47 protein-coding genes, 5 tRNA genes and 1 other RNA gene are annotated in these 44,355 nt (G+C 72.7%); 22 read left to right on the top strand and 31 right to left on the bottom strand.

Annotated elements, in window-relative coordinates; translation table 11 throughout:
* Positions 1-144 precede the first annotated feature (144 nt).
* The 6 genes from ACFW01_RS35015 to ACFW01_RS34990 form a co-directional block, all read right to left on the bottom strand.
* On the bottom strand, positions 145-1,065 hold the full coding sequence (locus tag ACFW01_RS35015) for an RNA polymerase sigma factor SigF (RefSeq protein WP_122616462.1): 921 nt from the start codon (positions 1,063-1,065) through the stop codon (positions 145-147).
* A gap of 292 nt (positions 1,066-1,357) precedes the next feature.
* A complete protein-coding gene (locus ACFW01_RS35010) occupies positions 1,358-2,221 on the bottom strand; it encodes an RNA polymerase sigma factor SigF (protein ID WP_234956309.1) in 864 nt (287 codons plus the stop codon).
* A 203-nt stretch (positions 2,222-2,424) separates the two neighbouring features.
* The gene (locus ACFW01_RS35005) at positions 2,425-2,718 is read right to left on the bottom strand and encodes a Dabb family protein (protein ID WP_234956307.1); all 294 of its coding nucleotides are present in this window, start codon (positions 2,716-2,718) and stop codon (positions 2,425-2,427) included.
* The gene (locus ACFW01_RS35000; RefSeq protein ID WP_125493761.1) at positions 2,718-2,894 is read right to left on the bottom strand and encodes a hypothetical protein; all 177 of its coding nucleotides are present in this window, start codon (positions 2,892-2,894) and stop codon (positions 2,718-2,720) included. Before ACFW01_RS35000 ends, ACFW01_RS35005 begins: the two co-directional genes overlap by 1 nt.
* Positions 2,895-3,123: 229 nt before the next feature.
* Complete coding sequence (locus ACFW01_RS34995) at positions 3,124-4,023, bottom strand: DUF2690 domain-containing protein (protein WP_384510419.1); 900 nt, start codon at positions 4,021-4,023, stop codon at positions 3,124-3,126.
* Complete coding sequence (locus ACFW01_RS34990; protein WP_384510416.1) at positions 4,020-4,817, bottom strand: peptidoglycan-binding protein; 798 nt, start codon at positions 4,815-4,817, stop codon at positions 4,020-4,022. Before ACFW01_RS34990 ends, ACFW01_RS34995 begins: the two co-directional genes overlap by 4 nt.
* Positions 4,818-5,139: 322 nt before the next feature.
* Here ACFW01_RS34990 and ACFW01_RS34985 point away from each other — a divergent pair, with 322 nt between their 5' ends.
* Positions 5,140-5,604, top strand: a complete 465-nt coding sequence (locus ACFW01_RS34985) for a hypothetical protein (RefSeq protein WP_234956303.1) — start codon at positions 5,140-5,142, stop codon at positions 5,602-5,604.
* A 41-nt stretch (positions 5,605-5,645) separates the two neighbouring features.
* On the opposite strand, the gene ACFW01_RS34980 is transcribed toward ACFW01_RS34985, so the two are convergent.
* The 4 genes from ACFW01_RS34980 to ACFW01_RS34965 all read right to left on the bottom strand — a co-directional run bounded on the left by ACFW01_RS34980 (position 5,646) and on the right by ACFW01_RS34965 (position 7,371).
* Positions 5,646-5,730 (bottom strand) — tRNA-Ser (locus tag ACFW01_RS34980).
* Positions 5,731-5,796: 66 nt separating this feature from the next.
* Positions 5,797-6,228 carry a tRNA adenosine(34) deaminase TadA gene (gene tadA / locus ACFW01_RS34975; RefSeq protein ID WP_234956653.1) on the bottom strand — a complete coding sequence of 144 codons (432 nt, stop codon included), beginning with the start codon at positions 6,226-6,228 and terminating at the stop codon, positions 5,797-5,799.
* Between the two features lie 74 nt (positions 6,229-6,302).
* A complete protein-coding gene (locus ACFW01_RS34970) occupies positions 6,303-6,845 on the bottom strand; it encodes a hypothetical protein (RefSeq protein WP_122616986.1) in 543 nt (180 codons plus the stop codon).
* 301 nt (positions 6,846-7,146) lie between these two features.
* Positions 7,147-7,371, bottom strand: coding sequence for a DUF4461 domain-containing protein (locus ACFW01_RS34965; RefSeq protein ID WP_161329154.1), 225 nt, complete (start codon positions 7,369-7,371; stop codon positions 7,147-7,149).
* 139 nt (positions 7,372-7,510) lie between these two features.
* Here ACFW01_RS34965 and upp point away from each other — a divergent pair, with 139 nt between their 5' ends.
* Positions 7,511-8,146, top strand: coding sequence for a uracil phosphoribosyltransferase (gene upp, locus ACFW01_RS34960; RefSeq protein ID WP_122616985.1), 636 nt, complete (start codon positions 7,511-7,513; stop codon positions 8,144-8,146).
* A gap of 90 nt (positions 8,147-8,236) precedes the next feature.
* On the opposite strand, the gene ACFW01_RS34955 is transcribed toward upp, so the two are convergent.
* The 7 genes from ACFW01_RS34955 to ACFW01_RS34925 form a co-directional block, all read right to left on the bottom strand.
* A complete protein-coding gene (locus ACFW01_RS34955; protein WP_384510427.1) occupies positions 8,237-8,854 on the bottom strand; it encodes a LytR C-terminal domain-containing protein in 618 nt (205 codons plus the stop codon).
* Between the two features lie 110 nt (positions 8,855-8,964).
* On the bottom strand, positions 8,965-9,261 hold the full coding sequence (locus ACFW01_RS34950) for a type II toxin-antitoxin system VapB family antitoxin (protein WP_003999914.1): 297 nt from the start codon (positions 9,259-9,261) through the stop codon (positions 8,965-8,967).
* A 155-nt stretch (positions 9,262-9,416) separates the two neighbouring features.
* Positions 9,417-9,551, bottom strand: coding sequence for a hypothetical protein (locus tag ACFW01_RS34945; RefSeq protein ID WP_272924136.1), 135 nt, complete (start codon positions 9,549-9,551; stop codon positions 9,417-9,419).
* Between the two features lie 52 nt (positions 9,552-9,603).
* Positions 9,604-9,927: a hypothetical protein gene (locus tag ACFW01_RS34940; protein ID WP_384510410.1), complete on the bottom strand. Its 324-nt coding sequence runs from the start codon at positions 9,925-9,927 to the stop codon at positions 9,604-9,606.
* 82 nt (positions 9,928-10,009) lie between these two features.
* A complete protein-coding gene (locus ACFW01_RS34935; protein ID WP_234956301.1) occupies positions 10,010-10,687 on the bottom strand; it encodes an HdeD family acid-resistance protein in 678 nt (225 codons plus the stop codon).
* Positions 10,688-11,018: 331 nt separating this feature from the next.
* The gene (locus ACFW01_RS34930; RefSeq protein WP_234956300.1) at positions 11,019-11,609 is read right to left on the bottom strand and encodes an HhH-GPD-type base excision DNA repair protein; all 591 of its coding nucleotides are present in this window, start codon (positions 11,607-11,609) and stop codon (positions 11,019-11,021) included.
* 25 nt (positions 11,610-11,634) lie between these two features.
* A complete protein-coding gene (locus tag ACFW01_RS34925) occupies positions 11,635-12,363 on the bottom strand; it encodes a siderophore-interacting protein (protein WP_234956299.1) in 729 nt (242 codons plus the stop codon).
* Positions 12,364-12,446: 83 nt separating this feature from the next.
* On the opposite strand from ACFW01_RS34925, the gene ACFW01_RS34920 reads away from it, so the two are divergent.
* The 5 genes from ACFW01_RS34920 to ACFW01_RS34900 all read left to right on the top strand — a co-directional run bounded on the left by ACFW01_RS34920 (position 12,447) and on the right by ACFW01_RS34900 (position 18,442).
* A complete protein-coding gene (locus ACFW01_RS34920; protein ID WP_384510405.1) occupies positions 12,447-14,555 on the top strand; it encodes a penicillin acylase family protein in 2,109 nt (702 codons plus the stop codon).
* Positions 14,548-15,168 (top strand): GNAT family N-acetyltransferase, encoded by a 621-nt coding sequence (locus ACFW01_RS34915; protein ID WP_384510402.1) that lies wholly within the window; start codon positions 14,548-14,550, stop codon positions 15,166-15,168. The genes ACFW01_RS34920 and ACFW01_RS34915 overlap by 8 nt, the downstream gene beginning before the upstream one ends.
* Positions 15,165-15,656, top strand: a complete 492-nt coding sequence (locus ACFW01_RS34910; RefSeq protein WP_384510399.1) for a cupin domain-containing protein — start codon at positions 15,165-15,167, stop codon at positions 15,654-15,656. Before ACFW01_RS34915 ends, ACFW01_RS34910 begins: the two co-directional genes overlap by 4 nt.
* A gap of 8 nt (positions 15,657-15,664) precedes the next feature.
* The gene (locus tag ACFW01_RS34905) at positions 15,665-16,441 is read left to right on the top strand and encodes an SDR family NAD(P)-dependent oxidoreductase (protein WP_384510424.1); all 777 of its coding nucleotides are present in this window, start codon (positions 15,665-15,667) and stop codon (positions 16,439-16,441) included.
* 204 nt (positions 16,442-16,645) lie between these two features.
* Complete coding sequence (locus ACFW01_RS34900) at positions 16,646-18,442, top strand: copper resistance CopC/CopD family protein (RefSeq protein ID WP_384510396.1); 1,797 nt, start codon at positions 16,646-16,648, stop codon at positions 18,440-18,442.
* 15 nt (positions 18,443-18,457) lie between these two features.
* On the opposite strand, the gene ACFW01_RS34895 is transcribed toward ACFW01_RS34900, so the two are convergent.
* The 3 genes from ACFW01_RS34895 to ACFW01_RS34885 form a co-directional block, all read right to left on the bottom strand.
* Positions 18,458-18,880 carry a PIN domain nuclease gene (locus ACFW01_RS34895; RefSeq protein WP_384510393.1) on the bottom strand — a complete coding sequence of 141 codons (423 nt, stop codon included), beginning with the start codon at positions 18,878-18,880 and terminating at the stop codon, positions 18,458-18,460.
* Entirely contained in the window at positions 18,877-19,092 is a 216-nt protein-coding gene (locus ACFW01_RS34890) for a type II toxin-antitoxin system VapB family antitoxin (RefSeq protein WP_234956291.1), read from the bottom strand. Before ACFW01_RS34890 ends, ACFW01_RS34895 begins: the two co-directional genes overlap by 4 nt.
* A gap of 358 nt (positions 19,093-19,450) precedes the next feature.
* Positions 19,451-19,538: transfer RNA gene (locus ACFW01_RS34885), tRNA-Ser, on the bottom strand.
* Positions 19,539-19,612: 74 nt separating this feature from the next.
* Here ACFW01_RS34885 and ffs point away from each other — a divergent pair.
* The 6 genes from ffs (at position 19,613) to ACFW01_RS34855 (ending at position 28,358) form a co-directional block, all read left to right on the top strand.
* Positions 19,613-19,707, top strand: an RNA gene (gene ffs / locus ACFW01_RS34880) — signal recognition particle sRNA small type.
* Between the two features lie 47 nt (positions 19,708-19,754).
* Positions 19,755-22,130 (top strand): DNA polymerase III subunit gamma and tau, encoded by a 2,376-nt coding sequence (locus ACFW01_RS34875; RefSeq protein ID WP_384510390.1) that lies wholly within the window; start codon positions 19,755-19,757, stop codon positions 22,128-22,130.
* A gap of 120 nt (positions 22,131-22,250) precedes the next feature.
* The gene (gene purD / locus ACFW01_RS34870) at positions 22,251-23,504 is read left to right on the top strand and encodes a phosphoribosylamine--glycine ligase (protein WP_234956259.1); all 1,254 of its coding nucleotides are present in this window, start codon (positions 22,251-22,253) and stop codon (positions 23,502-23,504) included.
* Positions 23,505-23,809: 305 nt separating this feature from the next.
* Complete coding sequence (locus tag ACFW01_RS34865) at positions 23,810-25,732, top strand: hypothetical protein (RefSeq protein WP_234956258.1); 1,923 nt, start codon at positions 23,810-23,812, stop codon at positions 25,730-25,732.
* 176 nt (positions 25,733-25,908) lie between these two features.
* Positions 25,909-27,369, top strand: coding sequence for a N,N-dimethylformamidase beta subunit family domain-containing protein (locus ACFW01_RS34860; RefSeq protein ID WP_234956257.1), 1,461 nt, complete (start codon positions 25,909-25,911; stop codon positions 27,367-27,369).
* 89 nt (positions 27,370-27,458) lie between these two features.
* Positions 27,459-28,358, top strand: coding sequence for a phosphoribosylaminoimidazolesuccinocarboxamide synthase (locus tag ACFW01_RS34855; RefSeq protein WP_234956256.1), 900 nt, complete (start codon positions 27,459-27,461; stop codon positions 28,356-28,358).
* Positions 28,359-28,415: 57 nt separating this feature from the next.
* On the opposite strand, the gene ACFW01_RS34850 is transcribed toward ACFW01_RS34855, so the two are convergent.
* From ACFW01_RS34850 to ACFW01_RS34815, 8 genes are all read right to left on the bottom strand, one after another.
* Positions 28,416-28,491 (bottom strand) — tRNA-Gly (locus ACFW01_RS34850).
* A gap of 37 nt (positions 28,492-28,528) precedes the next feature.
* Positions 28,529-29,131: a response regulator transcription factor gene (locus ACFW01_RS34845; RefSeq protein WP_234956648.1), complete on the bottom strand. Its 603-nt coding sequence runs from the start codon at positions 29,129-29,131 to the stop codon at positions 28,529-28,531.
* Positions 29,132-29,142: 11 nt separating this feature from the next.
* Positions 29,143-30,405: a histidine kinase gene (locus ACFW01_RS34840; protein WP_234956647.1), complete on the bottom strand. Its 1,263-nt coding sequence runs from the start codon at positions 30,403-30,405 to the stop codon at positions 29,143-29,145.
* Between the two features lie 47 nt (positions 30,406-30,452).
* Positions 30,453-31,265: an ABC transporter permease gene (locus ACFW01_RS34835; protein ID WP_384510383.1), complete on the bottom strand. Its 813-nt coding sequence runs from the start codon at positions 31,263-31,265 to the stop codon at positions 30,453-30,455.
* The gene (locus ACFW01_RS34830; protein WP_234956254.1) at positions 31,262-32,254 is read right to left on the bottom strand and encodes an ABC transporter ATP-binding protein; all 993 of its coding nucleotides are present in this window, start codon (positions 32,252-32,254) and stop codon (positions 31,262-31,264) included. Before ACFW01_RS34830 ends, ACFW01_RS34835 begins: the two co-directional genes overlap by 4 nt.
* A gap of 141 nt (positions 32,255-32,395) precedes the next feature.
* Positions 32,396-32,468, bottom strand: a tRNA-Gly gene (locus tag ACFW01_RS34825).
* 80 nt (positions 32,469-32,548) lie between these two features.
* Positions 32,549-32,620: transfer RNA gene (locus ACFW01_RS34820), tRNA-Gly, on the bottom strand.
* A 127-nt stretch (positions 32,621-32,747) separates the two neighbouring features.
* Entirely contained in the window at positions 32,748-33,065 is a 318-nt protein-coding gene (locus ACFW01_RS34815; RefSeq protein WP_064728688.1) for an Lsr2 family protein, read from the bottom strand.
* Between the two features lie 340 nt (positions 33,066-33,405).
* Between ACFW01_RS34815 and purS the strand changes: the two genes are divergently transcribed.
* From purS to purL, 3 genes are read left to right on the top strand one after another with little or no spacing between them, the layout of a single operon-like run.
* Positions 33,406-33,678, top strand: a complete 273-nt coding sequence (gene purS / locus ACFW01_RS34810; RefSeq protein WP_234956253.1) for a phosphoribosylformylglycinamidine synthase subunit PurS — start codon at positions 33,406-33,408, stop codon at positions 33,676-33,678.
* The gene (gene purQ / locus ACFW01_RS34805) at positions 33,675-34,355 is read left to right on the top strand and encodes a phosphoribosylformylglycinamidine synthase subunit PurQ (protein WP_234956252.1); all 681 of its coding nucleotides are present in this window, start codon (positions 33,675-33,677) and stop codon (positions 34,353-34,355) included. Before purS ends, purQ begins: the two co-directional genes overlap by 4 nt.
* Entirely contained in the window at positions 34,352-36,664 is a 2,313-nt protein-coding gene (gene purL, locus ACFW01_RS34800; protein WP_234956250.1) for a phosphoribosylformylglycinamidine synthase subunit PurL, read from the top strand. Before purQ ends, purL begins: the two co-directional genes overlap by 4 nt.
* A 60-nt stretch (positions 36,665-36,724) precedes the next feature.
* Here the strand turns inward: purL and ACFW01_RS34795 are convergent, their stop codons facing one another.
* Positions 36,725-37,309, bottom strand: coding sequence for a Uma2 family endonuclease (locus tag ACFW01_RS34795; RefSeq protein WP_234956248.1), 585 nt, complete (start codon positions 37,307-37,309; stop codon positions 36,725-36,727).
* A 126-nt stretch (positions 37,310-37,435) separates the two neighbouring features.
* On the opposite strand from ACFW01_RS34795, the gene ACFW01_RS34790 reads away from it, so the two are divergent.
* The 6 genes from ACFW01_RS34790 to purM all read left to right on the top strand — a co-directional run bounded on the left by ACFW01_RS34790 (position 37,436) and on the right by purM (position 43,224).
* Positions 37,436-37,942 carry a winged helix-turn-helix domain-containing protein gene (locus ACFW01_RS34790; protein WP_234956246.1) on the top strand — a complete coding sequence of 169 codons (507 nt, stop codon included), beginning with the start codon at positions 37,436-37,438 and terminating at the stop codon, positions 37,940-37,942.
* A 30-nt stretch (positions 37,943-37,972) separates the two neighbouring features.
* Entirely contained in the window at positions 37,973-38,806 is an 834-nt protein-coding gene (locus tag ACFW01_RS34785; protein ID WP_234956244.1) for a M23 family metallopeptidase, read from the top strand.
* Between the two features lie 10 nt (positions 38,807-38,816).
* Positions 38,817-39,614, top strand: a complete 798-nt coding sequence (locus ACFW01_RS34780; RefSeq protein ID WP_234956242.1) for a maleylpyruvate isomerase family mycothiol-dependent enzyme — start codon at positions 38,817-38,819, stop codon at positions 39,612-39,614.
* A 103-nt stretch (positions 39,615-39,717) separates the two neighbouring features.
* Positions 39,718-40,506: an META domain-containing protein gene (locus ACFW01_RS34775; RefSeq protein ID WP_234956240.1), complete on the top strand. Its 789-nt coding sequence runs from the start codon at positions 39,718-39,720 to the stop codon at positions 40,504-40,506.
* Positions 40,507-40,568: 62 nt separating this feature from the next.
* A complete protein-coding gene (purF, locus tag ACFW01_RS34770) occupies positions 40,569-42,095 on the top strand; it encodes an amidophosphoribosyltransferase (RefSeq protein ID WP_122616963.1) in 1,527 nt (508 codons plus the stop codon).
* Between the two features lie 46 nt (positions 42,096-42,141).
* Entirely contained in the window at positions 42,142-43,224 is a 1,083-nt protein-coding gene (gene purM / locus ACFW01_RS34765; protein WP_234956238.1) for a phosphoribosylformylglycinamidine cyclo-ligase, read from the top strand.
* A gap of 69 nt (positions 43,225-43,293) precedes the next feature.
* Here purM and ACFW01_RS34760 read toward each other — a convergent pair whose 3' ends face one another.
* Together ACFW01_RS34760 and ACFW01_RS34755 are read right to left on the bottom strand one after the other, a co-directional pair.
* Positions 43,294-43,548 carry a DUF3073 domain-containing protein gene (locus ACFW01_RS34760; protein WP_003974884.1) on the bottom strand — a complete coding sequence of 85 codons (255 nt, stop codon included), beginning with the start codon at positions 43,546-43,548 and terminating at the stop codon, positions 43,294-43,296.
* Between the two features lie 320 nt (positions 43,549-43,868).
* The coding region (locus ACFW01_RS34755; protein WP_384510373.1) for a Glu/Leu/Phe/Val dehydrogenase family protein at positions 43,869-44,355 on the bottom strand (487 nt) is incomplete at its 5' end.

The following is a 44,355-nucleotide window of genomic DNA, read 5'->3' as shown; positions in this document are numbered from 1 at the left end:
GGGTAGCCTATTTTGTTATTATTTTTGTGTTGTTGCGTCTTTGGCGGCTGAGCCCCCCCGGTCTACCCGCGGGGCCGGGCGGCGCCCCCCCGAGGTGCCGCGGCGGCCGCCGGGCTGTTGGCCGCGGAGCCGCAGGGCTGCCGCTCAGTCGGAGATGAGGCCCTCGCGCAGCTGCGACAGGGTGCGGGTGAGGAGCCGGGAGACGTGCATCTGCGAGATGCCGACCTCCTCGCCGATCTGCGACTGGGTCATGTTGGCGAAGAAGCGCAGCATGATGATCCGGCGCTCCCGGGGCGGCAGCTTGGCCAGCAGCGGCTTGAGGGACTCGCGGTACTCCACGCCCTCCAGCGCCGTGTCCTCGTAGCCCAGGCGGTCCGCCAGCGAGCCCTCGCCGCCGTCGTCCTCCGGGGCGGGGGAGTCCAGCGAGGAGGCGGTGTAGGCGTTGCCGACCGCGAGGCCGTCGACGACGTCCTCCTCGGACACGCCGAGGACGGCGGCCAGCTCACCCACGGTCGGGGACCGGTCCAGCTTCTGGGACAGCTCGTCGCTGGCCTTCGTCAGCGCCAGCCGCAGCTCCTGGAGGCGGCGCGGGACGCGCACCGACCACGAGGTGTCGCGGAAGAACCGCTTGATCTCGCCGACCACGGTCGGCATCGCGAACGTCGGGAACTCCACGCCCCGTTCGCAGTCGAAGCGGTCGATCGCCTTGATCAGGCCGATGGTGCCGACCTGGACGATGTCCTCCATCGGCTCGTTGCGGGAGCGGAAGCGCGCGGCGGCGTAACGCACCAGCGGGAGATTGAGCTCGATCAGGGTGTCCCGGACGTAGCCACGTTCCGGGCTGTCCTCGTCGAGGGCGGCGAGCCGCAGGAACAGGGAGCGGGACAGGGTGCGGGTGTCGATGGCCTCCGTGGCCGGAAGGGTCTGGGCCGGCACGGCGTCGAGGGTCGGAACGGCTTCGATGGCCTGGACGTCATCGACGGGGCCGAGCGCCTCGATCGTGTCGGGCGCGGTCTCGCTCTCCGCGAGCGCGAGCACCTTCGAGCTGCCCTGGTCTGCGGACATGCCACCCCCTTTGGGTCGCGGGACGGTCGCGGCACACGCTCCCACGCCGGGAACGCAGCCTTCACCTGAATACCGGAGCCGGGGCTCCGGCAAACGCGTCTCCGGAAGAATGTCACATGTCGGCAACGCGCTGTAGTGACATGTCGACATCCGAGACACGAATACCCCCTGGAAACAGGGGGTCTGACGGCCAATCAGGCGGATTGGGCGAGCAACGGCCCTGGTGGGCGATTCGCTCGCCCCGGTGACGTCTCGCTCGCGCTTTCGACCGTGCCCCGAGTCCGTTCCGAGGTTACGCGTCGATCCGGTTCGCGGACCTCAATCGCTGGAAACTGCGCGCCAGTAGCCGCGACACGTGCATCTGGGAGACGCCGAGTTCCGCGCTGATCTGCGACTGGGTGAGGTTGCTGTAGTAGCGCAGCAGCAGGATCCGCTGCTCCCGCTCCGGGAGCTGGACCAGCAGGTGCCGTACGAGGTCGCGGTGTTCGACGCCGTCGAGGGCGGGGTCCTCGTAGCCGAGCCGGTCGAGCAGCCCGGGCAGCCCGTCACCCTCCTGGGCGGCCTCCAGCGAGGTGGCGTGGTACGACCGCCCCGCCTCGATGCAGGACAGCACCTCGTCCTCGGTGATGCGCAGCCGCTCGGCGATCTCGGCGGTCGTCGGGGACCGCCCGAAGGAGGTCGTCAGGTCCTCGGTCGCGCTGTTGACCTGCACCCACAGCTCGTGCAGCCGGCGCGGCACGTGCACCGTGCGGACGTTGTCGCGGAAGTACCGCTTGATCTCGCCGACGACGGTGGGCATCGCGAAGGTCGGGAACTGCACGCCCCGCTCCGGGTCGAAGCGGTCGATGGCGTTGATGAGCCCGATGGTGCCGACCTGGACGACGTCCTCCATCGGCTCGTTGCGGGAGCGGAAGCGGGCGGCGGCGTAGCGCACCAGCGGGAGGTTGGCCTCGATGAGCGCCGCGCGCACCCGGTCGTGCTCCGGCGTGCCCGGGGTGAGGTCCTTGAGTTCACCGAAGAGCACCTGGGTCAGGGCCCGGGTGTCGGCGCCGCGGCTGCGCGGCGGCGCGGGGGCCTCCGGTTCCTGGGGCTGGGCCTCGGCCGAGACCTGGGTGGGCGGTGCGGGCGGTGCTTGAGGCGCAGTACTGGCCGGCACGGTCAACTCCACCTCGTGATCAGTCAGCTCTTCCGTCAACTCATCCGTCAAAAGCGGTCATAGCATCACAAGACATGTCCACTGTGTGCAAGCACCGCATAACGCCGTGTTGAGGGGCAGCAGAACGGCCCCGCACCGGGCAGGTGCGGGGCCGGGGAGCGCGCGGGCCGGGGACGCGGGCCGGAACCGGAGCCCGTCCGGCGCTAGAACTCGTAGTCGGCGATCACCCAGGTGGCGAACTCGCGCCAGAGCGCGACGCCGGCCTGGTGCGCCGGGTGTTCGAGGTAGCGGGTGAGGGCGTCGGCGTCGTCGACGGCCGAGTTGATGGCGAAGTCGTACGCGATGGGCCGGTCGCTGATGTTCCAGGCGCACTCCCAGAAGCGCAGCTCCTCGATCCGGCCGCCGAGCGCCCGGAAGGCCTCGACGCCCTGGACGACGCGCGGGTCGTCGCGCTCGACGCCGTCGTTCAGCTTGAACAGCACGAGGTGGCGGATCATCACTTTCCTCCGTTGGCGGCCCAGGTCATGAAGTCGCCGACGGCGCTCGCCGCGTCGGAGATGCCCTGGAAACCTATCTGGACGTAGTCGGCGGCCTTCGCCGGATCCGTGATGATCACATACAGCGCGAAGACCACGAGCACGTAGACGGCGATCTTCTTCGAGTTCACCGCCACCGCGGCCTCCCCTGTCCCTTTCGACGCACGCCTTTCGGTCGAACATGATCGCACGAAGGGCCCCGTCTTTCGACGGGGCGTTTCGCCGGAGCGGGACCTCCCACCGCGACGAGGGCTGCTTCTCGTCGCCGAGCGGGACGGACGGCAGCACCTTGGCGCCCTCGGCCATGGGACCTCGGCGCCTTTGACGAAACCCCCACTCCGGCATCGACACCCGCGAGGCGGGACGCTACCCGCGAGAGCCCGGCGGCAGGGAGGGCGAGGGGGCCCTGCTCGCGGCAGCGGCCCCGCCCACACGTGCCTCGAAGCACTCCCGTTCGCCGTCGGCCGCCGTCGGCCGGAAGCAGGCCCGTACGGTGCTGCCGGGGTTGACCTCGGTCATCTCGGTGTACATGAAGGCCGCCGCGTCGTCCGCGTTCCCGATGCGCACACCGTGGGTCGGGCCACCTGCCGTGACGTCCAGCCGGTCGCCGATCTCGGTCCCCCAGGTCCGGGCCCAGCTCGTACCGCACTTCTCGCTGTGCCGCAGCTCGACGTGGGCGCCAGTGGCGGTGCGGTACGCGGCGAGGGTGTCGGGACCGATGCCACAGATCAGGCGCATCGGGTCCCGGCCCTCGCAGGCGGCCCCGTGGCACAGGGGGGCAAGGGAGAAGGGGACGGAGGCCGGCAGCGGTTCGCCCTTCGGCGCCTCCGAGTCCGGCAGCAGGAGGAACAGCAGGGCCGCGACCCCACCGACGATCACGGTGTACGCCGATGCCAGCAGCACCAGGAGCCTGCTCCTGCCGAGGGGCCGCCCGGTCCCGGCGGGCGGTGACGGCTCAGGATGCGGAGGCGGCGGTTCGTCCGCCGGAGAGGGAGGGGCGGACGCGGAGGTGGAGGCGGCCACCGCGCGTCCGCTCCAGCGCGACTCGGCGATCTCCCACAGCGCCAGCGGCCGCCCCTCCGGTTCGTCCGCGAGCCGGCACAGTTCCCGTACAGCAAGGCGTGGAGGCAGGCTCTTCCCGTTGAGGTAGCGCTCCCACGAGGACTTGCTGTACGCCGTCCGCTCCGCCAGTGCCGCCAGGCTCAGCCCCGCACCGGCGCGCAGCTCCCGCAGTGCCGCGACCAGCCGGGTGTGTTCCGGGGTCACGTCGGATCCGCCTCCCGCAGGGCCTTCCAGGTGGGCGGGTCGATGACGCCGTTCACGATCAGCCCGTTCCGCTTCTGCATGCGCTCGACCGCGCGCCGCGTCTTCGGGCCGAAGACACCGTCGATGTCCCCCGGCGCGGTGCCCGCCCGGCGCAGCAGGCACTGTGCCTCGGCCACTTCGAGTCCCACCTGGGTGTTGGACAGGAGGATGTCGGTGGTCCGGCTCAGCCCCGCGTACCAGTGGCCGTCGGCTCTCTCCAGCCGGCAGGTGTAGATGACCGGCACCAGGGACTCCGTCACGGTGGCCGGGACGGTCGTGACGGCGTCGCCGCGCTCGCGGGCGAGCTGGGCACGGGCCTCGGTGAGCCGCACGGCGAGCAGGAGCGCCACGGAGACGGACAGCACCGTGACGACGGCCGCCGCGGTGACCGCGGCGTGCACAAGGCGCCCGTGCGGCTGCCGCTCCCCGCGCGTGCGCGCCGGGGCGGCTGCCGGGCTCCCGGGTGGCTCGGTGGCGTCCGGGCGTCCCTCCGCCCAGCGTTGGGCCGCGATCTCGTGCAGGGCCAGCAGCCGGGTCGGGTCGTCACCGCCGACGCGGCACATCGCCTCGACGGCCTCCCGCGGCGGCAGGGCCCTGCCGTTCAGATATCTCTGCCACGACTTCGCGCTGTATCCGGTCCTCGCCGCCAGTTGCCGCGTGCCGAGTTCACTGCGGTCCTTCAGCCCGCGCAGTCGCACGACCAGCCGGTGGACGGGTGCGGGTAACTCCGCGGGCAGTTCCTTCCAGCGCGACACACTTCCCCCCATCGCGTTGTGCACCGCGGGCCCGGCCCTCGTGCATCGTCGGCCTCATTCTGCATCAGCCGCCGACGGGTGACACAGAGCGTGCGCCCGCCCCGAGGCGACCCCGCACCGGCGCGCACCAGCCGTCCCTCTCGTCGCGGTCCCGCCGGAGTGACTCGGCGGGCGCCATGCGTGCAGGTCAGCGCGTGGGATGTCCCGGGACGAGGCCACTTCCGGCTCAGCTGTGGCCGCCCGTCCCGCCGGCCCCGCAGTCTCGTTGCGGACCCGGCCGCCGCGGCCGGCTCCGCTCATGCCACCTCACAGGAGTGTTCCCATGACGCTGAAGAGAAAGCTGGCGGCGACCCTGCTCACCGCCGGACTGGCCGCGACCTCGGGCCTGCTGACGGCCCCGTCCGCCTCCGCCAGCAGCATGTACGACTGCTCGTACCCCCGCGTGTGCCTGTACGACGGCGCCTACTCCGCCCGCAACGTGTTCGGCTATTTCCAGGACACCTACTACCAGAACATCCCGGACGGCGGACGGAACCGGGCGGACGCGGTCGTCAACACCCGCAACGACGACTCGGTCTGGCTGCTCGACACCGGCGCCTCCCCGGACGCGTACATCTGCATCCCGCGCAACACCGCCGTGAACCTCGGCGACTACGCGCACCCGGGCGGCGGCACCTGGGCGAACGACGTCGACACCATCAAGATCTGGGGCGACCCGGACGACGGGAAGTGCAGCGGCACCTTCCAGGTCAGGCAGGGGCGGGTCAAGGACGGCTGGCGTCCCTGATCGCACGAGGGGCCCCGTCTTTCGACGGGGCCCCTCAAGAGCGGTAGCGGAGGGATTTGAACCCTCGGTGACTTGCGCCACACTCGCTTTCGAGGCGAGCTCCTTCGGCCGCTCGGACACGCTACCGAGAGAGACCTTACAACAGAGTGCGGCCTGGTCTGAAATCGGTTGTGGACGCCCGGCACGGGGCCGTCAGCGGTCCCGGAAGAAGTCCGTGAGCAGCAGGGCGCAGTCGTCCGCGAGCACGCCCTCGATCACCTCGGGACGGTGGTTGAGCCGGCGGTCGCGCACGACGTCCCACAGGGAGCCGGCCGCGCCCGCCTTGTCGTCGCGCGCGCCGTAGACGACGCGGTCCACCCGGGACTGCACCAGCGCGCCCGCGCACATCGTGCACGGCTCCAGGGTGACGACGAGCGTGCAGCCGGCCAGCCGCCACTCACCGAGCGCGGCAGCCGCCCGCCGGACCGCGAGCACCTCGGCGTGGGCCGTCGGATCGCCGGTGGCCTCGCGTTCGTTGTGCCCGGCCGCCAGGACGGTCCGGCCGTCCGGCGCCAGCAGGACGGCGCCGACCGGGACGTCCCCGCCCCGCGCGGCCCGCCCGGCCTCGGCCAGGGCGAGCCGCATCGCGGTCCGCCACCGGTCGCGCACCGGGTCGGGCGGTACGGCGCGGTCCGTGTCGTCCTCCTGCTCCGGTCCGGTCAGCGGACGGTCTCCAGTACGTCGGAGGCGCCCAGCGCCTCGGCGATCTCTCCGACCGCGTCCCCGGACATCGAGCGCAGTTCCTTCTCGCTCACGCCGAGGTCGTCGAGGACCTCCGGGTCACCGACCGGGCCGTGCGGCACGGCCTCGCCGGCGCCGGCGGCACCGTCGGCGCCCTCGGCCCCGTCCTCGTCGTCGTCGGACTCGCCGTCCTCGGTGCCGTCGAGGTCGAGGGCGTCGAGGTCGTCGTCGTCACCGGGGTCCCGGCCGAGCAACTCGTCGGTGAGCAGGATCTCGCCGTAGCTGCTGCGGGCGGCCGCGGCGGCGTCCGAGACGTAGATGCGCGGGTCCTCCTCACCGTCCACCCGGACGACTCCGAACCACGCGTCCTCCTGCTCGATCAGCACGAGCACCGTGTCCTCGTCGGGTGAGGCCTCCCGGGCCAGGTCGGCCAGATCCGACAGGGTCTCCACATCGTCGAGCTCCGTGTCGCTCGCTTCCCACCCGTCTTCGGTGCGCGCGAGCAGTGCGGCGAAGTACACCGTGACTCTCCCACTGGTCATAGGCGTGCCGGTTGGGGGTCCCCCCGGCGGAGGCTGTGGGCGGGGGGAGCGGTGCTCCGGGCCCACCCACTCGGAATCGTGGCAGAAACAAGGCGCTCAGGGGACGTCTTCGGAGCCCTGTGTCCGGCAGTTTCGCCCGGCGTCCCGGGAAGTGCGTCCCCGGGCAGCCGCTCTGTCGCCGCCACGTGCGGATCGTACGCGGATTCCTCCGGGTCCCCGCGTACGTCCGTTCCGACCAACGTCGGCGCGGCGCGCGATCTTCCCCGGCCGGGGCGGAAGGTCACCAGCGGAAGGTGCGCATGCGCATCGCGTGCCGCAGCCGGGCGACCTTGACGCGGCGCGGCTGCACGCGGTCCCGCAGCTCACGGGCCTCCGCGAGGTCGCGCAGGAACTGGGCCCGGCGCCGTCGCCGCTCGGCCCCCCGGTCCCGTTCCGTCTCCGTACCGCGTCGTGCCCCAGGCTCCTCGCCGCGGGCCGGCATGTCGTGGAAGTTCCGGTCAGGCACAGTCTCACCACCCAGTCTCCGTCCCTCCCGCCTTCCCCCGCCCGGGCGGTTTGACTCCGGTGAATGAGTGGCGCGGCGGTCCGGTGGCTTGCCCGCCGCGGGGACGAGGGCCCCACGGGGCCCGGTTACTGTGGGGGACATGCGTCTCCACGTCGTCGACCACCCCTTGGTCGCCCACAAGCTCACCACGCTGCGCGACCAGCGCACCGACTCCGCGACCTTCCGCCGCCTCGCCGACGAGCTGGTCACCCTGCTCGCCTACGAGGCCACGCGCGACGTGCGCACCGAACAGGTCGACATCCGCACGCCGGTCTCGCAGACCACGGGCGTCAAGCTCTCCCACCCGCGCCCGCTGGTCGTGCCGATCCTGCGGGCCGGCCTGGGCATGCTCGACGGCATGGTCCGGCTGCTGCCGACCGCGGAGGTGGGCTTCCTCGGCATGATCCGCAACGAGGAGACGCTCGAGGCCTCCACCTACGCGACCCGCATGCCGGAGGACCTGTCCGGTCGCCAGGTGTACGTCCTGGACCCGATGCTGGCCACCGGCGGCACCCTGGTCGCGTCGATCCGGGAGCTGATCAAGCGCGGGGCCGACGACGTGACGGCCGTGGTGCTGCTCGCCGCCCCCGAGGGTGTCGAGCTGATGGAGCGCGAGCTGGCAGGCACCCCGGTGACCGTGGTGACGGCCTCGGTGGACGAGCGTCTCAACGAGCAGGGCTACATCGTCCCGGGCCTCGGCGACGCGGGCGACCGCATGTACGGAGCGGCCGAGTAGTACCGGCAGGTACGGAGCGGCCCGGCCATACCCGCCAGGCCGCTCAGCAGCCGCATCCAAGGGCTGCCCAACAGCCGTCTCCAGGGCCGCTCAGCAGCTCTTCTTCTCCGCGGTGGGCGTCGGCTGCGGCGCGCTCAGCCGGGTCAGCGCCGCGTCGGCGTCCGCCGGCTTCGCCAGCCCCTTGAAGGCGTTGCCGATGATCAGGTCGACCTCGGCGCCCTTGCGGGCCGCGTCGACGCGGGGTTCGGCACCGGCCACCTGGGTGCCGAGCACGGTGAGCGAACTCTTCAGGGAGGCGGCCGGGCCGAGCAGGAGGCCCGTGCCGTCGACCTTCTTGTCGTACTCCTTGGGCGCGTTGCTCACTTCGCCGATGCGGAAGCCGCGCTTCTTCAGCTCGTCGGCGGTCTTCTGCGCGAGCCCGCCGCGGGTCGTCGCGTTGAGGACGTTGACGGTGACCTGACCGGGCTTCGGCAGCTTGGCCGCGGCGGGCGCGGCGCTCGTCCTCGCGGACGCGGTGACACACCCCGCGGCACCGGCCGCCGAGGCCTTGTCGCCGCCGGTGAACACGTCCACGAGCTGGAGCGTGCCCCAGCCGAGCACGCCGAGGACGGTGACGCCCGCGACGCCGAGGAACGCGAGCCTGCCGCGTCGCCGGGCCGGGCGCATCCGGGGGTACTTGTCCCCCGTGATCTTGTACTGGCCACCCATGCCGGGAGGAGTCAGCATGCTCATGGGCGCAGCGTAATGCGCCGGGACGGCGATGCCTATTAGATGATCAGCAGACGTTCCGTGGTTCGCCGCAAGGCAACCCGAAAGGGTCAGTCGAGTTCGAGAACCCGCGCGTGCAGCACCTGCCGCTGCTGGAGCGCGGCGCGCACCGCGCGGTGCAGACCGTCCTCCAGATACAGGTCGCCCTGCCACTTCACGACGTGCGCGAAGAGGTCGCCGTAGAAGGTGGAGTCCTCGGCGAGGAGGGTTTCCAGATCGAGCTGGCCCTTGGTCGTCACGAGCTGATCGAGGCGGACCGGGCGCGGAGCGACGTCCGCCCACTGCCGGGTGCTTTCCCGGCCGTGGTCGGGGTACGGCCGGCCGTTTCCGATGCGCTTGAAGATCACACGGAAAGCCTACCGGCCCGGACGTTGCGGGCGCAGCCATGGCGCCCGAGTGCGGCGCTGGAAATGACGCCGTAAAGGGGATCAATCGGGAAGGCGGACGCGCCGCCGGCGGTGGAGGCGGTCCCGAACCCGCCTCCACCGCCCGGTCCGTCGTCTCAGCCGCGGCTCCCTTCCCGCGTGGGGAGCGGCCGTTCGGTCGGAGCCTGCGGCGCGTGGCCGGACTTGGGGGTGCTGCGGGCGGCCTCGGCGCGCAGGAGGGCGCGCAGGACGGCGTAGGGGTCGTTGGGCATGACTGCTCCTGTCTCCGTGTACGGGATTCCGTGCTGCTGGAGCCCGGTCCCGTCAGCAGCGCAGAACCACGGAGCGCGGGCCGTGCGCGCGGGACGCGGGCACGGCCGGAACAGGGCGTGCGAAACGCGCACGCTGGGCCGCCCGCCGGACCACGGGCCGCTGCGGCCCGGCCCGCCGCTCACCGCGCACGGGAGCGCGCAGCGCGCTGTCGGCCTGGTCGTACTCCCCCACCGCCCCGGCGGCCACCGTCACGGTGGGCACCGTCTCGGCCGTGGCGTGCGCGCAGGGCACGATCAGGGCGAGCAGCAGCACGAGCACCCGCAGCCAGGCGGTGCGCCCGGCGCGTGCGGTGGCGGCGTGCGGTGCGGGGCTCACGTCACTCGTGTCCCCGCCCGGGGTACGCGGTCCATCGCGCCGGGTATGAGAACCGCTCGCTCGGCGTAGGCACGGACGCCGTTCACAGCTCGTGCGGGGCCTGACGCGCGCGTTCGCGCAGCCGCAGCGAGGTGACGGTCTCGACGAGGCCGACGACGACCAGCCACCAGCCGCCGACCAGCATGAGGACGGAGGCCGACTCGACCGGCGAGATGATCAGGACGATGCCGGCCACCACGGTGACGGCACCGAGGAAGACGTGCCAGCCGCGCGCGGGCATCGCCGGGTCGTGCACGGCGGCCACGGTCTGGGTGACGCCGCGGAACAGCCAGCCGATGCCGATCCACAGGGCGAGCAGCAGCACGGACTGGAGGGGTCCGCGGAAGCAGAACAGCCCCAGCAGGATCGACACGGCGCCGCTGATGAACGCCAGCACCCGCAGCGAGGCCGTCCGGTGCGTGCCGAAGGCGGCGGCCAGCTGGAGGATGCCGCTGGCGAGGAGATAGAGCCCGAAGAGCACGCCGGCGGCGAGCAGCGAGGCGCCGGGCCACACGAGGACGAGCACGCCGAGGACGAGTGAGGCGATGCCGGTGAACAGCACGGTCCGCCACGCGGCGCGGGAGAGCAGCTGCAGGGGGCCTTCGAACGCGGGCTCAGGCTCGGACCGACCGCCGCCGGTGCCGCGCACACCGTGCCGCGCGTGCACCCCGCGATCGTCGTACGGCGTCCCTCCGGGAGGCCCACTCGGTGGCTCGGTCATGCTCCATGCTGGGAACGCCCCCGCCGCTCCCGCCACTTGAGACGGTCCACGGGGCTGACAGGGCCACCTGCCCGACGTCCCCCGGCACCCGGCGGCTGCGGGCCGGGAGTGGGTGTCGGGGTCCGGCGCTTGCCGGTGCCGCCGCGCCCACCCGTGCCGCCCTGGGGGCCTCCCAGGCCGTTCACGCACGGGGGAGGCACGACTGCACGACTGCCCGACCGCCCGCAGCCACGCCGGAGAGCCGCGACGCCACGGCCCCGACCCACAAACGCACCGCGCTACGCGCGCCCGCCGCCGAAGCAGCCACAGGCCGCCGCAGGCACCCCGCCCCCTACGTGCCGGAGGCCTTGGCCTTCGCCGCCGCCTTCATCTCCTGCTTGTGCGCCCGCACCTTCGTCAGCGACTCCGGCCCCGTGATGTCCGCGACGGAGCGGAACGCGTCCGCCTCCCCGTACGCACCGGCCGCCTCCCGCCACCCCTCGGGCCGTACGCCCAGCTGCTTGCCCAGCAGTGCCAGGAAGATCTGCGCCTTCTGCTTGCCGAACCCCGGCAGCTCCTGGAGCCGCTTCAGCAGCGCCGCCCCCGTCTCGGCCCCCCGCCACACCCCCTCGGCGTCACCGTCGTACGTCTCCACGAGGTACCGGCACAGCTGCTGGATGCGCCCCGCCATCGACCCCGGGTACCGGTGCACGGCCGGCTTGTCGGAGAGCAGCGCCGCGAACCCCTCGGGGTCGTACGCCGCGATGTCGTGCGCGTCCAGGTCCTCGGCCCCCATGCGCCGCGCGATGGTCGACGGCCCCTTGAACGCCCACTCCATCGGCACTTGCTGGTCGAGCAGCATGCCGACGAGCGCGGCGAGGGGGCTGCGGCCGAGGAGTTCGTCGGCCTCGGGGTCCTGGGCGAGGTGCAGTGTGACGTCCATGCCCCCGATGATCGCGCGTACCGGCTCAGGACGCGCGCCAGTACCCCAGCGCGTTCACCCGCTGCTTGGCGAGCCCCAGCTCCTTGCGGGCGTACGAGGCCAGCGCCCGCGTGGTCGCCGTGTCGCACGCGATCCAGACGTACGGCTCGCCCCCGGCACCCCGCACCAGCTCCGGCAGCTCCTCCTTCACCCGGGCCACCAGATGCGCCCCCGCGTCCCGGCGCGGCACCGCACGCACCTCGTGGCGCCCGGGATCCGTACGGAAGGGCAGCCCGTCGTCCGCGTCCCCCTCGAACCAGACCGTCGCCGGCACCGGCCCCAGCGCGTCGAGCAGCGAGTTCAGCGCGGGCAGCGACGCCGGGTCCGCGACCGCGAACACGCGCGAGGGAGCGGGGTCCGGGAAGTCGAACCCCGTGCCCTGGACGGTCGCCTCGATGGTGTCCCCCGGCTTCGCCGCCCGCGCCCAGTCGCTCGCGCACCCCTCGTGCAGGGCGAACTCCATGCTGAAGGTGCCGGCCGCCGCGTCGGGGTCGACCAGGGTGTAGCCCCGCTGGTGCGGCTTGCCCGCGTTCTCGAACCACAGCCGCACCCACATCGTCGGATGCACCCCGGTCGCCGCCAGCATGCCGCCGTCGGTCAGCCGCAGCCGCCGGAACTCCGGGGTCACGTCCTCCGCGTCCGTCACCGTGAACTCGAAGTCCTTCGCGCGCATCAGCTTGAGGACCGCGCCCTCCCAACCCCGCCCCTGCCCCATCGTTTCTTCACCCTTCACGTACTATTCGGCCACCACGGCAATACTTAGGTGAGCCTAACCTAAAGGAAAGTAGAGGCACAGGGGTGAGCGCCGAGACATACCGCGACGCCTGGGGGATCCCCCACCTGCGCGCGGACAGCGCGGACGAACTCGCCCGCGCCCAGGGCCGGGTGACCGCCCGGGACCGGGCCTGGCAGCTGGAGGTCGAACGGCACCGCGCCCAGGGCACCTCGGCGTCCTTCCTCGGCCCCGAGGCCCTCTCGTGGGACCGCCTCGCCCGGCGGGCACGCCTCGCCGACACCGCCCGCCGGTGCTACGCGGCCCTGGAGCAGAAGGACCCGGAGACGGCCGCGTGGGTGCGGGCGTACGTGGACGGCGTCAACGCGGGCCTGGCCGACCACGGACAGGACGGCGGCACAGCCGCCCCCGAATTCACCCGCGCCGGCCTCACCCCCGGCCGCTGGGAACCCTGGACCCCGCTCGCGGTCTGGCTCGCCACGCACATCCTCTTCGCCGGCTTCCCCGCCAAGCTCTGGCGCGAGCACATCACCACCCACCTCGGCCCGGAGGCCGCCGCCCTCTTCGCCACCGACGGCCCCGGAACCGCCGGCAGCAACGGCTGGCTGGTCGGCGGAGACCGGACCACGACCGGGCACGCGGTCATCGCGGGCGACCCGCACCGCTGGATCGAGGACCCCGGCGTCTACCAGCAGATCCACCTGTCCTGCCCGGAGTTCGACGTCGTCGGCCTCGCCGTCCCCGGCATCCCCGGCATCGCCCACTTCGGCCACACCGGAACGGTCGCCTGGGCCATCACCAACGCGATGTCCGACTACCAGGACCTGTACCGGGAGCGACTGCGCCGCACCGGCGCCGGCGTCGAGGCCCTGGGCCCCGACGGCACCTGGCACCGCGCCGCCCGGCACACCGAACTGATCCGGGTCGCGGGGGAGAAGGGGACGGAGGGGGAGACCGTGGAGGTCGAGGTCATCGAGACCGACCGGGGTCCGGTGATCGCCGGCGGACCCGAGGGCCTCGACGACGGCACCCCGGCCGCCCTCAGCCTCCGCTACCCGCCCCGCGTCACCGCCGACCTCGGCTTCGGCGCCCTGCTGCCCCTGCTCCGCGCGCGCGGCGTCGCCGACGTGGACCGGGCCCTGGACGCGTGGGCGGAGCCGGTCAACGTGGTGCAGGCCGCCGACACCGAGGGCGGACTGCTGCACCGGGTGGCCGGACGCGTACCGGTACGGCCGGACGCCAACCGCCTGCGCCCGGTGCCCGCCTGGGAGCCGGGCCACGAGTGGGACGGCTGGCACACCCCGCCCCGGGCCGGCCTCACCGACGGCGTCGCCGTGATGGCCAACCAGCGCGGCCCCGCGACCCCGCTCGGCATCGAGTTCGCGCCGCCGCACCGCGCCGACCGCATCACCGCCCTGCTCGCCGCCAAGGAGCGCTGGTCGGCGGCGGACATGCCGGCCATCCACGTGGACACCCACCTCGGGTCGGCCGCCGCCCTCCTCGACCGCCTCGCCGGCCTGGACGGCCTGACCCCCGAGGCCGCCGCCCTCCGCGACCGCCTCCTGGCCTGGGACCGTCACATGGACGCCGACAGCGCCGACGCGGCCCGCTACGCAGCCGTGCGCACAGAGGTCGTACGGCGGCTGGCGGCACACCCGGTCCTCGCCCCGGCGTCCGTGCCGCCCGCGTACCCCGAGGTGCTCCAGCCCTGGCTCGCCCTCGTGCCGCGCGTCGGACACGCCCTCGAACACCTGCTGCGCGCGGAGGACCTGTACGGCATCGACCGCGCCGCCGCCGTCCGCGCCGCGCTGGAGGAGGTCGCCGCGCGGCCTCCGGCCGGCACCTGGGGCGACACCCACCGCCTCGCCGCCTGGCGGGCGCTGCCGGACACCACGTCCGCCCCCGCACCCGGCCCGCGGCTCTCCGGCGACCACGACTGCGTCCTGTGCACGTCCCCGGTGCCCGGCGTCACCGACCGGGCCGCCCGTGGCCCCGCCGCCCGCTACGTCTGGGACCTGGCCGACCGGGGCAACAGCCGCTGGGCGGTACCCCACGGCGCCTGGGGCACCCCCGGTTCGCCGCACCACCGGGACCAGCAACGCCTGTGGCTCAGCGGGGACCTCGCCCCCGTGATCACGGACTTCGACCAGCTCACGAAGGAATCACATGCCTGACCCGCGCACCCCCTCGTACGCCATCCGCACCCCCCTCCACGAGCAGCACCTCGACGGCTTCGGCACCGTCCGCGTCCTCCCCCTCGACGCCGCCGAGGACGCCGAGGTGATCCACCGCTGGGTGAGCGAGGAGCGGGCGGCGTTCTGGGGGATGACGGAACTGACGCGGGACCAGGTCCAGGCCGTCTACGCGCACATGGACACCCTCGACACCCACCACGCCCACCTGGTCGTCAAGGACGGCGAGCCGGTCGCCCTGCTCCAGACCTACGAGCCCGGGGCCGACCGGGTGAGCGCGTGCTACGACGTCGAGCCCGGCGACATCGGCGTCCACCTGCTGCTGGCCCCGGCCGGAGCGGAGGGCACCCGCCCCGGCTGGACCGCGGCGCTCGCGGCAACCCTGATGGCGTACGTACTGCTGGGCCTGGACCGGACCCGGATCGTGGTCGACCCGGACACCGGCAACGAGAAGGCGATCGCCCGCTTCCTGAGGCAGGGCTTCACCCCCGGACCCGCGGTCGTCCTGCCCGAGATCGACCTGCCGGACGTCCACCTGCCCGAGAAGAAGGCGCAACTCGCTTTCCTCCGCCGGGAGGTAGCGTTCCCGGCGTGACTTCGCCGCCCACCGCAGAGGACCTGATCGCGCACTACGGACTGGAGCCGATCCCCCGCGAGGGCGGCCTGTTCCGGCGCACCTGGGCAGGCCCCGAAGGCCCGGACGGCCGCCCCGCGGGATCGGCCATCGTCGCCCTGCTCACCGCCCGCCCGGGCGACTTCTCCGCGCTGCACCGCCTGCCCACCGACGAGGTCTGGCACTTCTACCTCGGCGATCCGCTGGAACTGCTGCTCCTCTCCCCCGACGGCGGCACGCGTACGGCCGTCCTGGGACCGGACGTCCTGGGCGGCGAGCACGTGCAGTTCACGGTCCCCGCCGGCACCTGGATGGGCGCCGGCGTGGCGGCCGGCGGCGCGTGGACGCTCTTCGGGTGCACGATGGCGCCCGGATTCACCTACGAGGACTACGAGCACGGCGACGCGGCCGACCTCACGGCGCGCTATCCGGACCGGGCCGCGCGGATCGTGGAACTGTGCCGCCCATGAATCCGCCCATGAACCCGCCCACCCGGCTCCTCGACGGTCAGGTGGCGCTCGTCACGGGCGCCGGCGGCACCATCGGCCGCGGCATCGCGCTGCGGTTCGCCGAGGAGGGCGCGGCGGTCGCGCTGCACTGCCGTACGTCGGTCGCGGTGGCGCGGGAGACGGCCGGCCGGGTCCGGGAACGCGGCGGAAGCGCCACCGTCCTGCGGGCCGACCTCACCGACGAGGACGCCGCCCGGCGCCTGGTCGAGGAGGCCGCCGACTGGGGCGGCGGACGGCTGACGGCGCTGGTCAACAACGCGGGTGTGCAGCCGCTGCGGGACCTGCCCGGCATGACGGCCGCCGAGTGGCGTGCGGTCGTGGACACCAACCTCACCGGCGTCTTCGCCTGCACCCAGGCCGCGGCCGGGATCATACGGGCCCAGGACGGCGGCGGCTCGGTCACCCACATCGCCTCCATCGAGGCGTCCGCCCCCGCGCCCGCCCACGCGCACTACAGCGCCTCCAAGGCGGCGGTCGTGATGCACGCCCGTTCGGCGGCCCTGGAGTACGGCCCGTGGGGGGTCAGGGTCAACTCCGTCTCGCCCGGCCTCATTGACCGCGAGGGCCTCGACGAGGCATGGCCGGAGGGCGTACGGCGGTGGCGGCGGGCGGCGCCCACGGGACGGCTGGGGCGCCCGGAGGACGTGGGCGACGCGTGCGTGTTCCTCGCCTCGGGGCTGGCGTCCTGGATCACCGGCCACGACCTCGTGGTGGACGGCGGGGTGACGGCGCGCCCGTCGTGGTGAGGATCCGCCCGGCGGGCGGGTGAGCGGGACGGCCGCCGGGTCCGTACGTATCCCCGAGGCAGTGGGTCCCGACGACGGAGATGCGACGTGAGGTGTGTGGGCGGTGCACGCGCTGGAGCCCGAGGGCGGGGAGGCCGGCCGGACCGGCGGGCGGGAACGGAGCGCCGGGACCGCCGGCCGGACCGGGGCGGAGTCCGGCGGCTGGTGCTGCTGGGCGCCGTGCTGGTCCTGCTCCTCCTCGGCGGCGCGGGCCCCGCGTCCGCCCACGCCACCCTCACCTCCACCGACCCCGGCGACGGAACCGTCGTCCAGCGGGCCCCCGGCCACGTCACCCTGACCTTCAGCGAGTCCGTCGGCCTGCGCGACGACTCCTTCCGCGTCCTCGACCCCGGCGGCCACCGGCTGCGCACGGGGGAGGCCGGCCGCGCCGACGGCCGCTCCGACACGGCCCGCGTCGGCCTGCCCGCCGGGCTGGGGGAGGGCACCTACACCGTGGCCTGGCGGGTGGTGTCGGCCGACAGCCACCCCGCGTCCGGTGCCTTCACCTTCTCGGTCGGCCGGCCCTCCACGACGACCGCGCCGGTGGACACGGGCCCCTCCGAGGACCCCCTGACCGCCACCCTCAACCAAGCCGCCCGCTACCTCTCCTACCTCGCCGCCGCCCTGCTCATCGGCATCGCGGCCTTCGTCGTCCTGTGCCGCCCGCCGGACGCCTCCGCACTGCGCCGCCCCCTGGTCGCGGGCTGGTGGACCCTGCTGGGCGCCACGCTCGCCCTGCTCGTCCTGCGCGCCCCGTACGAGGCGGGCACGGGACCGGCAAGCGCCCTGGACGCGGGCGCGTTCGCCGGCACCCTCACGACCCGCCCCGGCGTACTGCTGCTGGCCAGGCTGGTGCTGCTCGCGCCGGTGGCGCTGTTCCTGGTGCGCATGGGCCGCGCGGACCGGCACCGGGAGCGCCGCCCGCTGACCGCCGCCGTGGGCGCCGTACTCGCCCTCGCCCTCGCGTCGACCTGGGGCGCCGCCGAGCACGCCTCAGCCGGCATCCAGGTGCCGCTCGCGGTGACGTCCTTCGTGCTGCACCTGCTGGCCACGGCGGTCTGGCTCGGCGGCCTCGTCGCCCTGCTCGTCACCCTGCGCGCGGCCCCGGACGCCGCCACGGTCGCGCGCTTCTCGCGCATCGCCCTCGTCTCCGTGACCGTCCTGGTCGCCACCGGCGTCTACCAGTCCTGGCGCGGCCTCGGCTCCTGGCAGGCGCTCACCGGGACGGCCTACGGCAGGCTGCTGCTCGCCAAGGTGGCCCTGGTGACCGTACTGCTGGCCGCGGCGGCCGTGTCCCGGCGCTGGACGGCCGCACTGGCGACGGCCCGGAGGCCGGTACGGCAGCGGGAGCGCGAGCGGATACCGGAACCGGTCCCGGCCGGCGGCCCACCCGCCCCGGAGCCGGAACCCCTCGAACCCGCGCCGCCCGCCCCCGACGACCCCTCCGCGCCCGACGACCCCTCCACCGCCGCGGCCGCACTCCGCCGCGGACTGCGCCGCTCCGTCCTGGCCGAGGCGGTCGTCGCCGCCGTCGTCCTGGTGGTCACGACCGTGCTCACGAGCACCGTGCCGGGCCGGGCGGCGGACGAGGCGGCGCGGGCCGTGCCGGCCGGCGGGGTGCTGCCCGCGTCCGTCACCACGATCCCCTTCGAGATCGGCGGCTCCGGCCGCGGCACGGTCCAGATCACCCTGGACCCCGGCCGCACCGGCGACAACGCCGTACAGGCCGTGGTCTTCGGCCCCGACGGCGCCCTGGCCGCCGTACCCGAACTCCGCCTCTCCTTCACCCTCCCCGACAAGGACGTCGGCCCCATCGAAGCGCGACTCGTCGACCGGGGCGGCTACTGGAGCGCCAACACCCTCACCCTCCCCCTCCCCGGCACCTGGACCATGCGCACGACGGTCCGCGTCTCGGAGATCGACCAGGTGAGCGAGGAGCGGCGGATCCGGATCGGACGGTGAGGGCCGACGGGTGACCTACCGGCCGTTCTCCGGGCCGTACCACTGGAGAGCCTGCCCGGTCACTGCGGCGATGCACTCGAAGTCGTGGTCGCGATGGAGCAGGGCGAGTCCCTGCAGCTCAGCGGTGGCGGCGACGACCAGATCGACCACTCCGGCACTCCGGTGCTTCCCCTGCCTGGTGAGGGCTTCCTGGACCTGCCATGCGCGATCGTATGCGCGGTCGTCGACGGGCACCCAGCCGAAGATCAGCCGCATGTCTTCGATTCCCCGCGCTCGATCGGCGGCCGACCGAGCGCTGTAGAAGAACTCGAGCTCAGTGATGGGGCAGGCAGCGATGAGTCCAGCGGCTGCGGCCTGGTCCCATCCATACTTCTCCGCGTCCCCGCGCATGAACCGTGCGAGTGCGCTGGTGTCGATCAGGAACTGGGCCGCGTTCACCGGCGGTAGTTCTCCTTGCTCTCGAACAACTCCAGATCGAACGCGCCGTCGCCTGCCGCGGCCCGAAGCCGGGCGAGAGCCAGAGCGCGACGCCGGCTCTCCAGCACCTCACGCAGAGCGGTGTTGACGGTCTCCTTCTTGGTGCTCGTGCCAAGTGCCTTCGCCACGTCCGCGACCAGGTCATCGTCCAAGTCGATGACAGTCCGAGTCATGTGCGCCTCCTGATATCAAAGGTGGAACCAAGTATATCTCCCAGGTGCATCTCTGGATGGTCGCTGAGGGGCCCGACCGGGGGCCGCTGAGGACGGCTCTCAGCTGCTCTGGCCGAAGGCGAAGGAGGCGCGACCACCGTCGCCGGCGCCCGCGATCAGCCGACTGGCGGCTTCACGCTTCCCCACAGGACGGTCCGGCGCTCCCGCGGCCCGATGCGAATCCCTGCCGTGGAACGTGCCGCTGGCGCCGCTGTGCTGGACGCCCACCGTCGGAGCTCACAGCTGACGACCGAAGACACACGCCGAAGGGCCCCACCTCAAGCGGTGGGGCCCTTCGACATCGTGCCCGGTGAGGCACTGGCGGAGGATACGAGATTCGAACTCGTGAGGGGTTGCCCCCAACACGCTTTCCAAGCGTGCGCCCTAGGCCTCTAGGCGAATCCTCCGCCGAGAACATTACATGACGTGGAGGAGTGCTTGCGAACTCGTTCTGAGCGCCCCACATCGGGTAACGTGTGGCCCAGCCCCTCACGCGGCGCTATCTGACTGAACTCCCCCAGGGCCGGAAGGCAGCAAGGGTAGGTTGGCTCTGGCGGGTGCGTGGGGGGCGTTCGCGTTCGCGGGCGATCCGGTTGTCAGTGGACGCCTATAACCTCGTAGGCGTGTCGTCTCTCGCGCTCTACCGCCGTTACCGCCCGGAGTCCTTCGCCGAGGTCATCGGGCAGGGGCATGTCACCGACCCGCTGCAGCAGGCGCTGCGGAACAACCGGGTCAATCACGCGTACCTGTTCAGCGGTCCGCGCGGATGCGGCAAGACGACCAGCGCCCGGATCCTGGCGCGGTGCCTGAACTGCGAGCAGGGGCCCACGCCCACCCCCTGCGGTGCGTGCCAGTCGTGCCAGGACCTCGCGAGGAACGGGCCGGGGTCCATCGACGTCATCGAGATCGACGCCGCCTCGCACGGAGGCGTGGACGACGCCCGTGACCTGCGCGAGAAGGCCTTCTTCGGGCCCGCCCGGAGCCGGTACAAGATCTACATCATCGACGAGGCCCACATGGTCTCCCCGCAGGGCTTCAACGCCCTGCTGAAGGTCGTCGAGGAGCCCCCGGAGCACCTCAAGTTCATCTTCGCGACCACCGAGCCCGAGAAGGTCATCGGGACCATCCGCTCGCGCACCCACCACTACCCCTTCCGCCTCGTGCCGCCCGGCACCCTGCGCGACTACCTCGCCGAGGTCTGCGGCAAGGAGCAGATCGCGGTCGCGGACGGGGTGCTGCCGCTGGTCGTCCGGGCCGGCGCGGGGTCCGTCCGTGACTCGATGTCCGTCATGGACCAGCTCCTCGCGGGCGCCGGCGCGGACGGTGTGACGTACGACATGACGACCGCCCTGCTCGGCCACACGGACGGCTCGCTGCTCGACTCCGTCGTCGAGGCGTTCGTCACAGGGGACGGCTCGGCCGCCTTCGGGGTCGTGGACCGGATCATCGAGGGCGGCAACGACCCGCGGCGCTTCGTCACCGACCTGCTGGAGCGCCTGCGCGACCTGGTGATCCTCGCCGCCGTGCCCGACGCCGCGGAGAAGGGGCTCATCGACGCCCCCGCCGACGTCATCGAGCGGATGCAGGCGCAGGCGCGGTCCTTCGGCGCCGCCGAGCTGAGCCGCGCCGCCGACATCGTCAACGAGGGGCTCACCGAGATGCGCGGCGCCCACTCGCCCCGTCTCCAGCTGGAGCTGATCTGCGCGCGCGTGCTGCTGCCCGCCGCGTACGGCGACGAGCGGTCGGTGATGGCACGCCTGGACCGGATCGAGCGCGGTGTGCAGTTCTCCGGGGGCGCGGGCGCTCCCGCCATGGGATACGTGCCGGGGCCCGAGGCGCACAGCGGTGGCGGGGGCGCCGCCCCTCCGGTCGCGCCGGGCGGCGGGCCCGCGGCGGCCCGGGCGGCCGTACGGGCACCGGGCGGCGCGGCGGCTCCGGCGACCGGCGCGGGTCCCGGTCCCTGGGAAGGCGAGGGCGGCGGCTCCCACGGTGGGGGGCAGCAGCCTCATGCGGCACCGGCACCGGCACCGGCATCGGCACCCGCTCCCGCCGCCGAACCCCCGGCTCCGGCTCAGGCTCCCACCTCCACTCCCACTCCTGCCCCCACTCCCGCCCCTGCCGCCGAGCCCGGTCCCGCCTCCGCGCCGGGTGCCTGGCCGACCGCGGCACCCGCCGGTGGCGGGCGACGGCCGGGAGGGTGGCCCACGGCGGCACCGGCGGGCGGCGGACCGGCCCGGACGCCGGCCGCTCCCGGCCCCGCCGCGGCTCCGCCCGCCGCCTCGGCGCCCGCACCGGCCGCCTCCACGCCTCCGCCCGCCTCCCCGCCGCCGGGCGGCGGGGTCGACCCCCGCTCGCTCTGGCCCAACATCCTGGAGGCGGTCAAGAACCGCCGCCGGTTCACCTGGATCCTGCTCAGCCAGAACGCCCAGGTGACCGGCTTCGACGGCACCTCCCTCCAGATCGGCTTCGTCAACGCCGGTGCTCGCGACAACTTCGTGAGCAGCGGCAGCGAGGACGTGCTGCGCCAGGCCCTGGCCGAGCAGTTCAACGTGCAGTGGAAGATCGACGCGGTCGTCGACCCCTCCGGCGGTTCGTCGCCTCCGCCTCCCGCCGGGCCCTCCGGTGGCCACGGCGGATCCGGCGGCGGTGGCGGCTTCGGCGGCGGTGGCGGCTTCGGCGGCGGCGGAAGCGGTGGCTTCGGGGGCGGCGGAAGCGGAAACGGTGGCTTCGGGGGCGGCGCGCCCGCCCCGCAGCCGTCGGCGCCCGGGCCCGCCGCCCCGCCGCCCGCCGCGCCGCCGGCTCCGGACTCCGGCCGCTCCTCGGCACCGCCCGCCGCCCCCGCTCCCCGCCCGCCGGCGCCCGAGCCGCGCCAGGTCTCCCCCGAGGACGACATCCCCGAGGAGGACGACCCGGACCTCGACGAGTCCGCGCTCTCCGGCAGGGATCTGCTGGTACGGGAGCTGGGGGCGACGGTCGTCGAGGAGATCGCGCACGAGTAGCAGCGGGGGCCGCGGGTGCGTCCCGCCGCGCGCGGCCTGGAGGAATCCACAAGGCTCCGCCGCCCCGCCCTTCGGAAGCCCGCACAAGGGGCCCCGGTCCTTTCCCATTAGGCTGGCCCCGTGAAGGTCCTTGTCATCGGCGGCGGCGCCCGCGAACACGCCCTGTGCCGTTCCCTGTCCCTCGACCCCGACGTGACCGCGCTGCACTGCGCACCCGGCAACGCCGGTATCGCCGAGGTCGCCGAACTGCACCAGGTCGACGCCCTCGACGGCGCGGCCGTCACCGCGCTGGCCGAACGCCTCGGTGCCGAGCTGGTCGTGGTCGGCCCGGAGGCGCCCCTGGTCGCCGGGGTCGCCGACGCCGTGCGCGAGGCCGGCATCCCGGTCTTCGGCCCCTCCGGGGAGGCCGCGCGGCTGGAGGGCTCCAAGGCTTTCGCCAAGGACGTCATGGCAGGAGCCGGCGTCCCCACCGCCCGCTCGTACGTCTGCACCACCCCGGCCGAGGTCGACGCGGCCCTCGACGCCTTCGGCGCCCCGTACGTCGTCAAGGACGACGGGCTCGCGGCCGGCAAGGGCGTCGTCGTCACCGGTGACATCGAGGCGGCCCGGGCGCACGCCGCGGCCTGCGACCGCGTCGTCATCGAGGAGTTCCTGGACGGCCCCGAGGTCTCCCTCTTCGCCATCACCGACGGCGACAACGTCCGCCCGCTCCAGCCCGCCCAGGACTTCAAGCGCGCCCTGGACGGCGACGAGGGCCCCAACACCGGCGGCATGGGCGCCTACTCGCCGCTGCCGTGGGCCGACCCCAAGCTGGTCGACGAGGTCGTGGAGAGCGTGCTCCAGCCGACCGTCGACGAGATGCGCCGGCGCGGCACCCCGTTCTCCGGGCTCCTGTACGCCGGTCTGGCGATCACCTCGCGCGGCGTCCGCGTGATCGAGTTCAACGCCCGCTTCGGCGACCCCGAGACCCAGGTCGTGCTGGCCCGCCTGCGGACCCCGCTGGCCGGGCTGCTGATGGCCGCCGCTACCGGCAACCTCGCCGACCTGGAGCCGCTGCGCTGGAGCGACGACGCGGCCGTCACCGTGGTCGTGGCCTCCCACAACTACCCCGGCACCCCGCGCACCGGCGACCCGATCACCGGCCTCGCCGAGGTGGCCGGCCAGGACGCCCCGCACGCCTACGTCCTGCACGCCGGCACCCGTGCCGAGGGCGACGCCGTCGTCAGCGCCGGCGGCCGCGTCCTGTCCGTCACGGCCACCGGCACGGACCTCACCGAGGCCCGCGACCGCGCCTACCGGGCCGTCGCCCGCATCGGCCTCGACGGCTCGCAGCACCGTACGGACATCGCCGCGAAGGCCGCCGCGGGCGCCTGACCGGCTCCGCGAGACTGCCCGCGCACCGCAACCCCACAGGCCCCGGCTCCGTCCAAGGAACCGGGGCCTGATCCTTGCGTTCCGTCATCCACCTTTCCCCAAAGCCATTCCATCGAGTGACCGATAGCCCATACGGCTGACGGGCACGAAGGCCCCAACTATGGTGCCGCGCAAGCGTTCCGGCACATGGCCCACCGACATTGCGATGTCAGTGGCGGGTGCCACAGTGGGGGAGTGAGCACCAGCAGACGAGCAGTGGACGAGCCAGGACAGACAGGACGTCGATGAGGGGGTGAGGTCCGGCCGTGACCGGTACCGGTGGTGAGGAGATGGGCGCGCGGGCCGCGCGTGCCCGGGCGTTGGCCGTGCTGCGCGTCCGCAGCCGTGCGCTGGCCGTCGCCCTGCTGCCCGCTGCCCTCGCCGTGATCCTGCTCGTGGGCGGCTCCACCGGGCGCCTGGTGGGCGCGGGCTGGGACGCCGCCCGCTGGGCCGTGTCCGTCCTCGCGGTGCTCGTGCTGGTGGCCGCGGCCGGAGTGGCCCTCGTCGTGGCCCGCTCCCGGCCCGCCGTCACCCCCACCGTCACCATCGCCGAGGAGTCGGCGCCGGACCTCTACCGGATGGTGCGCGACCTGGCCGACCGGCTCGACGTGCCCGCCCCCTCCGCGATAGCGCTCACGCCGGACTGCGACAGCTGGCTGGAGGACCGTACCCACCCGGCCCACGGACCGCCCGCCCGGTCGGCGGAGCGCGACGCCCCGGCCGTCCCGGGCGGCCCCGCCCGCCCTCACGGCGCCACCGCGCCCGTCCTTGTCATCGGCTCGCCCTTCCTGTGGTGGATGCGCGTGGGTGAGCTGCGCGCGGTCCTCGCCCCGGTCGTCGCCGGCACGGGGCCTTCGGCGCATCCCGACATAGCCGCCGCCCGCCGTTTCATACGCGGCCTGGACGCCGCGGTGGCCGTGGCCTCGGCGGACCGGCGCGACCCGCTGTCCCGGGTGGTGTGCGCGGGCCTGGGCCGGGTGTCCCGGCTGCTGCTGCGCGGTTGCCGGGTGCACGCGGCCGAGATGGAGCGCGGCGTCGCGTCGGCGGCGGCCGAGCGTGCACAGGCTGTGGACTACGGTCTGCGGATCGTCGCCCAGGAGCAGGTCGGGCTCGCCTACGCGGGCTGGGACCGGCTGCTGACCCGGGTGGCGCTGCCCGCCTGGCGGATGGGCCGCTGGCCCTCCCGGCTGGACGTGGGCGTCGTCGCCGCCCTCACCGAGCTGTCCCGCCGCGACCGGCTGGCCGAGGGCTTCGCCTCGCGCCTGGGGGAGCGCCCCGCCTGCGACCTGCTGGAGGAGCCCGGCGCGATGGACGAGGCGGTCTCGCTGCTCACCGCGCGCCTCTTCCACGGCGGGCCCGAGACCGGCCCGGACTGGTCGCCGGTGGACTGGGACGAGTATCCCGAGGAGGTCGTGGACCGCACCTGGCGCACCGACGCGGCCCGCCTCCACCGCGTCCTGGACACCCTGGGCGTCCGCCGCGCCGCCGAGGGCGCGGCACCGGGCACCGAGGGCCCGACCCTGGCCCGCGTCCTGGACCACCTCACGACGGACACCGCGACGCCCGCCGACGACCCCTGGCCCACCGGCGACGGCGACGCACCCTTCACGGCGACCGCCCCGACCGCCCCGACCGCCCCGACCACCCCGACGACCCCGGCCGCCCCGGCCGCCGGGGTCGGCCCGGAAACCGACCCGCACCCGGTGGCCACCGGCCCCGCACACCCCGAGGACGACGACGATCTGGCGGGCACCACCACGCGCGGAGCCGCCCTCGCCGCCGGACTCAGTGCCCAGCTGGCCCGCGAGGAGGCCGCCGCCCAGCCCCCCGGAGCCGGAGCCGCATCCGGCACCGGAGCCGCCAGCACCCCCTCGGCCGCCGTCGGACCCGACGCCGCCCTCTGGGACGACCGCGCGCTCCCCCTCTTCCCCCTGCAGCCCCCGCGCACCGGCCGCGAGATCCTCACCGCGCACATCACCGCGATGGTGTGCTGTGCGGCGATGGACACCGCCGGCGCGGCCCCGGGCCTCGACTGGCTGGACGGGCCGTCGCTCCTGTTCGACGGAGCCCGCGCCGCCGACCTGGCCCCCAGCGTGCTCAGCCTGGTCGAGTCCGGCGACCCGGGCCCCCTGCGCGCCTGGATGACCGACCTGGGCATACGCCCGGAGAAGCCGGTGCGCCTGGTCTGACGCGCCCGGACGGGACCGTCCCGCCGAATCGGACCCCCCGATTCCACTTTCGGCCGCTTCGCAACGAACCGTGACCGCACGCGTGCGACATGTGATGTGCTGGGACCGGATCGAGCACATGGCAAGGGCGTTCGTCATACGCATGACCACGGGGGCACGAGGGAGGGGGCGGTCCCATGGGGTCCGAGCAGATCCGCCGCTGGGAGTCGGGAGCACTCGCGCACGCCGTGACGGACCCCTTCGGGCAGGGGCCCCTTCCGTGGCTGCGCGGCGGCGAGACGTACTTCGGCGACACCGGCCAGGTCGTCGCCTGGTACGCGGACCAGGACACCGTCCCCGCCCAGCGCGGCGGCCCGCGCGCCGCCGACGACGTCCGCCGCCAGATCAAGGGCTTCACCGCCACCGGCGCCGCCGCCCCCGGCGAGGCCATCGACTTCCACGTCACCGTCGACCCGCCGCAGGAGTTCAGTGTCGACGTCTACCGGATCGGCCACTACGGCGGTGACGGCGCCGCCAAGATCACCACCAGCCCCCGCCTGTCCGGCATGGTCCAGCCCCCGCCGCTCACCGCCGACCGCACGGTCTCGTGCCACCACTGGTGGCTGTCCTGGCGGCTCCAGATCCCGTCGTACTGGAGCATCGGCGCGTACGTCGCCGTCCTCACCACCGCCGACGGCCACCGCTCCCACGTCCCCTTCACGGTCCGCGACAGCCACCCGGCCGACCTGCTGCTCCTGCTACCGGACATCACCTGGCAGGCGTACAACCTGTACCCGGAGGACGGCCGCACCGGCGCCAGCCTCTACCACGCCTGGGACGAGGAGGGCCGGCTGCTCGGCGAGGCGGACGCCGCCACGACCGTCTCCTTCGACCGGCCGTACGCGGGCGCGGGGCTGCCGCTGCACGTCGGCCACGCCTACGACTTCATCCGCTTCGCCGAGCGCTACGGCTACGACCTCGCCTACGCCGACGCCCGCGACCTGCACTCCGGCCGGATCGACCCGGCCCGCTACCGGGGCCTGGTCTTCCCCGGCCACGACGAGTACTGGTCCGCCGCCATGCGCCGCACCACGGAACGCGCCCGCGAGCGCGGCACGTCGCTGGTCTTCCTCTCCGCCAACACCCTGTACTGGCAGGTGGAGCTGGCCCCGTCGCCGTCCGGCGCCCCCGACCGCCTGCTGACCTGCCGCAAGCGCCGGGGCCCGGGCCGGCCGGCGCTGTGGCGGGAGATCGACCGCCCCGAGCAGCAGCTGCTCGGCATCCAGTACGCCGGCCGCGTCCCCGAACCGCACCCGATGATCGTCCGCAACGCGGGGCACTGGCTCTGGGAGGCCACCGGCGCCCACGAGGGCGACCCGATCGAGGACCTGGTGGCGGGCGAGGCCGACCGCTACTTCCCGCGCACCGCGCTCCCCGCGCACGACGAGCGGGTCCTGCTCGCCCACTCCCCGTACACCGACGCGCACGGCGCCCGGCGCCACCAGGAGACCTCGCTGTACCGGGCCCCGTCGGGCGCCTGGGTCTTCGCGTCCGGGACGTTCGCGTGGTCCCCGGCCCTGGACCGCCCCGGCCACGTCGACCCGAGGGTCCAGCGCGCCACCGCCAACCTCCTGGACCGCATCTGCAAACGTGACTGATCCGCACCCACGGGCACCGCCCCGCCGGTCGCCCTCCCCGCGACGTACGGGACAATCGACGTACTTGGACAGAACCACGGGGAGGAACCGTGTCCGGATTCGTTGAAAAGCCCGAGCCGCTCCAGGTTCCGGGTCTGGTGCACCTGCACACCGGCAAGGTGCGCGAGCTGTACCGGAACGAGGCGGGCGACCTCGTGATGGTCGCCAGCGACCGCATCTCCGCCTACGACTGGGTGCTGCCGACCGAGATCCCCGACAAGGGCCGGGTCCTCACCCAGCTCTCCCTGTGGTGGTTCGACCAGCTCGCCGACCTGGCCCCCAACCACGTCCTGAGCACCGAGCTGCCCCCCGGCGCCCCCGCCGACTGGGAGGGCCGCGCCCTGGTCTGCAAGTCGCTGCGGATGGTCCCCGTGGAGTGCGTGGCCCGCGGCTACCTCACCGGCTCCGGGCTCGCGGAGTACGACCAGACGCGCACCGTCTGCGGCCTCGCCCTCCCCGAGGGCCTCGTCGACGGCTCGGAGCTGCCCGCCCCGATCTTCACCCCGGCCACCAAGGCCGAGGTCGGCGAGCACGACGAGAACGTCTCCTACGAGGAAGTCGCCCGCCAGGTCGGCGCGGACACCGCCGCCGCCCTGCGCCAGGCCACCCTCGCCGTCTACTCCCGCGCCCGTGACATCGCCCGCGAGCGCGGCATCGTCCTTGCGGACACCAAGTTCGAGTTCGGCTTCGACGGCGACGACCTGGTCCTCGCCGACGAGGTCCTCACCCCGGACTCGTCCCGGTTCTGGCCGGCCGACCAGTGGCAGCCGGGCCGCGCGCAGCCGTCGTACGACAAGCAGTTCGTGCGGGACTGGCTGACCTCGGCGGAGTCCGGCTGGGACCGCGGGAGCGAGCAGCCCCCGCCGCCGCTGCCGCAGCAGGTCGTGGACGCCACCCGCGCCAAGTACATCGAGGCGTACGAACTGCTGACCGGTCTGAGCTGGTCGTAGCGGCCGCGGCCCCGCGGACACGAAGAAGCCCCCGGCCGGAGCCGGGGGCTTCTTGTATGGAGCGAACGACGAGGTTCGAACTCGCGACCTCAACCTTGGCAAGGTTGCGCTCTACCAACTGAGCTACGTTCGCACTGTGCGCCGTGGTGTTCGCCGTGGCGCGTCAGCCACTATACCCAACCCCGCTCCCGTGCGAGCCGCACCGCCGCGTGCCGGTTCTCCGCCCCGAGCTTGCCCACGGCCGACGACAGGTAGTTCCGTACGGTCCCCTCGGCCAGCGCGGCGCGCTCCGCGATCTCCGCGACCGACGCCCCGTCGGCGGCGTGCTCCAGGACCTCCGCCTCGCGCGCGGTCAGCGGCGAGTCCCCGGCGGAGATCGCGTCGGCGGCCAACTCCGGGTCGACGTAACGGTTTCCGGCGTGCACCGTGCGGATCAGCTCGGCGAGCCGCTGGGCGCTGGTCGTCTTGGGCACGAACCCGCGCACCCCCGCCGCGAGCGCCCGTTTCAGGTGTCCGGGCCGGCCGTGGCTGGTCACGATCAGGACCTTGCAGGCGGGCAGCTCGGCCCGCAGCGATGTGGCGACCTTCACACCGTCGGCGCCGGGCATCTGCAGATCCAGTACGGCGACGTCCGGCGCATGGGCCCGCGCCATCGCCAGGGCCTCGGGACCGGTGGCCGCCTCGGCGACCACGACGAGGTCGTCCTCCAGGGAGAGCAGGGCGGCCAGGGCGCCGCGGATGAGGTGTTCGTCGTCGGCGAGCAGCACACGCACCGGGGTGGCCGTCACGGAGCCACCTCCCGCGTGGCAGGGGTGTGCGGTGGCAGCGGCACCTCGGCCGTCACCCGGAACACGCCCTTGCGCACGGTCCCCGCCTCCAGCGTCCCGTCCACCACGGACAGCCGCTCCCGCAGCCCGGCCAGCCCCGAACCGCCGGCCCCGGCGGGCGCGTCCGCGTCCGCCGAGGGACCGGTCCCGTCCAGCACCCCGTCGTTCTCCACCGTCAGCACTACCCGCCCCTCCGACTTCCGCACCGCCACGGCCACCCTCTTGGCGTCCCCGTGCCGCAGCACGTTCGTGGTCGCCTCCCGCACCACCCAGCCCAGCGCCGACTGCACCTCGGCGGGCAGCCCGGACGTCTCGCCGGTGACCTCCGCCACGATGCCGGCTGCCGAGAGCACGCCCCGGGCACCGGCCAGCTCGACCTCCAGGTCGACCTCCCGGTAGCCGCGTACGACGTCCCGGACCTCGCGCTGCGACTCCTGCGCGATGCGCTGCGCCTCGATCATCTGCTCCACCGCCTCCGGCCGCCCCCGCCGGGACAACTGGACGGCCAGTTCGCTCTTGAGCGCGATCACCGCCAGGTTCCTCCCCATCACGTCGTGCAGATCCCGGCCGAACCGCAGCCGTTCCTCGGCCACCGCGAGCCGGGCCCGGGTCTCCCTGGCCTCGTCGAGCGCGTAGACCGCCTTGAGCAGCCAGACGGAGAACACCGCGGTGAAGGCGAGGAACGCCCCGCCCACCACCAGGGCGCACGCCGTGATCAGCGCGGCGAGCCAGGACAGCCCCAGCGCGAAGGCGACGAGCCCCGCGCCGGCCGAGAAGCCGACGACCAGCCCCATGACGCGCCGCCGCCGGTCGTGCACACCGAGGGCCAGCACGCCGACGCCGAAGCCCTGCACTCCCACGAAGACACCGAGGGCCGCCGAGTCGGCCTCCGAGCCCCGGGGCCCGTGCTCCACCAGAGCCATCGCGGCGATCGCGAGGAGGGCGGTGACCGCGCCGAGAGTCCACAGCCGCCGTGCCGGCCACGGGCGGCGGCCGAGCGTCCAGTCCAGGGCCCGTGAAGCGGTCGCCATGCACACCGCGGCGTGCACGACGACCATCAGGGAGAGCACGGTCGCGAGCCCCGGCCCCACCTGGCCGTAGGTCGACAGGCCGATGCCGCCGATCTCGCACACCCCGAAGAAGTGGAACGACCACCGTGTGTACGTCTCCACCTTCTCCGGCGTGTTCTTCCGCCGCCACCATCCGCCTGGCCTGCGCATCCGCCCGCCGCTCCCGCTCGTCCCGTACGTCTGGCCCGTCCCGTACGTCAGTGCCGTGGCTCCCAGCGGAACCACCGTCGTACAGCAAACACCGCGACCGCGGTCCAGGCCACCGCCGTCACCACGGCGCCCAGCGCCTCGCCGCCCGACAGGTTGCCGGTCCAGCCGCCGCGCACCAGGGTGATCACCGGCGTCATCGGCAGCAGTTCGCAGACGGCGGCCAGGCGGTCGGGGAGCAGCTCCAGCGGCACGAACATGCCGGAGCCGAGCATCGAGACGAACATGAAGGGCAGCGGCGTGACCTGCGCGCTCTCCCCGGTCCTGGTGAAGCTCGCGGTGACGGCGGCGAGCGCGGCGCACAGCACGAGACCGAGCAGCAGCCCGAGGACGGAGAGATGGACCGCGGACGGCGCGGACAGGTCGAGCAGCACGGCGCAGCCCACGGCGAGCAGCAGGGACTGCACGAGCCCGCTGAGCAGGGCGGGCGTCGCGGATCCGGCGAGGATCTCCACGTCGCGCAGTTCGCCGGTGCGCAGCCGCTTGAGGACGAGTTCCTCGCGGCGGACGACGAAGACGCCGACGAGCGCCGAGTAGACGGCGAACAGCAGGGAGAAGCCGATCGCGGCGGGCAGGACCAGCGTGCCGGTGGTCAGTCCGGCCCCGGCGAGGTCCATCTCCTTGGCCGCCGACTTCACGCTGAGCGGCAGCACCAGCGGCACGAACAGGGCGGCGAAGAGGGTGCCCTTGTTCCGTCCGAGCAGGGTGAGTTCGGCGCGGGCGAGGGCGGTCATGCGCGTCCTCGGCGTGCTGACGGGGGTGTTCACGGCGGGTGCCGCGGCCCGGGTGCTGGTGGCGCTCATGTCGCGTACTCCTTCGTCGTCTCCGGAGCGGTTCCGCCGGACGCCCCGTCGGCGCTCCGCGTGGACACCTCTTTGGCGATGCTCAGGAAGGCCTCTTCCAGGGAGGCCGAGCGGACGTCCAGGCGGCGCAGCTCCACTCCGGCCTGGCCGGCCCACACCAGCAGGCCGGTGGCGGCGCGCTGGAGTTCGCGGGTGCGCAGCCTCACCATCCGGCCCTCGACCTCGTGGCCGCTGATCCCCATGCCGTCGAGCGGCGGCAGGTCGCCGACGAAGTAGCCCGCGGGCAGTTCGAAGGAGATCCGGGACGGCTGTGCGGCGGTCACCTCGGCCGGGGTGCCGGTGGCGGCGATCCGGCCCTCGTGCATGATCGCGAGCCGGTCGGCGAGGTTCTCGGCCTCTTCGAGGTAGTGCGTGGTCAGCAGTACGGTCGTGCCCTGGTCGCGCAGCGCGCTCACCAACTCCCAGGTGTCCCGGCGGCCTTCGGCGTCCAGTCCGGTGCTGGGCTCGTCGAGGAAGAGCACCTCGGGGTCGCCGAGCAGCGCGAGTGCCAGGTCGAGCCGGCGCCGCTGGCCCCCGGAGAGCTGCTTCACACGGGTGTCGGTCTTCGACTCCAGTCCGACCAGCCCCAGGACCTCGGCCGGCGGACGGGCGCCGCTCACGCACCCGGCCCACATGCGGGCCGTCTCGGCGACGGTCAGTTCGGAGGGGAAGCCGCCCTCCTGGAGCATGACCCCGGTGCGGGGGCGTACGGCGGCGCGCTCGGTGTAGGGGTCGTGCCCGAGGACGCGCACCCGGCCGCCGGCCGGGGCGGCGAGCCCTTCCAGCAGTTCGACCGTGGAGGTCTTGCCGGCGCCGTTGGTGCCCAGCAGCGCGAAGACCTCGCCGCGGCGCACGGAGAAGTCGATACCGCGCACGGCCTCGAACCCGCCCCCGTACACCCGCCGCAGGTCGGTGACCTCAATCACGTGTTCGTGTCCGTTGGTTTGCATGCCTCAAGCCTTCCGGGCATCCGGGCCGCGTAACAGTGCGGGCCGTCATCACCGGACATGACAAATGTCAGGGTGGGGTCGAGGGGCGTCGCCGGGCGCACGAAAAGACCCCGGTCCTGGAGGACCGGGGTCTGATTCCCGAGCGGACGACGAGGCTCGAACTCGCGACCTCAACCTTGGCAAGGTTGCGCTCTACCAACTGAGCTACGTCCGCATTGCCGCCGACCGGCCTTCACCGATCGGTGCGAGCACCAGCCTACCTGATCCCATCGGGTCATCGGTACGGCTGTGCAGAGCGGGTGACAGGAATTGCACACTGCGCCTTCCCCCTGGAAGGGGGATGTTCTACTACTGAACTACACCCGCATGTTCCGTGGGCCCGGCCCTTCGGCCTCGCCCCTCGGCGTGCTCCAGACTTTAGCTGATCACCCGGGGTGCCGCGCAAGTCGGTTGCCGCGAGGGGCGGCTGAGCGGCCGTCGGCCGTCGCCGGGCTCACCGGGCCGCGGCGAACGCCTCGTAGACCTTCTTCGGGATCCGGCCCCGCGCGGGCACGTCCATCTTGTTGGCCTGGGCCCAGGCGCGCACCGCCGCCGGGTCCGGGGCGACCTCCGTCTGCCGGTACGCCTTGCCGGATCTCGACCGCTTGCGGCCGGCCGACACGTACGGCTCCAGGGCCTTGCGCAGTTTCCGGGCATTGGTTTCGTTCAGGTCGATCTCGTACATCCGGCCGTCCACACCGAAGGCGATCGTCTCCGCCGCTTCCGAGCCGTCGATGTCGTCAAAGAGAGTGACCACGACACGCTGCGCCACGAATATCGGTCCCTTCGTGCGGCATCTCCGCGATGACGTGCCAGGACGCCGCGATGATGCCGACTGTTCGCCTGTAATTGGGCAAAGTATCGGCTAATGACATTTCATTTGTACAGTGCCCGGCATTGCAATGGGAAGACCGACTAAATCTCTTGGCGTGTCCGTCGCGCAATAGGAGTCCGCAGGCGATCCGGGATCTTTCCCGAAGCTTTTCGCGGAGGACTCGCGCCGATGCCGAATCGTGATCGGGCTCACGTAGTTTCCTCCAAGGCTACGCGCGTAGAAATTTTGTACGGGTAGTCTGAAGGGACCTGCTCAGCACCACACACCGGGAGTGCCAGTGGCACGCGTCGTAGTCGACGTCATGCTCAAGCCGGAGATCCTCGACCCCCAGGGCCAGGCGGTGCAGCGCGCACTGCCGCGGCTGGGTTTCGAAGGGATCTCGGACGTCCGCCAGGGAAAGCGATTCGAACTGGAAGTGGACGGGCCCGTCGACGACGCCGCCCTCGCCCGCATCCATGATCTTGCGGAATCCTTCCTCGCCAACACCGTGATCGAGGACTTCACCGTCCGCGTCGAGTCGGAAGACGCAGTCGCGGGGGCCGTGAAGTGACCGCTCGTATTGGCGTCGTCACTTTCCCCGGCAGTCTGGACGACAGGGACACGCAGCGCGCGATCCGTGTGGCCGGCGCCGAACCCGTCGCCCTCTGGCACAAGGACAAGGACCTCAAGCAGGTCGACGCCGTGGTGCTCTGCGGTGGTTTCTCGTACGGCGATTATCTGCGCGCCGGCGCCATCTCGCGCTTCTCGCCGGTGATGGACACGGTCATCGACCAGGCGAAGGCCGGTCTCCCGGTGCTGGGCATCTGCAACGGCTTCCAGATCCTCACGGAGGCCCACCTGCTGCCGGGCGCCATGCTGGGCAACGACCACCTGCACTTCATCTGCCGCGACCAGAAGCTGCGGGTGGAGAACGCGGGCACGGCCTGGACCAGCGACTACACCGCCGGCCAGGAGATCCACATCCCGCTGAAGAACATGGACGGGCGGTACGTCGCCGACCGGCGGACGCTGGACGAGCTGGAGTCGGAGGGCCGGGTGGCCTTCCGCTACCTGGGCATGAACCCCAACGGCTCGCTCAACGACATCGCCGGCATCACCAACGCCGCGGGCAACGTCGTCGGCCTCATGCCGCACCCCGAGCACGCCGTCGAGCCGCTGATCGGCACCGGCCGCACCGACGGCCTCCCGTTCTTCACCTCGATCCTCAAGAAGCTGGTCAACGCATGAGCCGGACGCCCTCCCGTCTCCCACCGCCGCCCTCAACGGAAGCCCTTCGGGCTGCCCCCAGAACTCTGGACACGGTCGAGCACGCGACCGCGACCCCCGACGTCGAGCTGCCCTGGGCCGAGCTGGGCCTGAAGAAGGACGAGTACGAGCGGGTGGTGGAGATCCTCGGCCGCCGCCCGACCGGCGCGGAACTCGCCATGTACTCCGTCATGTGGTCCGAGCACTGCTCGTACAAGAGCAGCAAGGTCCACCTGCGCCAGTTCGGCGAGAAGGCCCCCCAGTCCGACGCGATGCTCGTCGGCATCGGCGAGAACGCCGGTGTCGTCGACGTCGGCCAGGGCTACGCGGTCACCTTCAAGGTCGAGTCGCACAACCACCCCTCCTACGTCGAGCCCTACCAGGGCGCCGCGACCGGCGTCGGCGGCATCGTGCGCGACATCATCGCGATGGGCGCGCGTCCCGTCGCCGTCGTGGACCCGCTCCGTTTCGGCGCCGCGGACCACCCCGACACCAAGCGCGTGCTGCCCGGCGTCGTCGCCGGCATCGGCGGCTACGGCAACTGCCTGGGCCTGCCCAACATCGGCGGCGAGGTCGTCTTCGACGCCTGCTACCAGGGCAACCCGCTGGTCAACGCCGGTGCCATCGGCGTCATGCGGCACGAGGACATCCACCTCGCCAAGGCGTCCGGCGCGGGCAACAAGGTCATCCTGTACGGCGCCCGCACCGGCGGCGACGGCATCGGCGGCGCGTCGATCCTCGCCTCCGAGACCTTCGACGACGCCAAGCCGTCCAAGCGCCCGGCGGTCCAGGTCGGAGACCCCTTCCAGGAGAAGCTCCTCATCGAGTGCACCCTGGAGGCGTTCCAGGAGAAACTGGTCGTCGGCATCCAGGACCTCGGCGCGGCCGGCCTGTCCTGCGCGACCAGCGAGCTGGCGTCCAACGGCTCCGGCGGCATGCGCGTGACGCTGGACGACGTACCCCTGCGCGACTCGACCCTCTCTCCCGAGGAAATCCTCATGAGCGAGTCGCAGGAACGCATGTGCGCGGTCGTCGAACCGGAGAAGGTCGACCGCTTCCTGGAGATCTGCGAGAAGTGGGACGTCATCGCCACCGTCATCGGTGAGGTCACGGACGGCGACCGGCTGGAGATCTACTGGCACGGCGGCAAGATCGTCGACGTCGACCCGCGCACCGTCGCCCACGACGGACCGGTCTACGAGCGCCCCTATGCCCGCCCCGAGTGGCAGGACGCCCTCCAGGCCGACGACGCGAACAAGCTGCCCCGGCCGCAGTCGTCCGACGAGCTGAAGGACCAGGTCCTGAAGCTGGTCGGCTCGCCGAACCAGGCCTCCAAGCAGTGGATCACCCAGCAGTACGACCACTTCGTGCAGGGCAACACCGTCCTCGCCCAGCCCGAGGACTCGGGCATGATCCGCGTGGACGAGGAGTCCGGCCTCGGCGTCGCCATCGCCACCGACGGCAACGGCCGCTTCGCCAAGCTCGACCCGTACACGGGCGCGCAGCTGGCCCTCGCGGAGGCGTACCGCAACGTCGCGACGACCGGTGCCAAGCCGCTCGCGGTCTCCGACTGCCTGAACTTCGGCTCGCCGGAGGACCCGGCGGTCATGTGGCAGTTCGCGGAGGCCGTGCGCGGCCTGGCCGACGGCTGCCTCCAGCTCGGCACCCCGGTGACCGGCGGCAACGTCTCGCTCTACAACCAGACGGGCGAGGCGGCCATCCACCCGACCCCGGTCGTGGCGGTCCTCGGCGTCATCGACGACGTGGCGCGGCGCACGCCGGTCGCCTTCCAGGAGGACGGCCAGCTGCTGTACCTCCTCGGCGACACCCGTGAGGAGTTCGGCGGCTCGGCCTGGTCCCAGGTGGTCCACGACCACCTCGGCGGCCTGCCCCCGAAGGTCGACCTGGAGCGCGAGCGGCTGCTCGGCGAGATCCTGATCTCCGCCTCCCGCGACGGCATGATCGACTCCGCGCACGACCTGTCCGACGGCGGTCTGGTGCAGGCGGTCGTCGAGTCGGCGCTGCTGGGCGACAGGGGCGCGCGTCTGGTCGTACCGGACGGGCTCGACGCCTTCACCTTCCTGTTCTCGGAGTCGGCGGGCCGCGCGGTCGTCGCCGTCCCGCGTTCGGAGGAGGTCCGTTTCAACGACATGTGCGGCGCGCGCGGCCTGCCCGTCACCCGCATCGGTGTCGTCGACGGCGACGCGGTGGAGGTCCAGGGCGAGTTCTCCCTCTCCCTGACCGACCTGCGCGAGGCCCACGAGGGGACGATCCCGGGGTTGCTGGCGTAGTCGCCGGTCCCTGAGCGCGCGAGGCCCCGTCCGGTCGGTTCCGGGCGGGGCCTCGTCGTCTCAGCGCACGTAGTTCTTGAGGATCTCCGTGTCGAGTGTGATGCCGACGGGGTCGGGGAGGACCAACGCCTCGCCGAAATCCGTGAGGCGGATGTCGCGATAGCCGCCGACCCGCCGGTCCGGGCGACTGTGCACCGTGACCGTGCAGGTGTCCCGGTCGATCAAGAGGTAGACCGGGATCCCCGCCTGTCCGTAGGCGGCAGGCTTCTCGTGCCGGTCGCGCCGGTCCGTGTCCGAGTCGTACGTCGTGACCTCGACGACCATGAGGGCACCGTCCGGGTCGGCCCACTCGCCGTGGCCCGCGAAGTGGGCCTCGGGCGCGAGCACGGCGTCCGGCCGCGCCCTGCTCTGCCGGTATGCGTCAACCCGCAGCCCCTGCGTCTGATACAGGTCCAGATCGGGCCGCGCTTGCATACAGCGTTTGGCCAGCCAGGACACGATGCTGTTGTGGTCCCCGTCGGTCACAGGCTTGACCCCGATCCGTCCGTCAATGAACTCCAACGTGACGGTCTCGGGAGCGGCGGAAGCGATCGTTTCGAACTCGTCCACCGACATCTGAGACGTGTGCTCGGCCACAACCGTCATGTTGCACCTCCTTCCAGGCGCGGACCAGTGTTTCGGCGGCGGCGGCGCTCCGGGACGGATTTCGCCCTCAGACGCACGTACGAGTGACACTTGCGCGAGATTACGTACTTACGTAATCTCAAAGAGGTGAAGCAACTGGAACAACGCGTCGCCGACCTCGAACGGCGGCTGGCGGTACTGGAGGAAGCCGGGGGCCGACCTGCTCCCCGCCCGGGTGAGGGCGACCTCTGGGCCCTGGAAGGCCTGAAGGAGCAGCTCACCGAGTTGGGGGCGGAAGCCGGCGGCGTCCTGTTCACCGGCTCCGTCCGCCTCCCGACCGGGGAGCAGTACGACTGGCAGTACGGCACCCCGGCCGACGGCCTGATGGAGGGCGACTGGGCCGACTCCGCCGAGGTGTTCGCCGCGCTCGGTCATCCGGTACGGCTGCGGCTGCTGCGCGAGATCCTCGGCGGCCGGCGCACCGCGGCCGAACTGGCCGAGCTGGACGGCGTGGGCACGACCGGCCAGATCTACCACCACCTGCGCCAGCTCACCGGCGCCGGCTGGCTGCACGCCACCGGCCGGGGCCGCCACGAGGTGCCGCCGGGGCGGGTCGTACCGCTGCTGGTGGCGCTGTCGACGGCCCGGCGCTGACCGGGACCATCACGAAGACCAGGGGGAACGATGTCCGTCCGCAAGCTCGCCATGCTCGTCTTCCGGCTGCTGCAAGTGGCCTTCCTGTGCGCGGTGGCCGCCAGCGTGCTGTTCGACCTGGACCACGGCTGGTGGTGGAACTTCCTGCCGCTGGCCCTGGCGTACGCCCTGATCACCGTGGTCAACCGCTGGGGCGGCGCCCCGGACGCCCCCGGCACCGCCCACGAGCCCGTCGAGGTCGGCCCGCCCGTGACCGGCCGCTGGTCCGCGCTGAACAGCCCGGCCGACCGCACCCCGAGCCACGGCATCCACGCCTACGGGCAGACCTTCGCCATCGACCTCGTCGCCGAGCCGAAGCCCGGCGCCCGCCCCGGCTTCCGCGTGCTGTGGCCGATCGCCCGCCGCAACCGCGACTTCCCGGCGTTCGGCGCCCCGCTGCTCGCGGTGGCCGACGGCACCGTCGTCCGGGTCTCCGACACCCAGCGCGACCACCTGAGCCGCAACTCGCTGCCGGGGCTGCTGTACCTGATGATCCTGGAGGGCTCGGTCCGCGAACTCGCCGGCGTCCGCCGCATCGTCGGCAACCACGTCGTCATCGATCTCGGCGACGGCATCCACGCCCTGTACGCCCACGTCCAGCGCGGCTCCCTGGCCGTCCGCGAGGGCGACCGGGTCACCGCCGGGCAGGTCCTCGGCCGCTGCGGCAACTCCGGCAACTCCACCGAGCCCCACGTCCACTTCCAGCTGATGGACGGCCCCGACCCGGACACCGCCCGGGGCATCCCCTTCACCTGGCACGACATCGGCGTCCCGCGCAACGGCGAGGTCTTCGAGACCCCCTCACCGACCGGCGCATCCGCATAAGCTCGCCCCCATGCCGCCCGCCAGACGACGCCCCCGCGCCTACGACCCCGCCCGCACCCGTGGCGCCGTCCTCGCTCAGTTCGGGAACGTGCGGGCGGCCGTCCGTGGCCTCACCGCCGAGCAGCTCGCGTTGCCGACCCGGCTCGGCGACTGGACCGTGCGGGAACTGGTCGCGCATGTCGGGACGGCGCTGACCGCCGTGGACCGGCTGCTCGGCGAGCCCGAGCCCGCGCGGCAGGACGGGCGGCTGCTCGACTGGCCGTTCGCGATCGACGCCGACGCGGACGCCATCGCCGGCACCGCCCGGCGGCTGGCCGCCGACCACCCCGGCCTCGACGCCCATCTCGCCGACGCCGAGCGGCGCTTCACCGAGCGCCTCGACACCCACCCGGGCAGCCGGCTGCTCCCCACCAGCGGGGGCGCGCTGCCGCTCGCCGACTACGTCGTCACCCGCACCGTCGAACTCGTCGTGCACACCGACGACCTCACCGCCGCCGTACCCGGCCTCGACATCCCTCTCGACCGGCAGGCCCTGGCCGCCGCCACCCGGCTGCTCGCCGACGCGCTCGCCGTGAAGGCGCCCGGCGCCTCGACCGAGGTGCGGATCCCGCCGTACGCCGTCGTCCAGTGCGTCGAGGGCCCCCGGCACACCCGGGGCACCCCGCCCAACGTCGTCGAGACCGATCCGCTGACCTGGGTCCGGCTGGCCACCGGGCGGCTGACCTGGGAGGACGCGGTGGCCGAGGCGAAGCTGAGCGCGAGCGGGGAGCGGGCCGACCTGGGTGCGCTGCTGCCCCTGCTCGGCTGACCGGGCGACGGCCGCGAGGAGAGGGAGCGAGAGGGAGCGAGAGGTAGCGAGAGTGAGCGGAGAGGGAGGGGAACCGGATCCTCCAGTCCTCCGTCGAATCGCCATGTACAGGCAGAAGCAGCAGCGAAGGAAGACCCTGACCGTGGCGGCCGTCGCCGCGCTCGTCCCGCTCGCCGCGGCCTGCGGCAGCGAGAAGGCGGACGACGGCAGCGCCTCCGTAGGCGCCGGAAAGTCCATCACCGGCGTGCAGTGGAGCATCGACAGCGTCACCGTCGACGGCACCACCCACAAGGCACCGGACGAGGCACGGGTCCGGATCGACGACGCCGGCCAGGCGGAGGGCAGCACCGGCTGCAACACCTTCAGCGCGCGCGCCGACGTCAAGGGCGAACGCGTCCGGCTCAGTGACGCGATGTTCACCGAGAAGGCCTGCGACCAGACGCCCGTCGAGTTCGAGAAGTCCCTCGGCCGCGCCCTCACCGCCGGCCCCCTCACCACCGAGAGCGAGGGCGACGGCCTGACGTTCACCACCTCCGGGGGTGACACCGTCGAGCTCAGCCGGGCCAAGGACGCGTCCCTGTACGGCACGGAGTGGACCGTGACCAGCCCGGCCCAGCAGGACCGCGCCCGCCTCACCTTCGACCCGGAGGCCAAGACCGTCTCCGGCCGCCTCCCCTGCAACCGCGTCAACGCCGAGGCCACCGTCAGCGACGGGCGTATCACCGTCGGCGCCCCTTCCACGACCCGAATGATGTGCGAAGGCTCACTCATGGACGCCGAGAAGCGGATGCTGAGCTTCCTCAAGGGTCCGGTCGATTACCGGATCGATCAGGAAACCCTCACCCTGACCAGCGAAGACGGGACGACCGTGCGAGCCGTGGCCGATCGGTGATCCGCTGGTGAGCCGAAATCCCGAATTCGGACCAGTGGTCGATCTCGCCTACACTCGGTGGCGTGCCACGTGGTGACGGTCGACTCAATCACGATCTGCTTCCAGGCGAGAAGGGCCCCCAGGACGCATGCGGCGTCTTCGGTGTCTGGGCTCCTGGCGAAGAGGTCGCAAAGCTCTCCTACTTCGGGCTCTACGCCCTCCAGCATCGGGGCCAGGAATCCGCGGGTATCGCGGTAAGCAACGGTTCCCAGATCCTCGTCTTCAAGGACATGGGCCTGGTCTCCCAGGTCTTCGACGAGACCTCACTCGGTTCGCTCCAGGGTCACATCGCGGTCGGTCACGCCCGCTACTCGACCACCGGTGCCTCCGTGTGGGAGAACGCCCAGCCGACCTTCCGTGCCACCGCGCAGGGCTCCATCGCGCTCGGGCACAACGGCAACCTCGTCAACACCGCCCAGCTTGCCGAGATGGTCGCCGACCTGCCCAAGCAGGACGGCCGCTCCACCCGGGTCGCGGCGACCAACGACACCGACCTGGTGACGGCGCTGCTCGCGGGCCAGGTGGACGACGACGGCAAGCCGCTGACCATCGAGGAGGCGGCCGGCAAGGTGCTGCCCCAGGTGCGCGGCGCCTTCTCCCTCGTCTTCATGGACGAGCACACCCTCTACGCCGCCCGTGACCCGCAGGGCATCCGCCCGCTGGTCCTCGGGCGGCTGGAGCGCGGCTGGGTGGTGGCCTCCGAGTCCGCCGCCCTCGACATCTGCGGCGCCAGCTTCGTCCGGGAGATCGAGCCGGGCGAGTTCGTCGCCATCGACGAGAACGGCCTGCGCACTTCACGATTCGCGGAAGCGAAGCCCAAGGGCTGCGTCTTCGAATACGTGTACCTGGCCCGCCCGGACACCGACATCGCCGGCCGCAACGTCTACCTCTCGCGCGTCGAGATGGGCCGCAAGCTGGCGAAGGAGGCCCCCGCCGAGGCCGACCTGGTCATAGCGACCCCGGAGTCCGGCACGCCCGCCGCCATCGGGTACGCCGAGGCCTCCGGCATCCCCTTCGGTAACGGCCTGGTCAAGAACGCCTACGTCGGCCGCACCTTCATCCAGCCCTCGCAGACCATCCGCCAGCTGGGCATCCGCCTGAAGCTGAACCCTCTGAAGGAAGTCATCAAGGGCAAGCGGCTGGTCGTCGTGGACGACTCCATCGTCCGCGGCAACACCCAGCGGGCCCTGGTCCGCATGCTCCGCGAGGCCGGCGCCGCCGAGGTCCACATCCGGATCTCGTCCCCGCCGGTGAAGTGGCCCTGCTTCTTCGGCATCGACTTCGCCACCCGCGCCGAGCTCATCGCCAACGGCATGAGCGTCGAGGAGATCGGCACCTCCATGGGCGCCGACTCCCTCGCCTACATCTCCATCGACGGCATGATCGAGGCGACCACCATCGCCAAGCCGAACCTGTGCCGTGCCTGCTTCGACGGCGAGTACCCGATGGAGCTGCCCGACCCCGAGCTGCTCGGCAAGCAGCTCCTGGAGACCGAGCTGGCCGCCGGGCCCGCCGGTACGGCCGCCGCCGACGCCATCCGTCGCCCGTAGCCGTCCGTCCGCAATACCTGCCGTACGACACGAAGGTTCTATCGTCATGCCTGACACAACTGGTGCCGGCTACGCAGCGGCGTCCTACAAAACAGCAGGTGTCGACATCGAGGCGGGCGACCGCGCAGTCGAGCTCATGAAGGAATGGGTGAAGAAGACCCGCCGCCCCGAGGTCCTCGGCGGCATCGGCGGCTTCGCCGGCCTCTTCGACGCCTCCGCCCTCAAGAACTACGAGCGGCCGCTGCTCGCCTCCGCCACCGACGGCGTCGGCACCAAGGTCGACATCGCCCGGCAGCTGGGCGTCTACGACAGCATCGGCCACGACCTGGTCGCCATGGTCATGGACGACATCGTGGTGTGCGGCGCCGAGCCGCTCTTCATGACCGACTACATCTGCGTCGGCAAGGTCCACCCCGAGCGCGTCGCCGCGATCGTCAAGGGCATCGCCGAGGGCTGCGTCCTGGCCGGCTGCGCCCTCGTCGGCGGTGAGACGGCCGAGCACCCCGGCCTGCTCGGCGAGGACGACTTCGACGTCGCCGGCGCCGGTACGGGCGTCGTGGAGGCCGACCGGGTACTCGGCGCCGATCGCATCCGTTCGGGTGACGCGGTGATCGCCATGGCGTCCTCCGGGCTTCACTCGAACGGGTACTCGCTCGTCCGGCACGTCCTGCTGAACGAGGGCGGCCTGGCGCTCGACGCCCACCTGGACGGTCTGGGCCGCACCCTCGGTGAGGAGCTGCTGGAGCCGACCAAGATCTACTCGCTGGACTGCCTGGCCCTCCTGCGCACCACCGAGGTCCACGCCTTCAGCCACGTCACCGGCGGCGGCCTCGCGGCCAACCTGGCCCGGGTGATCCCCGACGGACTGCACGCCGTCGTCGACCGCTCCACCTGGACCCCGGGCGCGATCTTCGACCTCGTCGGCCGCACCGGCCGGGTCGAGCGCCTGGAGCTGGAGAAGACCCTGAACATGGGCGTGGGCATGATCGCGATCGTGCCCGAGGAATCGACGGACGTGGCCCTGACGACCCTGGCCGACCGCGGCGTGGACGCCTGGGTGGCCGGCGAGATCACCGACCGCGCGGACCACGAGACGGGCGCGGCACTGGTGGGCGACTACGCCGGCTGAGATCCCGCGGGCAGCACAGAACCCGGTCGGTGACATACATCACCGACCGGGAAGGTGCTCAGTACAAGGTCAAGCGCCGCGTCGCTGTTGGCTCGGGGACTGGCCGTCCTCGTCCTCGTCGTCGTCCTCATAGAGGTCGGCGTACTTGGCGTACACGTCATCGTCTTGCTCATCGTCCTCGAATTGCTCGCCATTCGGCGGTTGCGAATTCGACGGCGATGCGCCCAGCTCCTCGGCCAGGCGGGAGAGATCAGTCCCACCGCTGTTGTACTTCAGCTGGCGGGCGACCTTCGTCTGCTTGGCCTTGGCCCGGCCGCGCCCCATGGCTCGACCCCCTCAACGACGGGGCTCGACGGCCCCAGAGTCTTGACACGCGTTCATGGTCCGGAACGGGCTCTCCGTGGAGAGACCGGTCCGTAGGGCTTCCACGGTACCTGAGCCCACGCCCATACGGTACGTCGCCCGCAGCACGTGGCCATCCCCAGGACCTTCGAGGCGCCCCGTCCTCGCTGGTCAATGGCGATTTTAACCACCTTTCGACGGTCGACCCGCCGGGATAAGTGAGAGTTCTCTCCAACTCCCCCCGACGGGTACCGGTCAAACCTGCGAGGGCCCTGCCCGATCACCGGAGGACCGCCGCGGGATCACCCCCGCGGGCGCGCCTCCGCCATCCGCTGCTCGGCGATCCGGTCGGCCGCGGCGGCCGGCGGAATACCGTCCTCATTCGCACGTGCGAATATGGCCAGCGTGGTGTCGAAGATCTTCGCGGCCTTCTCCTTGCACCGGTCGAAGTCGAAGCCGTGCAGCTCGTCGGCGACCTGGATGACACCGCCGGCGTTCACCACGTAGTCCGGCGCGTAGAGGATCCCGCGGTCGGCGAGGTCCTTCTCCACTCCGGGGTGGGCGAGCTGGTTGTTGGCGGCGCCGCACACCACCCGGGCGGTCAGCACCGGCACGGAGTCGTCGTCGAGCGCACCCCCGAGCGCGCAGGGCGCGTAGATGTCGAGGTTCTCCACCCGGATCAGCGCCTCGGTGTCGGCGACGGCGACCACCGAGGGGTGCCGCTCGGTGAGGGCCCGCACGACGTCCATGCGCACCTCGGTGACGACCACGTGCGCGCCCTCGGCGAGC

The organism is Streptomyces sp. NPDC058985 (genome assembly GCF_042740985.1).
Taxonomy (GTDB): domain Bacteria; phylum Actinomycetota; class Actinomycetes; order Streptomycetales; family Streptomycetaceae; genus Streptomyces.
This window is presented reverse-complemented; position numbering and strand designations above follow the sequence as displayed.

What these genes read in the sequence shown, in the direction of transcription:
- purL (WP_234956250.1), top strand. Translation starts at nt 34,352, where the DNA reads ATGAGCCGGACGCCCTCCCGTCTCCCACCGCCGCCCTCAACGGAAGCC.
- ACFW01_RS34925 (WP_234956299.1), bottom strand. Translation starts at nt 12,363, where the DNA reads ATGGGGCAGGGGCGGGGTTGGGAGGGCGCGGTCCTCAAGCTGATGCGC.
- ACFW01_RS34905 (WP_384510424.1), top strand. Translation starts at nt 15,665, where the DNA reads ATGAACCCGCCCACCCGGCTCCTCGACGGTCAGGTGGCGCTCGTCACG.
- ACFW01_RS34760 (WP_003974884.1), bottom strand. Translation starts at nt 43,548, where the DNA reads ATGGGGCGCGGCCGGGCCAAGGCCAAGCAGACGAAGGTCGCCCGCCAG.
- ACFW01_RS34955 (WP_384510427.1), bottom strand. Translation starts at nt 8,854, where the DNA reads ATGGGTGGCCAGTACAAGATCACGGGGGACAAGTACCCCCGGATGCGC.
- ACFW01_RS34935 (WP_234956301.1), bottom strand. Translation starts at nt 10,687, where the DNA reads ATGACCGAGCCACCGAGTGGGCCTCCCGGAGGGACGCCGTACGACGAT.
- ACFW01_RS34795 (WP_234956248.1), bottom strand. Translation starts at nt 37,309, where the DNA reads ATGACGGTTGTGGCCGAGCACACGTCTCAGATGTCGGTGGACGAGTTC.
- ACFW01_RS34860 (WP_234956257.1), top strand. Translation starts at nt 25,909, where the DNA reads ATGGGGTCCGAGCAGATCCGCCGCTGGGAGTCGGGAGCACTCGCGCAC.
- purM (WP_234956238.1), top strand. Translation starts at nt 42,142, where the DNA reads ATGCCTGACACAACTGGTGCCGGCTACGCAGCGGCGTCCTACAAAACA.
- upp (WP_122616985.1), top strand. Translation starts at nt 7,511, where the DNA reads ATGCGTCTCCACGTCGTCGACCACCCCTTGGTCGCCCACAAGCTCACC.
- ACFW01_RS34830 (WP_234956254.1), bottom strand. Translation starts at nt 32,254, where the DNA reads ATGCAAACCAACGGACACGAACACGTGATTGAGGTCACCGACCTGCGG.
- tadA (WP_234956653.1), bottom strand. Translation starts at nt 6,228, where the DNA reads ATGCGGCTCGCCCTGGCCGAGGCCGGGCGGGCCGCGCGGGGCGGGGAC.
- ACFW01_RS34775 (WP_234956240.1), top strand. Translation starts at nt 39,718, where the DNA reads ATGTACAGGCAGAAGCAGCAGCGAAGGAAGACCCTGACCGTGGCGGCC.
- ACFW01_RS34930 (WP_234956300.1), bottom strand. Translation starts at nt 11,609, where the DNA reads ATGGACGTCACACTGCACCTCGCCCAGGACCCCGAGGCCGACGAACTC.
- ACFW01_RS35015 (WP_122616462.1), bottom strand. Translation starts at nt 1,065, where the DNA reads ATGTCCGCAGACCAGGGCAGCTCGAAGGTGCTCGCGCTCGCGGAGAGC.
- ACFW01_RS34890 (WP_234956291.1), bottom strand. Translation starts at nt 19,092, where the DNA reads ATGACTCGGACTGTCATCGACTTGGACGATGACCTGGTCGCGGACGTG.
- ACFW01_RS34835 (WP_384510383.1), bottom strand. Translation starts at nt 31,265, where the DNA reads ATGAGCGCCACCAGCACCCGGGCCGCGGCACCCGCCGTGAACACCCCC.
- ACFW01_RS34945 (WP_272924136.1), bottom strand. Translation starts at nt 9,551, where the DNA reads ATGCCCAACGACCCCTACGCCGTCCTGCGCGCCCTCCTGCGCGCCGAG.
- ACFW01_RS34915 (WP_384510402.1), top strand. Translation starts at nt 14,548, where the DNA reads ATGCCTGACCCGCGCACCCCCTCGTACGCCATCCGCACCCCCCTCCAC.
- ACFW01_RS34785 (WP_234956244.1), top strand. Translation starts at nt 37,973, where the DNA reads ATGTCCGTCCGCAAGCTCGCCATGCTCGTCTTCCGGCTGCTGCAAGTG.
- ACFW01_RS34840 (WP_234956647.1), bottom strand. Translation starts at nt 30,405, where the DNA reads ATGCGCAGGCCAGGCGGATGGTGGCGGCGGAAGAACACGCCGGAGAAG.
- ACFW01_RS35005 (WP_234956307.1), bottom strand. Translation starts at nt 2,718, where the DNA reads ATGATCCGCCACCTCGTGCTGTTCAAGCTGAACGACGGCGTCGAGCGC.
- ACFW01_RS34780 (WP_234956242.1), top strand. Translation starts at nt 38,817, where the DNA reads ATGCCGCCCGCCAGACGACGCCCCCGCGCCTACGACCCCGCCCGCACC.
- ACFW01_RS34985 (WP_234956303.1), top strand. Translation starts at nt 5,140, where the DNA reads ATGACGCTGAAGAGAAAGCTGGCGGCGACCCTGCTCACCGCCGGACTG.